The 55,477-nt window shown below is 69.3% G+C and carries 54 protein-coding genes, 1 pseudogene and 1 riboswitch; of the genes and pseudogenes, 21 read left to right on the top strand and 34 right to left on the bottom strand.

Annotation, left to right across the window (positions count from 1 at the left end; genetic code table 11):
• Window positions 1–27: 27 nt before the first annotated feature.
• Window positions 28–954, bottom strand: a complete 927-nt coding sequence (locus tag E3T48_RS10835; RefSeq protein WP_198417659.1) for a LysR family transcriptional regulator ArgP — start codon at window positions 952–954, stop codon at window positions 28–30.
• Window positions 955–1,023: 69 nt separating this feature from the next.
• On the opposite strand from E3T48_RS10835, the gene E3T48_RS10830 reads away from it, so the two are divergent.
• Window positions 1,024–1,653: a LysE/ArgO family amino acid transporter gene (locus tag E3T48_RS10830; protein WP_134524070.1), complete on the top strand. Its 630-nt coding sequence runs from the start codon at window positions 1,024–1,026 to the stop codon at window positions 1,651–1,653.
• 31 nt (window positions 1,654–1,684) lie between these two features.
• Here the strand turns inward: E3T48_RS10830 and E3T48_RS10825 are convergent, their stop codons facing one another.
• Window positions 1,685–1,876 (bottom strand): hypothetical protein, encoded by a 192-nt coding sequence (locus E3T48_RS10825; RefSeq protein WP_134524069.1) that lies wholly within the window; start codon window positions 1,874–1,876, stop codon window positions 1,685–1,687.
• Window positions 1,877–1,920: 44 nt separating this feature from the next.
• Between E3T48_RS10825 and E3T48_RS10820 the strand changes: the two genes are divergently transcribed.
• The 3 genes from E3T48_RS10820 (at window position 1,921) to E3T48_RS10810 (ending at window position 3,934) form a co-directional block, all read left to right on the top strand.
• Window positions 1,921–2,997: an ABC transporter permease gene (locus E3T48_RS10820; RefSeq protein WP_134524068.1), complete on the top strand. Its 1,077-nt coding sequence runs from the start codon at window positions 1,921–1,923 to the stop codon at window positions 2,995–2,997.
• Window positions 2,998–3,245: 248 nt separating this feature from the next.
• Entirely contained in the window at window positions 3,246–3,509 is a 264-nt protein-coding gene (locus E3T48_RS10815) for a type II toxin-antitoxin system Phd/YefM family antitoxin (protein ID WP_134524067.1), read from the top strand.
• Window positions 3,510–3,517: 8 nt separating this feature from the next.
• Window positions 3,518–3,934: a type II toxin-antitoxin system VapC family toxin gene (locus E3T48_RS10810; RefSeq protein WP_241986763.1), complete on the top strand. Its 417-nt coding sequence runs from the start codon at window positions 3,518–3,520 to the stop codon at window positions 3,932–3,934.
• 65 nt (window positions 3,935–3,999) lie between these two features.
• On the opposite strand, the gene nagA is transcribed toward E3T48_RS10810, so the two are convergent.
• The 4 genes from nagA to E3T48_RS10790 form a co-directional block, all read right to left on the bottom strand.
• Window positions 4,000–5,124: an N-acetylglucosamine-6-phosphate deacetylase gene (gene nagA, locus E3T48_RS10805; RefSeq protein WP_134524065.1), complete on the bottom strand. Its 1,125-nt coding sequence runs from the start codon at window positions 5,122–5,124 to the stop codon at window positions 4,000–4,002.
• A gap of 9 nt (window positions 5,125–5,133) precedes the next feature.
• Window positions 5,134–5,916, bottom strand: a complete 783-nt coding sequence (locus tag E3T48_RS10800) for a glucosamine-6-phosphate deaminase (protein ID WP_134524064.1) — start codon at window positions 5,914–5,916, stop codon at window positions 5,134–5,136.
• An 81-nt stretch (window positions 5,917–5,997) separates the two neighbouring features.
• On the bottom strand, window positions 5,998–7,239 hold the full coding sequence (locus E3T48_RS10795) for a PTS transporter subunit EIIC (protein WP_134524063.1): 1,242 nt from the start codon (window positions 7,237–7,239) through the stop codon (window positions 5,998–6,000).
• 38 nt (window positions 7,240–7,277) lie between these two features.
• Window positions 7,278–8,027: a GntR family transcriptional regulator gene (locus tag E3T48_RS10790; RefSeq protein WP_134524062.1), complete on the bottom strand. Its 750-nt coding sequence runs from the start codon at window positions 8,025–8,027 to the stop codon at window positions 7,278–7,280.
• Window positions 8,028–8,215: 188 nt separating this feature from the next.
• Here E3T48_RS10790 and E3T48_RS10785 point away from each other — a divergent pair, with 188 nt between their 5' ends.
• The 3 genes from E3T48_RS10785 to E3T48_RS10775 all read left to right on the top strand — a co-directional run bounded on the left by E3T48_RS10785 (window position 8,216) and on the right by E3T48_RS10775 (window position 9,309).
• Complete coding sequence (locus E3T48_RS10785; protein ID WP_134524061.1) at window positions 8,216–8,449, top strand: PTS sugar transporter subunit IIB; 234 nt, start codon at window positions 8,216–8,218, stop codon at window positions 8,447–8,449.
• Window positions 8,446–8,922, top strand: coding sequence for a PTS sugar transporter subunit IIA (locus tag E3T48_RS10780; protein WP_134524060.1), 477 nt, complete (start codon window positions 8,446–8,448; stop codon window positions 8,920–8,922). Before E3T48_RS10785 ends, E3T48_RS10780 begins: the two co-directional genes overlap by 4 nt.
• Window positions 8,923–9,030: 108 nt before the next feature.
• Complete coding sequence (locus E3T48_RS10775; protein WP_134524059.1) at window positions 9,031–9,309, top strand: HPr family phosphocarrier protein; 279 nt, start codon at window positions 9,031–9,033, stop codon at window positions 9,307–9,309.
• Between the two features lie 78 nt (window positions 9,310–9,387).
• Here E3T48_RS10775 and E3T48_RS10770 read toward each other — a convergent pair whose 3' ends face one another.
• The 3 genes from E3T48_RS10770 to E3T48_RS10760 form a co-directional block, all read right to left on the bottom strand.
• Window positions 9,388–10,173: a (S)-acetoin forming diacetyl reductase gene (locus E3T48_RS10770; RefSeq protein WP_134524058.1), complete on the bottom strand. Its 786-nt coding sequence runs from the start codon at window positions 10,171–10,173 to the stop codon at window positions 9,388–9,390.
• Window positions 10,174–10,224: 51 nt separating this feature from the next.
• Entirely contained in the window at window positions 10,225–10,446 is a 222-nt protein-coding gene (locus E3T48_RS10765; RefSeq protein WP_134524057.1) for a hypothetical protein, read from the bottom strand.
• 97 nt (window positions 10,447–10,543) lie between these two features.
• Window positions 10,544–12,208, bottom strand: a complete 1,665-nt coding sequence (locus E3T48_RS10760) for a diguanylate cyclase (protein ID WP_134524056.1) — start codon at window positions 12,206–12,208, stop codon at window positions 10,544–10,546.
• A gap of 360 nt (window positions 12,209–12,568) precedes the next feature.
• Between E3T48_RS10760 and E3T48_RS10755 the strand changes: the two genes are divergently transcribed.
• Window positions 12,569–12,895, top strand: coding sequence for a cupin domain-containing protein (locus E3T48_RS10755; protein ID WP_134524055.1), 327 nt, complete (start codon window positions 12,569–12,571; stop codon window positions 12,893–12,895).
• Window positions 12,896–13,205: 310 nt separating this feature from the next.
• On the top strand, window positions 13,206–13,490 hold the full coding sequence (locus E3T48_RS10750) for a glutaredoxin family protein (RefSeq protein ID WP_134524054.1): 285 nt from the start codon (window positions 13,206–13,208) through the stop codon (window positions 13,488–13,490).
• Window positions 13,491–13,552: 62 nt separating this feature from the next.
• On the opposite strand, the gene E3T48_RS10745 is transcribed toward E3T48_RS10750, so the two are convergent.
• On the bottom strand, window positions 13,553–14,350 hold the full coding sequence (locus tag E3T48_RS10745) for a TY-Chap2 family putative peptide chaperone (RefSeq protein ID WP_134524053.1): 798 nt from the start codon (window positions 14,348–14,350) through the stop codon (window positions 13,553–13,555).
• A 331-nt stretch (window positions 14,351–14,681) separates the two neighbouring features.
• Between E3T48_RS10745 and E3T48_RS17270 the strand changes: the two genes are divergently transcribed.
• Entirely contained in the window at window positions 14,682–15,056 is a 375-nt protein-coding gene (locus tag E3T48_RS17270) for a hypothetical protein (protein WP_166789694.1), read from the top strand.
• Between the two features lie 63 nt (window positions 15,057–15,119).
• On the opposite strand, the pseudogene E3T48_RS17265 reads toward E3T48_RS17270, so the two are convergent.
• Window positions 15,120–15,587 (bottom strand): annotated as a pseudogene (locus E3T48_RS17265) (recombinase family protein); the annotation flags it as partial.
• Window positions 15,588–16,334: 747 nt separating this feature from the next.
• On the opposite strand from E3T48_RS17265, the gene E3T48_RS10735 reads away from it, so the two are divergent.
• From E3T48_RS10735 to E3T48_RS10725, 3 genes are all read left to right on the top strand, one after another.
• The gene (locus E3T48_RS10735) at window positions 16,335–16,790 is read left to right on the top strand and encodes a hypothetical protein (protein WP_134524052.1); all 456 of its coding nucleotides are present in this window, start codon (window positions 16,335–16,337) and stop codon (window positions 16,788–16,790) included.
• 307 nt (window positions 16,791–17,097) lie between these two features.
• On the top strand, window positions 17,098–17,517 hold the full coding sequence (locus E3T48_RS10730; protein ID WP_134524051.1) for a prevent-host-death protein: 420 nt from the start codon (window positions 17,098–17,100) through the stop codon (window positions 17,515–17,517).
• A gap of 40 nt (window positions 17,518–17,557) precedes the next feature.
• Entirely contained in the window at window positions 17,558–17,956 is a 399-nt protein-coding gene (locus E3T48_RS10725) for a cytotoxic translational repressor of toxin-antitoxin stability system (protein ID WP_198417656.1), read from the top strand.
• 124 nt (window positions 17,957–18,080) lie between these two features.
• Here E3T48_RS10725 and ppsA read toward each other — a convergent pair whose 3' ends face one another.
• Together ppsA and E3T48_RS10715 are read right to left on the bottom strand one after the other, a co-directional pair.
• Window positions 18,081–20,471: a phosphoenolpyruvate synthase gene (ppsA, locus tag E3T48_RS10720; protein ID WP_134524050.1), complete on the bottom strand. Its 2,391-nt coding sequence runs from the start codon at window positions 20,469–20,471 to the stop codon at window positions 18,081–18,083.
• 159 nt (window positions 20,472–20,630) lie between these two features.
• Complete coding sequence (locus E3T48_RS10715; RefSeq protein WP_134524049.1) at window positions 20,631–21,509, bottom strand: hypothetical protein; 879 nt, start codon at window positions 21,507–21,509, stop codon at window positions 20,631–20,633.
• A gap of 367 nt (window positions 21,510–21,876) precedes the next feature.
• Here E3T48_RS10715 and E3T48_RS10710 point away from each other — a divergent pair, with 367 nt between their 5' ends.
• Window positions 21,877–22,650: an ice-binding family protein gene (locus E3T48_RS10710; RefSeq protein ID WP_134524048.1), complete on the top strand. Its 774-nt coding sequence runs from the start codon at window positions 21,877–21,879 to the stop codon at window positions 22,648–22,650.
• 94 nt (window positions 22,651–22,744) lie between these two features.
• Here E3T48_RS10710 and E3T48_RS10705 read toward each other — a convergent pair whose 3' ends face one another.
• From E3T48_RS10705 to E3T48_RS10675, 7 genes are read right to left on the bottom strand one after another with little or no spacing between them, the layout of a single operon-like run.
• Window positions 22,745–23,713 (bottom strand): diguanylate cyclase, encoded by a 969-nt coding sequence (locus tag E3T48_RS10705; protein WP_166789702.1) that lies wholly within the window; start codon window positions 23,711–23,713, stop codon window positions 22,745–22,747.
• A complete protein-coding gene (locus tag E3T48_RS16755) occupies window positions 23,710–24,090 on the bottom strand; it encodes a chemotaxis protein CheW (RefSeq protein WP_166789701.1) in 381 nt (126 codons plus the stop codon). The genes E3T48_RS10705 and E3T48_RS16755 overlap by 4 nt, the downstream gene beginning before the upstream one ends.
• Window positions 24,087–25,328, bottom strand: coding sequence for a CheR family methyltransferase (locus E3T48_RS10695; protein WP_134524046.1), 1,242 nt, complete (start codon window positions 25,326–25,328; stop codon window positions 24,087–24,089). The genes E3T48_RS16755 and E3T48_RS10695 overlap by 4 nt, the downstream gene beginning before the upstream one ends.
• Window positions 25,325–26,383 carry a chemotaxis protein CheB gene (locus tag E3T48_RS10690; RefSeq protein ID WP_134524045.1) on the bottom strand — a complete coding sequence of 353 codons (1,059 nt, stop codon included), beginning with the start codon at window positions 26,381–26,383 and terminating at the stop codon, window positions 25,325–25,327. Before E3T48_RS10690 ends, E3T48_RS10695 begins: the two co-directional genes overlap by 4 nt.
• Window positions 26,380–28,470 (bottom strand): hybrid sensor histidine kinase/response regulator, encoded by a 2,091-nt coding sequence (locus tag E3T48_RS10685; protein ID WP_134524044.1) that lies wholly within the window; start codon window positions 28,468–28,470, stop codon window positions 26,380–26,382. The genes E3T48_RS10690 and E3T48_RS10685 overlap by 4 nt, the downstream gene beginning before the upstream one ends.
• The gene (locus tag E3T48_RS10680) at window positions 28,467–28,958 is read right to left on the bottom strand and encodes a chemotaxis protein CheW (RefSeq protein WP_134524043.1); all 492 of its coding nucleotides are present in this window, start codon (window positions 28,956–28,958) and stop codon (window positions 28,467–28,469) included. Before E3T48_RS10680 ends, E3T48_RS10685 begins: the two co-directional genes overlap by 4 nt.
• Window positions 28,955–30,808, bottom strand: a complete 1,854-nt coding sequence (locus tag E3T48_RS10675) for a methyl-accepting chemotaxis protein (protein ID WP_134524042.1) — start codon at window positions 30,806–30,808, stop codon at window positions 28,955–28,957. The genes E3T48_RS10680 and E3T48_RS10675 overlap by 4 nt, the downstream gene beginning before the upstream one ends.
• 371 nt (window positions 30,809–31,179) lie before the next feature.
• Window positions 31,180–31,253: riboswitch (cyclic di-GMP riboswitch) on the bottom strand.
• 259 nt (window positions 31,254–31,512) lie between these two features.
• Here E3T48_RS10675 and E3T48_RS10670 point away from each other — a divergent pair.
• Complete coding sequence (locus E3T48_RS10670) at window positions 31,513–31,950, top strand: phosphohydrolase (protein ID WP_134524041.1); 438 nt, start codon at window positions 31,513–31,515, stop codon at window positions 31,948–31,950.
• A 251-nt stretch (window positions 31,951–32,201) separates the two neighbouring features.
• On the opposite strand, the gene E3T48_RS16750 is transcribed toward E3T48_RS10670, so the two are convergent.
• The 5 genes from E3T48_RS16750 to E3T48_RS10645 all read right to left on the bottom strand — a co-directional run bounded on the left by E3T48_RS16750 (window position 32,202) and on the right by E3T48_RS10645 (window position 37,446).
• Window positions 32,202–32,720 carry a GNAT family N-acetyltransferase gene (locus E3T48_RS16750; RefSeq protein WP_166789700.1) on the bottom strand — a complete coding sequence of 173 codons (519 nt, stop codon included), beginning with the start codon at window positions 32,718–32,720 and terminating at the stop codon, window positions 32,202–32,204.
• A 17-nt stretch (window positions 32,721–32,737) separates the two neighbouring features.
• On the bottom strand, window positions 32,738–34,543 hold the full coding sequence (locus tag E3T48_RS16745) for a hypothetical protein (RefSeq protein WP_166789699.1): 1,806 nt from the start codon (window positions 34,541–34,543) through the stop codon (window positions 32,738–32,740).
• Window positions 34,544–34,827: 284 nt separating this feature from the next.
• Entirely contained in the window at window positions 34,828–35,631 is an 804-nt protein-coding gene (locus E3T48_RS10660) for a nuclease-related domain-containing protein (protein WP_166789698.1), read from the bottom strand.
• A gap of 180 nt (window positions 35,632–35,811) precedes the next feature.
• Window positions 35,812–36,222: a TIGR03618 family F420-dependent PPOX class oxidoreductase gene (locus E3T48_RS10655; RefSeq protein ID WP_338145235.1), complete on the bottom strand. Its 411-nt coding sequence runs from the start codon at window positions 36,220–36,222 to the stop codon at window positions 35,812–35,814.
• A 408-nt stretch (window positions 36,223–36,630) separates the two neighbouring features.
• Window positions 36,631–37,446 carry a nuclease-related domain-containing protein gene (locus E3T48_RS10645; protein ID WP_166789697.1) on the bottom strand — a complete coding sequence of 272 codons (816 nt, stop codon included), beginning with the start codon at window positions 37,444–37,446 and terminating at the stop codon, window positions 36,631–36,633.
• Window positions 37,447–37,563: 117 nt separating this feature from the next.
• On the opposite strand from E3T48_RS10645, the gene E3T48_RS10640 reads away from it, so the two are divergent.
• Window positions 37,564–38,601, top strand: coding sequence for a hypothetical protein (locus E3T48_RS10640; RefSeq protein ID WP_134524036.1), 1,038 nt, complete (start codon window positions 37,564–37,566; stop codon window positions 38,599–38,601).
• A gap of 84 nt (window positions 38,602–38,685) precedes the next feature.
• Window positions 38,686–39,252 (top strand): PepSY domain-containing protein, encoded by a 567-nt coding sequence (locus E3T48_RS10635; RefSeq protein WP_134524035.1) that lies wholly within the window; start codon window positions 38,686–38,688, stop codon window positions 39,250–39,252.
• Between the two features lie 32 nt (window positions 39,253–39,284).
• Here the strand turns inward: E3T48_RS10635 and E3T48_RS10630 are convergent, their stop codons facing one another.
• Both E3T48_RS10630 and E3T48_RS10625 read right to left on the bottom strand, forming a co-directional pair.
• Window positions 39,285–40,151 (bottom strand): NmrA family NAD(P)-binding protein, encoded by an 867-nt coding sequence (locus E3T48_RS10630; RefSeq protein ID WP_166789696.1) that lies wholly within the window; start codon window positions 40,149–40,151, stop codon window positions 39,285–39,287.
• Between the two features lie 7 nt (window positions 40,152–40,158).
• Window positions 40,159–40,707 (bottom strand): MarR family winged helix-turn-helix transcriptional regulator, encoded by a 549-nt coding sequence (locus E3T48_RS10625; protein ID WP_134524033.1) that lies wholly within the window; start codon window positions 40,705–40,707, stop codon window positions 40,159–40,161.
• 276 nt (window positions 40,708–40,983) lie between these two features.
• On the opposite strand from E3T48_RS10625, the gene adhP reads away from it, so the two are divergent.
• Window positions 40,984–41,994, top strand: a complete 1,011-nt coding sequence (gene adhP, locus E3T48_RS10620; protein ID WP_134524079.1) for an alcohol dehydrogenase AdhP — start codon at window positions 40,984–40,986, stop codon at window positions 41,992–41,994.
• 234 nt (window positions 41,995–42,228) lie between these two features.
• Here the strand turns inward: adhP and E3T48_RS10615 are convergent, their stop codons facing one another.
• The 5 genes from E3T48_RS10615 to E3T48_RS10595 form a co-directional block, all read right to left on the bottom strand.
• The gene (locus E3T48_RS10615; protein WP_134524032.1) at window positions 42,229–44,373 is read right to left on the bottom strand and encodes an alpha-galactosidase; all 2,145 of its coding nucleotides are present in this window, start codon (window positions 44,371–44,373) and stop codon (window positions 42,229–42,231) included.
• A gap of 172 nt (window positions 44,374–44,545) precedes the next feature.
• The gene (locus E3T48_RS10610; RefSeq protein WP_198417655.1) at window positions 44,546–45,874 is read right to left on the bottom strand and encodes an ABC transporter substrate-binding protein; all 1,329 of its coding nucleotides are present in this window, start codon (window positions 45,872–45,874) and stop codon (window positions 44,546–44,548) included.
• Window positions 45,875–45,977: 103 nt separating this feature from the next.
• Window positions 45,978–46,892, bottom strand: a complete 915-nt coding sequence (locus E3T48_RS10605) for a carbohydrate ABC transporter permease (protein ID WP_134524078.1) — start codon at window positions 46,890–46,892, stop codon at window positions 45,978–45,980.
• 5 nt (window positions 46,893–46,897) lie between these two features.
• Window positions 46,898–47,854, bottom strand: a complete 957-nt coding sequence (locus E3T48_RS10600) for a carbohydrate ABC transporter permease (protein ID WP_134524030.1) — start codon at window positions 47,852–47,854, stop codon at window positions 46,898–46,900.
• Complete coding sequence (locus E3T48_RS10595; RefSeq protein WP_134524029.1) at window positions 47,851–49,887, bottom strand: beta-galactosidase; 2,037 nt, start codon at window positions 49,885–49,887, stop codon at window positions 47,851–47,853. Before E3T48_RS10595 ends, E3T48_RS10600 begins: the two co-directional genes overlap by 4 nt.
• A 163-nt stretch (window positions 49,888–50,050) precedes the next feature.
• Between E3T48_RS10595 and E3T48_RS10590 the strand changes: the two genes are divergently transcribed.
• From E3T48_RS10590 to E3T48_RS10580, 3 genes are all read left to right on the top strand, one after another.
• Window positions 50,051–51,073, top strand: coding sequence for a LacI family DNA-binding transcriptional regulator (locus E3T48_RS10590; protein ID WP_134524028.1), 1,023 nt, complete (start codon window positions 50,051–50,053; stop codon window positions 51,071–51,073).
• A gap of 49 nt (window positions 51,074–51,122) precedes the next feature.
• Window positions 51,123–51,398: an acylphosphatase gene (locus E3T48_RS10585; RefSeq protein WP_198417654.1), complete on the top strand. Its 276-nt coding sequence runs from the start codon at window positions 51,123–51,125 to the stop codon at window positions 51,396–51,398.
• A gap of 99 nt (window positions 51,399–51,497) precedes the next feature.
• Window positions 51,498–52,325: a Pr6Pr family membrane protein gene (locus E3T48_RS10580; RefSeq protein WP_134524027.1), complete on the top strand. Its 828-nt coding sequence runs from the start codon at window positions 51,498–51,500 to the stop codon at window positions 52,323–52,325.
• 71 nt (window positions 52,326–52,396) lie between these two features.
• Here E3T48_RS10580 and E3T48_RS10575 read toward each other — a convergent pair whose 3' ends face one another.
• Together E3T48_RS10575 and E3T48_RS10570 are read right to left on the bottom strand one after the other, a co-directional pair.
• Entirely contained in the window at window positions 52,397–53,818 is a 1,422-nt protein-coding gene (locus E3T48_RS10575) for a flavin monoamine oxidase family protein (RefSeq protein ID WP_166789695.1), read from the bottom strand.
• Window positions 53,819–54,123: 305 nt separating this feature from the next.
• Window positions 54,124–55,477, bottom strand: a 1,354-nt coding sequence (locus E3T48_RS10570; RefSeq protein ID WP_134524025.1) for a class I SAM-dependent methyltransferase, incomplete at its 5' end; no start/stop codon positions are given.

The raw sequence follows: 55,477 nt of genomic DNA, 5'->3' as shown, positions 1-55,477 counted from the left end.
AAGGGCGAGGCCGCGGCGGGCGAGCCCCTACGGGTGGAGGCTCGCCGCCGCGACCCGGCCCACGGCATCCGTCACCTGGTCCAGTAGCCGGGAGGCGATGTTCCAGCGCTGCCAGTAGAGCACCACGTCGATCGGATGCCCCGGCGCCAGCTCCACGAGCCGTCCGTCGCCGAGCTCGGTGAGACACTGCTGCTCGGGCAGCAGCCCCCAGCCGAGGCCGAGCACCACCGCTCGGGCGAAGTCGGCGGAGGTGGGGATGTGGTGGCGCGGGACATCCGTGGCCCGGCCGCCGATGCCGCGCAGGAACCGGTGCTGCAGGTCGTCGCGGCGGTCGAAGTTGACCATCGGGGCGGTGCCGAGCCCGGCGGTGTCGAGCCCGGCGGTGCCGAGCCCGGCGGTGCCGGCGACGCCGCCCAGCCACGCGTCGACGAACCGGGGGCTGGCCACGGCCCGGTAGCGCATCGTGCCGAGCCGCGCCGAGGAGCAACCCTGCACCGCCTCGGCCGTGGATGTGACCGCCGCCATCACGGTGCCAGAGCGCAGCAGCGAGGTGGTGTGTTCCTGGTCTTCGCGGTAGATGTCGAAGACCGCGCCGCTTTCGGCGGGCACGGCGGCGAGCGCGTCGAGGAACCAGGTGCCCAGGCAGTCGGCGTTCACCGCCAGCGGCAGCGAGGTGCGCCCGCCGGGCTGCAGGCCGGCGCCGAGCTCGGTGGCCACGTCGCCCTCGAGCAGTTGCACCTGGCGCGCATGGCGCAGCACGATGTCGCCCGCGGCGGTGGGGATCACCGGGTTGACCCGCTGGATGAGCACCTGGCCGGCCGCCTGCTCCATCGCCTTGATCCGTTGCGAGACAGCGGATGCCGTCAGCCGCAGCCGCTGCGCCGCCGCCTCGAACGTGCCCTCCTCGACGAGCGCAACCAGGGTGTGCAGGTGCTCCAACTGGAATGCCATCATTAGCCTCACTTAGGTATCCTTCGAAACTTTAGCTGTACTGCATGCGAATTGTCTCGTACCTTGACGAGCATGGACTTCGCCACCACGCTCCTCCCCTCGCTCCTCGGGTTCGGCACCGGGCTGGCCCTGATCGTGGCGATCGGCGCCCAGAACGCGTACATCCTGCGGCTCGGCATCGAGGGGCGCACCCGCACGATCCTGCCCGCGGTGCTGATCTGTTCCGTCTCGGATGCCGTGCTCATCTTCGCGGGGATCCTCGGCATCGGCCTGGTGGTCGAACAGACCCCGGCGGCACTCATCGTGATCCGCATTGTCGGGGCCGCGTTCCTGCTGGCCTACGGCGTCTTCGCCACGGTGCGAACCTTCAGGCCGCGGGCCCTGGTGGCGAATGCCTCGCCGATCCCGGTCAGCGCCCGGGTCGCGGTGGCGACGATCGTCGCTCTCACCTGGCTGAACCCGCACGTCTACCTCGACACGCTGATCTTCCTCGGCTCGGTCGCCAATCAGCAGGGCGAGTCCGCCCGGTGGTGGTGGGGCGGCGGCGCGATCACGGCCAGCTTCGCGTGGTTCTTCGGCCTGGGCTTCGGTGCGCGCCATCTGCGGCCGTTCTTCGCCCGCCCTGGCTCGTGGCGCATCCTCGACGGCTTCATCGCCGTCGTGATGCTGGGCCTCGGGGTGCGGATGGCGCTCGGGGTATAGCGGCGGGCTGGGTGTAGGAATCGCCCTGCGCTCAGCCGACGGCCTTCGCCAGGTCGACGATCCACTGCTCTGTCGTGACGCCGCGCAGCCGATCGGCGGCCACTCGGGCCTGGGCCGCGGCGACGCGCTCGCGATCGGAGATGGGGTCGCGCCGCGAACGGGGCGATTGTGCGGTGTTCCTGCAGGCTGGGATCGCCCGCCGCAGTGCCACGAAGCTGCTCATGGCCGCAGGATAGCGCGCCCCACCGACGTCCGCGATCCTGAGCCGTGAGCGCCGGTGTGCACTGGCGCAGCATGACCCGGCGGCTGCCCGCGCTGACCGGCGGGGTGATCACGATGGGCCTCGTGGTGAGCCTCGGCACCATGCTCGTCTACTTCGCGACGGTCTATGACAACGCCAAGGCGGCGGATGCCCGGTTCCGGGTGGGTTCGGACATCCGTCTGACCCCGAACCCCACCGGCGAGCTGCCGCACCCGACCACGCTCGCGCACGAGTTCGCGCTCGCGGGCCAGACCGCGACGACCCCGGTGGTCCACTCGGCACAGAACGCGGTGTTGACCAGTGATTTCAACGAGGACACGATGAACGTCGCCGCGATCGACCCCGACACATTCGGCGCCGTGGCGGCCCCGCCGGACTCGGTGTTCGTCTCCGGCACGGCCGGGGAGGCGCTCGCGGCCCTGCGTTCGCCCCCCGACGGGGTGCTCGTCAACGTGGCGCTGGCCGACGGGCTGAAGCTGAAGGTCGGCGACCGGGCCGAGGTGCTGCTGGCCCGCGGCACCGACCAGCAGATCCGGGTTCCGGTGCGGGTGGTCGGGCTGTTCACGACCTTCCCCGGTGCTGGCGCGGGTGCGGGCACCGCGAACTTCCGCGAGCGCTTCGACGTGCAGACCCGGGCCACGAGCCTGGACCGGGACCAGTCGAGCCTGACCGCTCTCAACGTGCAGGGTCTGCTGCACCTGGACTCGTTCTTCACGTTCCTGATGGCGGCCACCGCCACGGCGATGTTCGTGTTCGGCTTGCTGCTGCAACGCCGGCGTGAGTATGTCACCCTGCGCGCGCAGGGAATGTCGAGCCGGGACATCCGTGTGCTCGTGCTGGCCGAGTCCGGCACCGCCGCCGTGCTCGGCGCAGCGATCGGCGTACTCGTCGGCGTCGGCATGGCCTCCCAGTTCGTGCAGCTGCTCCGGCCGATCTTCACCCTTGCGCCGCCGCTGGCCGTCCCCCCGGTCGAGCTCGCCGTGCTCGCCGTGCTCGTGCTCGGCGCCACCGCGCTCTCGTCGATCGCCGCGGCCTTCCAGCTCGGGCGGCTCAAGCCCACGGAGCTGCTTCGCGACGAATGAGCCGCACGGGACCTGCGCGGGCGCCGAATGCCGGATCCGGGCCGTCCGGTGAATCCTCGCGGCGCACTTTCGGGAACCGGGCGCAGGTTCCTCGGCGCGCCCGGTTCCCGAAAGTGCGCCGCGAGCACATCCGAAGGCATGAATTCGACCTGGGATGGCCGCCCTCGCCCACCGCAACCTAAAGTGGTTCAGACCACTTTTCGCTTTTCTCTGTACTAATGAGACCTACCCAGTTGTACAATCGATGCATGGAAGTACCCATCAGCGCACTGCGCGCAGAACTGTCGAGCTGGATCGAGCGGGTTCGGGGCGGCGACGAAGTTGTCGTGACCGATCGGGGTGTCCCCGTGGCCCGCCTCTCGCAGATCAACACCGCGCCGCTCCTCGAGCAGTTGGTTGAACGGGGAGTGCTCAGCAGACCGAGTGGCTCGCGTCGACCGGCCGCACGAGACATCGTGAGGGCCCAGGCGAGCGGATCGGTATCCGACTTCGTCACCGAACAGCGCCGCTGACAACTGTGATGCTCGTCTACTTCGACAGCAGCGCCTTCGTCAAACTGGTGGTCGAGGAGGAGGGTAGCGACCTTGCCGCCGACCTGTGGGATGGATGCGATGCGGCCGTTTCCAGTCGGCTGGCCTATCCGGAAGTGCGCGCCGCGCTGGCCGCGGCGGGTCGCGCTCATCGACTTGCCCCCGCCGAGCAGGCGCGCGCCGAGACGGGATGGGAGGAGCTCTGGATGACCGTCCGGACGGTCGAACTCACCGCTTCCGTCACCGCGCAAGCCGGCGAACTGGCCAGTCGCTACTCCCTGCGAGGCGCCGACGCAGTGCACCTGGCCAGCGTTCTCGCCCTTGGTGACACGGACACAATTTTCGCAGCATGGGACCGGCAATTGCGAGCCGGGGCTCAACAGGCACGCGTGCGAATCGCGCCCTGAGCCGGCCGATCCGAACCGGGACCCGCGGCGGTGTGGCCCTGGTCCTCCAGCCCGAATGCGCTCGGCTAGGCGGACGGCACCCAGACCCCGGCCTGCATGGTCGCGGTGACCTGCAGCGCCGCGCCCAGCACGATCAGGTCCGCCCGGTTGCCGGGCGCCAGGCGGCCGCGGTCGGCGAGGCCGATCATGTCGGCGGGGTTCTGGGTGGCGGCGCGCACCGCGACCTCCACGGGCACGCCCGCGGTGTGCACGGCGTAGCGCACGGCCTCGCTGAGAGTGAGCACGCTGCCGGCGATCGTGCCGTCGGCCAGGCGCGCCTGGCCGTCCGAAACGCTCACGTCGAGGCCGCCGAGCTTGTACTCGCCCTCGTCCGCGCCGGCGGCGGCCATGGCATCCGTCACGAAGACGGGACGGGACGGGCTCTCGACGATGAGGCGCACGACGGCCGGGTGCAGGTGCACCCCGTCGGCGATGAGTTCGGCGAACACAGCCGGGTCCTCGAGCAGCGCGAGCGCGGGCCCCGGCTCGCGGTGGTGGATCTGCCGCATCGTGTTGAACACGTGCGTGCCGGCCGTGGCCCCCGCGGCGATCGCCTGCCGGGTCATCTCATAGTCCGCGTCGGTGTGCCCGATCGCAGCCACGGCCCCGAAGCCCACGATCTGCCGCACGGCGGCCAGTCCGCCCTCCAGTTCGGGGGCGATGGTGACCATCCGCACGGTGCCGCGACCGGCGCGCATGATCCGGTCGATGCTGTCGGCGTCGGGTGTGCGGAGCAGGGCCTCGTCGTGGGCGCCGCGGTGGGCCGGGCTCAGCCATGGCCCCTCCAGGTGGATGCCGGCCAGCAGCCCCTGCTCGACCAGCCCGGCCAGGGCCGCCACGGTGCGCTCGAACTCATCGAGCGGGGCCGTGACCAGGCTCGCCATCAGCGTGGTGGTGCCGTGGGCGCGGTGGGTCGCGGCGATCTGCGTGGCCGCGAAGGCGGAGTCCGCGTCGTTGAAGCTGCTGCCGCCGCCGCCGTGGGTGTGGATGTCGACGTAGCCGGCGGCCAGGGTGCTCTCCGGGAAGCTGAAGTCCGGCTCCCGGGGCGGATCCCCCGCGCCGCAGCCGACGATCCGGCCGGCACGGATGTCCACCCAACCCGGCGAGTACACGGCGTCGGGCGCGATCACGGTTCCGCCGGAGATGAGCATCGGCGCGGCCTAGATCCCCGGCCAGGGCTTGTGGGCCCAGGCGTACCGGTAGTAGTCGAGGTTATCGAGCTTCGAGGCGGCTGCCTCGTCCACGATCACGGTCACGTGCGGGTGCAGCTGAATGACCGAACCGGGCTTGCTCGAGCTGACCGGTCCCTCCACGGCGGCGGCGATGGCATCCGCTTTCTCGGGCCCGAAGGCCAGCAGGATGAGGTGCCGCGCCCGGAGGATGGTACCGAGCCCCTGCGTCATGCAGTGGATCGGCACGTCATCGACCGAGGGGAAGAAGCGGGCGTTGTCGGCGCGGGTCTTCTCGGTCAGGGTCTTGACGCGGGTCAGGGAGGCGAACGACGAGCCGGGCTCGTTGAAGCCGACGTGACCGGTGCGGCCGATGCCGAGGATCTGCACGTCGACGCCGCCGGCGGCGAGGATGGCGGCCTCGTAGTCGAGCCCCGCCGTGCGGATCGTGGCCGGGTCGCCGCTCGGCACCTGGATGTTCGCGGGGTTGAGGCCGAGCGGCACGACGGCGTCGCGGGTGATGACCGAGCGGTAGCTCTCCGGGTGACCGGCGGGCAGGCCCACGTATTCGTCGAGCGCGAAGCCGCGCACCCGGGAGACGTCGATCGGGTCGGCCGCCAGCGACGCGGCCAGGGCCGCGTAGACCGAGAGCGGCGTCGAGCCGGTCGCGAGGCCGAGCACGGCATCCGGTTTACGCAGGATCAGTGAACGAATGGATGCCGCCGCCAGCGTTCCCGCCGCGGCCTCACTGTCAACAAAAACTACTTCGGCCATCGTGTACTCCCAATTCGAATTGCATGGTGTTTCGGGTGGTGCCGGCCTGGACCGTCGTGCGGTCCAGGCCGTGTTGCCGAACTAGACGGTCGTTCCCGTGGAGTCCGCTGCTGCGGGGTCCTGGATCTCGTCGTCGCCGCGGCCGGGGGTCTTCAGGTTCCACTTGCGGATGACGAAGCGGAAGAGGAAGTAATAGATCGCGCCGTAGGCCAGCCCGATCGGGATGAGCAGGAGCGGCTTCTCGGCGAGCCCGAAGTTGAGCACGTAGTCGAACGCGCCGGCACTGAAACTGAACCCATCGCGGATGCCGAGGGCGTTGACCAGGGCGAGCGAGGATCCGGTGAGCAGCGCGTGGATGATGAACAGCGGGAACGCGACGAACATGAAGGAGAATTCGAGCGGCTCGGTCACACCGGTGAGCATCGCGGTGAGGGCGCCGGAGAGCATGATGCCGCCGACGATCTTCTTCTGCGACGGCTTGGCCTCGTGCCAGATGGCCAGCGCACCGGCGGGGAGTGCGAACATCATGATCGGGAAGAAGCCGGTCATGAAGGTGCCCGCGGTGGGGTCGCCGGCGAAGAAACGGCCGATGTCGCCGGTGGCGCCGTTGTAGTCGCCGATGACGAACCAGACCACCGAGTTGAGGATGTGGTGCAGACCCACCGGGATGAGTAGCCGGTTGGTCGTGCCGTAGAGGAAGCCGCCCCAGATGTCATTTGAGGTGACGAGCTCACCGAAGCCGGTCAGGCCGTTCGCGAAGGCCGGGTAGACGAAGCTGAGCAGCACGCCGAGCACCAGCGCCACGATGGCGGTGACGATCGGCACGAACCGGCGCCCGCCGAAGAAGGCGAGGTAGCTGGGCAGCGAGATCCGGTGGTATTTCTGCCAGAGCAGCGCGGAGACGATGCCCATCAGGATGCCGCCGAGCACGCTGTAGTTGACGAGGTCCTGGGTATCGCCCTTGGCCGGCAGCCCCAGCACCAACGGCGACATCGCCTCGCCCACCTTGGAGAAGACGAGGTAGCCGACCACGGCGGCCAGGGCGGTCGACCCGTCGGCCTTCTTGGCGAAGCCGATGGCGACACCGACCGCGAAGAGCAACGGGAGAGCCCCGAAGAGCGCGCCGCCGGCCGACGCGATGACGGCGCCACCGGTCTCGAAGCCGGGGATTCCGCCGAGCAGGTCAGGCTGGCCGAGCCTCAGGAGCAGGCCGGCGGCGGGGAGTGCGGCGATCGGGAGCATAAGACTGCGGCCGACTCGTTGAGCCTGGCCGAGGCCCGGAAACTTTCGTTTCGTGCCCGCGTCTGCGGTGATGCTGGACATTGATTTCCTCCTGGTGATGGGTTGTGGCTGGGGGTGGATCAGGGCTGGTGTTGCAGATTGAGGGTCATGTGCACCTGGTAGCGGTCGCCGCGGTACCACGAGGTGACGTATTCCACGGATGCCGAACCCGCCGACGAGGTGCGGCGGAACACAATCAGGGGCGCGCCCTCGGTGACGCCCAGAATCTCGGCGGCGCCCGCATCCGCGGTCTCGGCCCAGACGGTCTGTTCCGCGTTGTCGATTCGCAGCCCGTATTCGGTGGCGAAGGTCGCGTAGAGCGAGCGGGTCAGGTCCTTGCTCTCGAGGTCGGGAAGGAGCTCGGCCTTGTAGTAGCCGCGCTCGAACGCCATCGGGATGCCGCCGGCGAGCCGCAGGCGGTCGATCTCGTAGACGCGGGCGTTCGCGCCGAGGCCGAGGGCGGCCCGCACCTCGAGCGAGGCATCGACCAGGGCGAAGGAGCTGACGATCGTCGCGGGGATGAGTCCGCGCCGGCGCATGTCCTCGGTGAACGACGCCAGGTGCAGGTCGGTCTGGACACGCTCGCCGGCCACGAAGGTGCCCTTGCCCTGCACCCCGTAGAGGCGTCCCTCTTCGACGAGCTGGCGAATCGCCTCGCGCACCGTGGAGCGGCTGACGCCGTACTGCGTCATCAACTTCCGCTCGGCGGGGATCGCCGCGTGGGGCGCGAGGGTGTTCTCGATCCGCTCCAGCAGAATCGCCCGCAACTGCGCATGCTTGGGTACCGGGCCGGACTCGAGGGCCGGACTCTCGTCCTGGATCTTCGTCATCGTGTCACCTTCGCGTCGTGGGTCGATCTCCAGCATAGGACCACTTTCCCTTTGTGGTCCGTACTGGTACGATCCAATAGTTCGATGATGAAGCCGCGGCCCCCTGCTTGTCAAGTCCCACCGCCGCCCGGGTTCTCGGAGAGCACTAGAATCCGGACCAGCAGCATCCTAAACAGGAGGAATAGAAGATGAGCAGCAAAGCGGAACAGATCCTGGCCGGCCTCGGCGGATCAGGCAACATCGTCGAGATCGAGGCCTGCATCACCCGGCTGCGCACCGAGGTCACCGATGCGGCACTCGTGAACGAGGCGGCGCTCAAGGCGGCCGGCGCGCACGGCGTGTTCCGGTCGGGCACGATCATCCAGGTCATCGTCGGGCCCGAGGCGGAAAACCTCGCCAACGACATCGAAGACATTCTGTGACCTCGGCCACGCCCGTGGTCGTGCTAGCGCCCGTTCCGGGCCGAGCCGTCGCCATCGAAGAGGTGCCCGACCCCACCTTCGCGCAGTCGATCGTGGGACCTGGCGCGGCGATCGACCCGCCGCGCGGCGTGGTCGACGCGATCGCGCCGATCAGCGGCAAGCTGCTCAAGGTATTCCCGCACGCGTATGTGATCCTGTCCCCCGACGGGCTCGGCGTGCTGGTGCACCTCGGCATCGACACCGTTCAGCTCCACGGCGAGGGGTTCACCCTGCGCGCCGAGCAGGGTGACACCGTCTCGGCGGGTGACGTGATCGTCAGCTACGACGTGGTCGCGGTCGAGGCGACCGGCCGCAACCCGATCGTGCCGGTGATCATCCTCGAACGCACGGCCGAGAACATCACGCTGGCGGATGCCGTCACCGCCGGCGCGCCGCTCGCCGCCGGTGACGAGTTCATCACTGTCACCGGCTGACCGGCTGGGGGCGAGCTTGCGTTGCGACGCCGGAACCCGCCATCGTTGACTAGCGACCCAACAGATTCGCCGAGAACCGATCTCGCAGAGCACCACCCAGGAGGAACCATGTCCGAACGCACTGCCACCATCGCGAGCCGTGTCGGCCTGCACGCCCGCCCCGCCTCGATCTTCGCGGCGGCCGTCGGCGCGCTTTCGATCGAGGTCACGATCGGCCTCGCGAGCGCCCCGGCCGAGGACGCGATGGATGCCTCGAGCATCCTGAGCCTGATGAGCCTCGGCGCCGCCAACGGTGACGTCGTCGTTCTCCGCGCCGAGGGCGATGGGGCCGACGAGGCCCTCGAGGCACTCGTCCTGATCCTCGAGACGGACCACGACGCGGCCTGACCTACGGCGCCGCACGGCTGCCGTGGGTCAGGCCGCGTCAGCCCGCGGTCGCCGGTCCGAGACGGACTCAGATGATGCTCAGTTGAAGACCATTCCGCCGTCGACGAGAATCGACTGTCCGGTGATGTAGTTGGAGTCGGGGCCGGAGAGGAACGAAACGACACCCGCGACCTCGGACGCTTCGGACAGGCGGTCGAGGGCGATGCCCTTGGTGAACTGTTCCCAGCCCCACTCTTCCGATTTGCCGGCGTCGGCTGCTACTTTTTTCGCCAGCTCCTCCATGAGGGGCGTCTTCACGATGCCGGGGGCGAAGGTGTTGACGGTGATGCCGAACTGGGCAAGGTCCTTCGCGGCCGTCTGAGACAAACCACGAATGGCGAACTTTGTGGCCGAGTACAACGCAATGCCGGGGTTCCCGACGTGACCGGCCTGGGACGCGGCGCTAATGATCTTTCCACCGTGGCCGAGATCCTTGAACGCCTTCGTGGCTGCCTGGATGCCCCACACGACGCCGTTGAAGTTGATGGAGAAAATCTTGGCGATGCTTTCCTGGGTGATCTCCTCGATCGGAGATGTCGGGGCGATGCCGGCGTTGTTGACGATGACGTCGAAGCCTCTGAGTTCAGCCACGGTCTGCTCGACCGCGGCGAACACGCTGTCCCGCTCGGAAACATTGACATGGACTGCGATTGCTCCGGCATCCTTGCCCCCAAGGGATTCGGCAACTGCGCCTGCGGTCTCAAGGTTCAAGTCGGCGATAGCAACCCTGAAGCCGTCAGCGTGGAGCCGTTCAGCAATTGCCTGCCCAATTCCCTGTCCACCACCGGTAACGAGTGCTACTTTTCCGTTTTCTGTGCGTGCCATGGTTGTGATTCCAATCTCAATTATTCAAAACCTGTCGGCGAGTCGATGACGTCACGTCAACGCAGGACAGGCGTTTAGGCTCAAGGGGGAATCGGCGACAGTCGCGGCGGATGTACCGCTGGCATGCACCGTGGCGTCCTGCCTGTCGATGACGAGGACTGCGGTGGTCGGGGCGACTGTGAAACCCATGAGGTTGAACCTTTTTGGGTGAATCTGAAACGTCCCGGTTCTTATGCCGAAGTTTTCTTGGGACTCCACCAGTTGACGGGACATTTATCCTATTATATGCGCGATCCAGTGCCACACGGTCGGCATGCGCACCTTCGCGTCCAGGGCGGCGCGGCATCCGGTGTGCGGCTGCCGCCACGGCTCAGTCGTCGGCCGTCACGATCTGGTCGCGGCCGCGGTGCTTGGCGCCGTAGAGGGCCATGTCGGCGCGTTCCAGCCAGTGCGACACCCGCTCGGCAGGCTGGAGGGCGGCCAGGCCGGCACTGACCGTGCAGGTCAGGCCGACGGCCACTCCGTCCCAGGCGTAGTCCCGCACCGAGGCCAGCAGTCGTTCGCAAGCCGGAACTGCCTGATCGATTTCGGTGTTGCCGAAGATGAGCAGGAATTCCTCGCCGCCGAGCCGCACCGCAAGATCGGTCTCCCGGGTGACGGCGCGCAGCATCACCGCCATCGTGGTAAGCACCTGGTCGCCGATGGCGTGCCCGTGTTCATCGTTGACGCGCTTGAAGTGGTCGAAGTCGATCATGGCCGCGCACAGCGGCTGGGACAGGTCACGGGCGCGGTCCATCATCAGGGGCAGTTCCCGGTCGAGGGCGCGCCGGTTCGGCAGGTTGGTAAGCGGGTCGGTGTGCGCCTGGTCGTCCAACTCCTCCGCCCGGATGCGCTGCATCTCGGCCTCGAGCTGCGACCGCTCGGCCTCGTGCCTGGCCTGCTCCACCTCGAGGGTGTTGACCAGCAGCCGGGACTGGAGCCCGGCCGTCTGGGTCGTCATCTTCAGGGTCAGTGCGTGCATTTTTTCGCAGTGGCCGAGGGCCAGATCGAACCGCCGGCGCTGCTTGTGCATCTCGTACAGCGCCTGGTGCAGCCTGATCTGCAATTGCGGGTCTTCGTCGATCGAGGGGCAGGTGAGTTGGGCGTCCATCATCGCGGTCGCCTCGTCGAGGTTGCCCTCGGCCCGCACCACCTCGGCCAGCTGCGCGTCCACGTTCACCTCGAGTTTGCGGAAGCCGTTCGCGCGCGCCAGGTCCTTGCAGCGATGGGCGTTCTCCCTGGCCTCGTCGTACTCGTTCAGTTCGATCAGGATGCTGACCAGGTTGGTCAGCGCGATGGTCTCAAAGAAGTTGTGTCCCTGCGCGTGCGCCATGGTCACGGCCTCGCGCATCAGCGCCAGGCCCTCCTGTAGGGCCGGCGACGGGTCGCAATCATTCTCGCGCTGGGCGCGCGCGGCCTCCAGGCAGCTGTCGCCCAGGTTGTTCAGGGCCGCGAGGCTGGCGTCGGCATCGTCCAGCGTCCCGGACAGGGCCAGCGCCTGACGCCCCAGGTCGACACCGCGCACGCTGTCGCCCATGGCGCCGTACACCGTCGACGCCCGGGTGAGCGCCCAGAACTCCGCCAGCTGGCTGTCGCCCGCCCGCGCCGCCTCCAGCGCGGGAACCGCGTGGCTGAGCGCCTGCTCGGTCAGGCCGGTATCGGTGTACGCGAGCGCCAGCGTGCAGTGCACCCTCGATTGCCGCAGCAGGTCACCGGTGGACGTCAGGAACTCGAGCGCCAACAGGCCGTTCTGAACGGATGCCTGATAGTCACCCAGTCGCAACCGGTGCAGCGCAAGCATCTCGCGGGCATGCGCCTGCTGCACCGGGACGACTCCCGGGATGGCGAGGGCCTCCTCGGCCGAGGCGGCACCTTCGAGGTGGCGTCCGGCCGCTGAGAGTCGTTCGCTCGCCTCGAGGAGGACCTCGATCGTGGACGCCGTCACCGGGTCCTGCGGCAGGATGCGCCGTTCGGAGACCGCCTGGTTCGAGTTCATGGTTCAGTCCCCCCGACTGCTCTGCCTCAATCCGAACCTACCAGCGTTGCCACTGGTCCGGGCTGGTATTCGGGCAGGTCGAGGCCCCCACTTCTGGAGTCAAGTCGGGATTTTCACGGGCACCCGTTCGGGGCACGCGAAGCCGGTTGCTCGCACGCGTTCGGGGCGCTCACGGGCGCGGGTGCCAGAGCTGCGCGCGGAGCCGGGTTCTCGCGGCTCAGGTTCGGGAAGCCGGCGCACCCAGGAACGTGCGCCCGCTTCCTCACGGTGCGCCACGAGTGGGGCGAACTCTCGACGAGGCATCCCGTCGATCAGTGCCCCGGACGGCGCGAAGACAGGTCTCGGGGCTACCGTGAAGGGATGGACACCTCTGCGGCCCCGATCACCTTCATCCCCGATGTGCGCGCGGACGCCGTCCTCGCCCCCGGCGGCCTCGGGCATACCACCGTGCTCAACGCTCCGGGGGTGCGCGTGGTCGTGCTCACCTTCGCGGCGGGGCACGTGCTCACGGAACACCGTGCGCCGAAGACCCTGCTCATGCAGGCACTCGACGGATGCCTGCGCGTCACCGCCGGCGGACAGGTCACCGACCTCGTCGCGGGCGCGCTGCTGCGTCTCGACGCTTCGCTCACGCACGAGGTCGAAGCGCTCGAGGAGTCGCGGCTGATGCTCACCTTGATCGGGTAGCGCGGGCATCCGCCGTCGCGGCGCCGGTCGGGGCGCAGGTCGGGGCGAACTCGCGGCGCAGGTCGGGGCGAACTCGGGGCGCAGGTCGGGGCGAACTCGCGGCGCAGGTCGGGGCGAACTCGGGGCGCAGGTCGGGGCGAACTCGCGGCGCAGGTTAGGGAAGCAGGCGCACCCAGGAACATGCGCCCGCTTCCCTAACCTGCGCCACGAGTTCCCCAGCCTGCGCCGCGACGGCGGTCGCCGCGCACGCGGGCGGTCGCCGCGCACGCGCACCCAGAGAACGCCCACCGCGCGCACCTAGGATGGGCAAATGACCGACCTCGCCGCACCGACAGCAGCCCCCGCCCAGCGCATCACGATGTTCGGCGCCCAGTGGTGCGGCGATTGCCGCCGCTCGAAGAAGCTGCTCGACGTGTTGAACGTCGACTACGACTACGTCGACCTCGAGAGCGTGGACGATGGCGCCGACCGTGCCCACGCGATCAGCGGCCGCACCCAGATCCCCGTGATCGTCTTCCCCGACGGCACGCACGTGGTCGAGCCCAGCGACTCGACGCTGCACGCAAAGCTCACCGGGCTCGGCAGCATCAACTAGAACCCCGGCGAATCACCGGTTGCGGCATCCGTCACCGGGCGCACCAGCCGCTGGACTGCCGGCTACGGCAGGTAGGCCCCGAGCACTTGCACGGCCGTGATCGACAGGGTGCGGTGCGTGCGTTCGTAGACCGGCATCAGCTCGGTCGCCCCGCGCACCGTGTGGATCACGCCCGCCGCGTCGAAGATCGCGACCGGGTCCAGGTCGCGCACCAGCGCCCAGAACGGCTGGAAGAAGTAGACGCTGCGATTGCCGGCGTCGAACTCCTCGAGGGTCATCGCCACGTAGCGCGAGCGGGCCTCGACCGTCGACGGGAAGCCGCGGAAGTAGTCGCAGCCCGGTTCGGCCGGATCCTCGTCGTGCAGCATCGGCGCGGGCACCGCGTACCAGCCCTGCCGGTCGTTGGTGGCGGTGGCCAGCGCGCTGGCGATCAGACGGTAGGTCAGGGCGCGTTTTGTCGTGACCGGCGAGGTCCTGGGGATGCCGAGACCGGTCGCCACCTCGATCCGCTGCACGATGTCGTGCGGGCTGAGGGCGGCCATCATCTCGATCCAGCTGATCTTGTTCACGGCCCCGTTGACCAGGAACTTGCAGCCGCCGACGAGATCCCACTGGATGCTCATCGCGTTCTGCTCGTCGTGCACGATCAGCAGCCGGGCGCCCTCGTCGACCTCCACCCCCGAGATGCGGAGGTGCGGATGCCGGCGCACCAGTTCGCTGGCGATCCACCACATCTGCGCGGTCAGGAAGCGGTCGGCCGGAGGGTTGTAGACCTCGTAGCCGTCGGTGGTGCCGGCATCCGCGTCGTCGTCGTCATGGATGTAGTTGTCGCCGGAGTCGTTGGACGCTGCATCAGTCATCTCACGCTCTCCTGCCTGATCAGAGTTGGATTCCCATACTGCTCCCGTTCGGCGGGGCGCGACACGCCCAGTTCGGGTGAGCGCAGCGTGAGATCCGGCGGCAGAACCGAGTTGTCAGGCACGGCCCACGGATGCCGCGGCTTCTGCACATCCGGCGGCCACCTGCCGGCGGTGCTGGGCCTTCGGCGCGTGATGATGATCGGGACCGGGCGCGAACGGGAGCGGTCTGCGCGGGTGCTCGGCGGCATCCGCCCGGCGCTCGACTTGACGACGTGGCGCAGCACGTGCCGGGCGACCCGCGCGCTAGGCTGCCACCGAACGGGGAGGCACCATGACCAACACAGAAGGCGAAAACGGCACCGAGAAGGCCGGCACTGAGAAGACCGGCGCCGAAAAGGCTATCGAAGCGACCGACAGGGCGACCGGGCTCACGCCGCGGCAACTCGCCAGGGATGCGCGCGTGCGCTTGCTGAGAAGCAAGGCTGCGGTTCTGCGCTCCGAGGTGGACGCCATCGCGGCCGCGCACCTCGACCCCGACACTCTCGAGGAGTTGCTCTCCAACGCCGGCCCCGACGAAGTCCTGCGAATTGAGAAGGACGAGCACTCGATCAGCGCACGGGTTGCCGAGGCCAGGGCGGCGGCCGACGCCGCCGAAGCCGAATACGAGCAGGCCGTGCTCGACCGCTACGACGAGTCCGGCGCCTGACCCGGCCACCGCCCTCGCGTCCGATTCTCGAGTCCGGTTGTCATTTTCAGTACTCGTCTGCACGCGAAGACGACCAGCTGCCTTGGCAACTTGCATGCCCTCACGGGTGCGTGCTCGGATCAAGTCGGCCTCACACTCAGCGACCATCGCGAGCACATGAACAGCGGCCGGCCTACCGGGTCGGTGGGATCATGCACGGAACCACCAATACTGAGTTTCACTTCACGGCGGGTGAGGTCATCGGCGATGTCTTTCGCGTCGCGCAGCGACCGCGCGAGGCGGTCGAGCTTCGTGACCACAAGCGTGTCGTCGGTCCGGCACGCGGCCAACGCTTCGTGTAGTCCCGGCCGGGCGCGGTTGGTTCCGGTGAGACCCTGATCGGTGATAGATGACTTCGGCACTCACGCCGAGAGTCGCGAGAGCGTTCTTTTGGGCGGTCAGGTCTTGGTCATTGGTGGAGACACTGGCATAGCTTATGAGCAGTGCGGTCCTGGTTTTGACTGCAGCGTTTAGCCCCCCTTGACCGGGCATTTTCTCGGGCGGATCTTACGGGAATGGACGGCCCAGTGACTGTCTCGGCTTCGAAAATGTGCGAAGCCGTCTGCACGCGTCCTGGTGAACGTCCGGCTTACGGGGCAGCGGATGAGCCCACGCGTGACGGCAGAGTGTCACGCCCTTTAAGCAGCATCGGAACTGGTGGTACTTAGGAGACGTAAAGACGATCTTGTACTTGTGTCTACTGGATACACGTTGGTCACCCTCGTAGAGTGACAAATACGCGCCGTGAAGTAGCTGCGCGATCGTGCAGGCTCTCGACGCCGAGACGCACACGACCTGGAGATCGGGGCCCCGCATGACTCAGTCACGTGGCCATGCGGGGCTATGGCAGATACTGGGGGCTATCCTGTCCGTTCTTGCCAAGGGCATCGGTGCCGGGCTGTCCTCGATCGCCACCATGACTTTCGGAGACCGAGCTGCCCCCGGCGACCTGCCAACATCGCCACCGCCGAAAGAGTATCGACCGTAGACGACCGCCTCAGCGGATTCAGCTCAAGAAGATCCCTCGTCCGCGGACAGTCCTGCACCTGCCACCAGTGCCCCGGATCGCGGCGGCGTCGCGGGCGGATCACCTGTGATGGTTGGACTGTGATTGACCGCTTCCGGCGCGCCCTGGTTCGGGACCGGTAAGTTGACCCGTGGGAACGGTTTCCCGTTGGTGGCCGGCAGAATTGCCTGCTCTTCGAGAACTGCTCCCTCGTGGCTAGATGACAGCAATTGATGGAATCGAAGGACGACATGTTCAATGGCCAAGGTTTCATGAAGCCCTTGAGGACACCCCGACTCGATGTGCCCTCGAAACGAAAGAGCCAACGACCGTTGCCCCTCTGGCTCGGAGCCTCGGCGCTGCTCGGAGCAGGAGCATTCAACTTGGTCACATTCGTGACGGGAGTTGTAATCTTGCTGTCCGATTACGAAGAGTCGACCACCGTGGTGCTCCTGGTAGCACTATCGCTCTCGGCCATATTTCTCGTCGTCCTGCCCTTCTGGACGGGGATTGCCGCATTGCAGCGATCAGCAACTGCGTCGGGCTGGGCAATCCTCTACTTTGTGGCTCAGTTCCTTGTCGCTTTCCAAAGCATCGACCCTGCGCAGTTCTTCATCTCCGCAGTCGCACTCGCAGCGGCGATCCTGCTCTGGATTCCAGCCACGAGGGCGTACTCGCGGGGATCCTAGGCAATGCGCAGGCATCGTCGGGGCCTAACTTCGGGAACCCTGAGCTGGCAAACGCTGCAGCGACGCGGCCCGTAACCTATGACCTTGTGAGTGGCGGTATACCTTGTGAGTCTTGGGCAGCACCTGCCCGTAGGGGGTTCGGCTTACGGGCACGTGTGCAGCCATTGGGTCAATGTGTGCGGGTGTGCAGTTGCGGTGAATTCTTGGCCGAGGTGGCCATAGGAGGTGACACCGAGATAACATGTACATGACGTACTCAGCGTACGTTTGCACGTGCGCGCGGGTTCACCTGCGCAGGAAGGTTGAAATGCCACTCGTCGCCGATTACAGGTCCTTTACAGACGTGCGCTCACATCTCAAGGAAGTGTTCGATGCGACCGCGCGCGGGCGAACCGTCACGGTGCAGCGCGATGGTCAGCTCTCTGCGGTCATGCCGGTGGATCGGCTCCGTAAATACTTCTCTCGAACTGTATCGCCGCGCGTGCGCGTCACTCGGGAAGATGACCGCACGATTGCGTTGATGGACGGTCGCCCCTTCGTGTCTGAGGGTACGGATGTTGACGGCGCGCTCGCTGACCTCGCCCTGTCGCTTCGTGAGTACGCCGAAGACTGGGACGACCGGCTGGAGCGTGCTCCGAATCACGCCGGCAACTGGGCACTTGTGCAGCTCATCAAACTTTCAACCGACGAGGAGCTCCTCGAATGGCTTGAGCGCGGCGGTGAATAGGTACCCGGCCTCGACCCGCGAGGACCACGACGATTTCTGCGTGGTGGAGAAGTGGCAGCTCGTGCGCGGGGCATCAGGACAGCCTGTCCGGCATCACCGCACCTATGAGTTGGCGCTCTGGGACGGGCAAATCCTCCGCACAAGAATCTCCAGACCCGTCGACAGGTCGACGTACTCTGCCGGGATGTGGACCCACATCCTGCGAACCCAGCTCGCCGTTGATGCTGAGACGTTCTGGGCATGTGTTCGTGACAAGAAATTGCCGGACCGCGGGGCGCCCGAACCCGTGACCCAGAAGGAACCATTACCGCTGTATCTCGTTCGGGCGCTTAACGAACTAGGCGTTGACGAAAGCGAGAGCCTGGCACTCACCGCGGCGGAAGCGGCGCAGCTGCTCTCCGAGAAGATGGCCGAGCGCTACGGCCACCAACGCAGTTGATTTGTGCATACGACTCAGGAAAATGACACCGGTTCCCGCAGTCGCAGCGCCACGGCAAAACCACGTCCACGCCCCGCGCTGATCCCAGTCGAACGGACTCGGCCGGCGGACGGGCCGAGCCGGATCAGGCCGTGTCGAGCTGGCGCTCGGCGGCGGAGATGTGGCCGACCGTCTTGAGGAAGCTGTCGGGGTTGAGCGAGATGGAGTCGATGCCGGCCTGGACGAGGAAGGCGGCGAAGTCCGGGTAGTTGCTCGGACCCTGGCCGCAGATCCCGATCTTTATCCCGGCGGCGTGCGCCTTCTCGATCGCCTGGCTGATCATGCTCTTGACGGCCTCGTCGCGCTCGTCGAAGAGGGCCGCGAGGTCCTCGGCGTCGCGGTCGACGCCCAGCACCAGCTGGGTCAGGTCGTTCGAGCCGATCGAGAAGCCGTCGAACCGGGTGGCGAACTGCTCGGCCAGGATGACGTTGGCCGGGATCTCGCACATCATGTAGACCTGCAGGCCGTGGTCGCCGCGGGTCAGCCCGTTCTCGGCCATCACGGCGAGCACCTTGTCTGCCTCCGTCGTCGTGCGGCAGAACGGCACCATCACGATCACGTTGCCGAAGCCGATCTGCTCCCGCACCCGCTTGATCGCCCGGCATTCGAGGGCGAAACCCTCCCGGTAGCGGTCGTCGTAGTAGCGGGAGGCGCCGCGGAAGCCGAGCATCGGGTTCTCCTCGGAGTGCTCGAAGCCGGCGCCGCCGACCAGGTGCGCGTATTCGTTGGTCTTGAAGTCGCTCATCCTCACGATCACCGGGTTCGGGTGGTACGGCGCGGTCAGCTTCGCGATCCCCAGCGACAGGGCCTGCACGAAGTACTCCTTCGGGTCGCCGTAGCCGCGGGTGAGCTCGGCGATCCTCCGCAGCGCGACCGGGTCGGTCACCCGGTCTGGATGTACGAGCGCCATCGGGTGGATCTGGATCAGGTTGTTGATGATGAACTCCATCCGGGCCAGCCCCACCCCGTCCGCGGGCAGCCGCCACCATTCGAAGGCCGCTGCCGGGCTGGCGATGTTGACCATCACCTTGGTGCGGGTCTTCGGCACGGAGCCCAGGTCGATCTCCTCGGTCTCGAACGCGAGCGCGCCCTCGTAGACGAAGCCCTGGTCCCCCTCGGCGCAGGAGAGGGTGATCAGCCGGCCATCAGTGAGCACGTCGGTGCCGGTGCCGGTGCCGACCACGGCCGGCACGCCCAGTTCCCGGCTGACGATGGCCGCGTGGCTGGTCGGGCCGCCGTGATCGGTGACGATTCCCGCGGCCCGGGTCATGATCGGCACCCAGTCGGGATCGGTCATCTCGGTGACCAGGATGGCGCCGTCGACGAATTTCTCGATGTCGGCCGGGTCCTTGATCACGCAGGCCACCCCGGAGGCGATGCTGTCACCGATCGCAACCCCCGAGATCAGCAACGGACCCTGCTCGGTGAGCCGGCTCACGGTGAACCGGGTGCCGCTCGCCTGCGACTGCACGGTCTCGGGGCGGGCCTGCACCATGAAGAGCTCGCGGGTGACGCCGTCCTTGGCCCACTCCATGTCCATCGGCCGACCGTAGTGGTTCTCCACGATCACCGCCCAGCGGCCCAGCTTGACGATGTCCGCGTCGCTGAGCACGAACGACTGGCGCTCCCGCTCGGACGTGTCGATCATGCGGGTGCGGGCGCTGCCGCCCTTGGCATAGACCATCTTGCGGGCCTTGGCCCCCAGGGTCTTCTCGATGATCGGCGTGCAGCCTGGCTGCTCGAGCAGCGCCTTGAAGACTAGGTACTTGTCGGGGTCGACGGTGCCCTGCACCACGGTCTCGCCGAGGCCGAACGCCGCGCTGATCACGGCGGCTCCCGGGAAACCGCTGTCGGTGTCGATCGAGAACATCACCCCTGAACCGCCCACGTCGGAGCGGATCATCCGCTGGATGCCGATCGACAGCGCCACCTCCAGGTGGTCGAACTTCTTCACCTCCCGGTAGCTGATCGCCCGGTCGGTGAAGAGGGAGGCGTAGCAGCGCCGGCAGGCGTCGAGAAGGTCGCGCTCGCCGGTCACGTTCAGGAACGTCTCCTGCTGGCCGGCGAAGCTGGCATCCGGCAGGTCCTCCGCGGTGGCGCTGCTGCGCACGGCGACGGCCAGGTTCGCCTGGCCCGACTTCTCCGACAACTCCCGGTACGACGAGCGGATGCCGTCGGCGATCTCCTCGGGGAACTGCCCTGCCAGGAACAACTCGCGCAGGGCGTCCCCGGTGGCGCGGAGCGACGCCTCCCCGGAGTGGAACAGCTCGAGCTGGTGCCGGAGGGCAGGCTCGATCCCGTTCGCGGTGACGAACGCGCGGTAGGCATCCGCGGTCGTCGCGAACCCGTCCGGCACACGCACACCCCGGCTTGCCAGGGCGCGCACCATCTCCCCCAGTGACGCGTTCTTGCCGCCGACCTGAGGGATGTCGGCCAGGCCGATCTCGTTGAACCACACCACACTGCGCTCGGTCATGCCGACTCCGCTCTGGTGGGATCGCTGGATCGACGCCCGGTGCGCCGGAAGGACCCCGTAAAGGCACCGTACTGCGCGGGCCGGGCCCCGGCTAGGCCGGAGGTCCCGCCGGGCGAGGTCGCGAACGGTCAACCGCCGGGCATCACGGTCGCTACGCGATCACCGGGTCGTGATCGAGGCCACCGAACCGATGAAGCCCGGGATCGAGACGACCACGAGAACGACCAGGGCGATCCGTCCGGTCAGGATCAGGGCACGGGAGGTCCACCAACCGGGCGCGGCCGGCACGAGCGCCGAGACGATCAGCGTCAGGACGGCAGCGGCGAGGAGCACCATCCCGAGCGGCAAGTAGACGACGGCCGCCAGCAGCGGCGTGTAGGCGGGCCAGGTGCGTCGCGTCGGCAGGGGCAGTCGTTCGCTGTACCAGCCCGCGAACGCAGCCACCAGCATCCCGTGCAGGATCACGACGACAGAGAACAGCAGGACCGCCAACCAGCCCGGCCCGACGATGTCGAAATCAATGTTGCCGGCGCGGAGCGGCTCGAGGGTCGTCGCGAACAGGGCCAGCAAGACCAGACCGAAGGTCACACCCCCGAGCCGGCCGCGGGGAAGCCAGCGGTGGACCACGACGTAGAGGATTGCCGAGAGGAATGCCCCAGGCAGGGCGCCGAAAACGAGGAACGCCAGGGTCCCGTTGATCGTGATGTCGCCCACGTGCGCCTGCGCCTCGGTGATCCTGCCCTCGGCCAGCGGCGACGTCAGCGCGAGCACTCGCATGACGAGCCTTCCTCCGGCTCCGGCGATCAGCAGACCGGAGACCGTGCCCGTCGCTGTGACCACCGTCGCCCACCAGGCGTAGCGACGGAGCGCGGCCGGCACTCGTGCGCTGCGCACCGGGATTGGCGACACCAACGCCGCATGCTGCGCCGTGGGGTCGGATGCGCCGGCGACCGGCGTGCGCAGATCGATCCCGCCCCAGGCCACCACCGCCACGACCCCGGCCAGGGCCAGCACACCGCAGACAATCAGCACGATCATGACTCACATTGTTGTCCCGATTCCGTCGGCCGGCCAGCCCCGGGCGCCTGCGGCTGTGACTTCGCCTTCGGCCGCTCTGTGGCGGCGGGGACACGCCCGGCCCGAGGAATTCACCAGATTAATCCCTCCAGTCCCTGGGGAAGACAGAAACCACCCCTAGTCTGGGGGTTAGACAGATTCGATTCGTTGGAACTGGTCCCGTGGGGGCGTACGAAGTCGTGCGTGGTGGACGCCTGGTGTGCGTGGGACTTGGGGCCCTCCGGGGACGGTACCGACGATAGAAGCCGATGTGCAGCATCGGGGACCGCACCACGGTGGCCCTGCCCGAATCCGCAGAGTGCGGGTTCGCCGAAAGGAAACCACCGCAATGAAGTTCCAGAATCTCACCACTACCCGCAAGGCCCAGCTCGGACTGCTCCTGGCCGTCGCCGTCGCCGGGGTCGGCAGCGCAGCGATCGGCGGGTCGGCCTCCGCGAGCGGCCTCCCCCAGGCTCCGATCGAGCTCGGCACGGCCGGCACGTTCGCCATCCTCTCCCAGACGGGTGTGACGGATGTCTACGCCTCGGCCGTCAACGGAAACGTCGGCGCCAGCCCGATCACCGGCGCGGCCATCCTCCTCACCTGCCCGGAGGTGCAGACCGGCACCATCTTCTCCGTCGACGCCGCCGGACCGCCGTGCGAGGTCACCGCCCCGTCCTTCCTCACCACGGTCGTCGGCGACATGGGGATCGCCTACGGTGATGCGGCCGGGCGCATCAACCCCGACTTCATCGACCTGGGCGCCGGCGAGATCGGCGGGCTCACCCTCCTGCCGGGCCTCTACAAGTGGAACACCGACGTGACCATCTCCACCGACGTCACCCTCTCCGGCGGACCGGACGACGTGTTCATCTTCCAGATCTCCGGCAACCTCGACCAGGCGTCCGCGAAGAACGTCACCCTTTCCGGCGGCGTGCAGGCGAAGAACGTGTTCTGGCAGACCGCCGGCTCCACCTCGATCGGCACCACGGCGCACTTCGAGGGAACCATCCTCGGCAAGACGCTCATCGCGATGAAGACCGGAGCCTCGATCAACGGGCGCCTGCTCTCGCAGACCGCGGTTACCCTGCAGAGCAACACCGTCACCGAACCGGCCAAGTAGTCCGGACCGGCACCGGGGCCCGCGCGGGGCGGCATCCGTCGTCGCGTGCGGCCCCCGGGTATCCGGTGCCGCAGCCGGCAACTGCGGGCCCGGCTCAGATGGTCCGGGATGGCACGGTCGCCTCGGCCGCGATCCGGTTGCGGCCGGCTCCCTTCGCCGAATAGAGCAGAGTGTCGGCCCGGCCGACCAACTCGGCCACGGTGCCCAGCGGGCCCAGGGCACAGCCGCCGCTCACGGTGACCGCGATCTCCACGCCCTCGGCGCGCATCGGGGTCGCCGCGACGTCCAGCCGGAAGCGCTCGGCGAGCGCGAACGCGCCCTCGAGGCCGGTGCGCGGGAGCACGACCAGGAACTCCTCCCCACCCCAGCGTCCGGCAACATCCCCCTCGCGCAGCGTGGCCCGGAGCCGGCTCGCGAACTCGGTGAGCACCACGTCCCCGGCCGGGTGCCCGTACCCGTCGTTGACGCGTTTGAAGTGATCGATGTCGAGCAGGAGCACACTGAGCGGGTCCTGGTGGCGCACGGAATCGGCGTGGTAGTGCGCGAGTACGAATTCGAGGTGGCGCCGGTTGCTCAGCCCGGTGAGGGCATCCGTGCGGCTGAGCAGGTCGAGCTCGGCGTTGCGCTGGCGGAGCTGGTCCTGCAGCTTCTTGACGTGGGCGGCCGCGGCGACGCGCGCCACCAGTTCGGCCGGTTCGAACGGCTTCTTGAGATAGTCGTGGGCGCCGCCGCGCAGCCCGCGAAGCACGTTGTCCATGTCGGTCAGCGTGGTCAGGAAGACGACGGGCAGGTCCATCAGCAGCGGGTCGGCCTTGAGCACCTCGAGCACCTCGTAGCCGTCGAGTCCGGGCATCTCGATGTCGAGGAGGATCACATCGGGCGGGGTCTGGCGGCAGTGGGCGATTGCGGCCCGGCCGTCGACGGCCTCGACCACGTGGTAGCCGGCCGCCTCGAGGTGGGAGCGCACGACGGCGCGGATGACGAGCGAGTCGTCCGTGATCAGCACGGTGGTGGCGCCCGGCGCGGCGGTCACGGTCGCGGCGGTCACAGCCGGGCCGATCACAGCCGGGCCGCCAGGGCCTCGGGGTCGGCGACGAGGATGAGGTCGCCACCCGAGTCGACCAGCCCGCAGATGAATGCCACGTCCTGCCCGGTCGGGGCGGGCCGGACCTCGTCGTCGGCGAACCGGCGCAGCCCGGAGACGGAGTCGACGAGCAGGCCGAAGGATGCCCCGCGCGACTCGACCACGATCACGTGGCTGCCGCCGGCGCCGAGGGCGGAGAGCACGGTCAGGGGCGGACCGCCGGGAAGCACCCCGGCGATGTCGGGTCCGGATCCGGGCACGGGGACCAGCCCGTCCGCCGTGCGCACCGCCCGCGTCGCCTCGACCGGGAGGCAGTAGGACGCCCCGTCTGATCGAAAACACACCATGGTCGTCATCGGGTTGGCTCCTGCTGTTTGGCGTCGAGAAGTTTGTGGAGTTCGGCGATCGAATAGCCGTCGATCGCGTGCTCGACCTCGGCCGGGTCGGCCAGGTCCAGGGCCCGCCGGGCCGCGCTGAACGCGCGGAGCGCGGCGGCAGGATCGGCGGCGGCCTCGAGAGCGAGCCCGAGGTGGAGGTGGGCCAGGCAGTCCTGCGGCGCCAGGTACGCCCATTTGCGGAAGAGGACGACCGCGGCGGCGTGGTGACCGGCATCCAGCGCGGTCTGACCGCTGCGAGCCAAGCCGGCGATCATGGCAGCCTCGTCGTGGTCGGCTGGCGTCGCGGCAACCGGGGTGGGCCGGGCGCGCGCGCGGAACGGCGCCTCGGGTGACGGTGCCGGCAGGGAGCGCGGCACCGCCGCAGGCGAACCGGGCAGCGAGCGATACGCGTAGGTGTCGCCGAAGCGCACGGTCTCGTAGCGGTCGCCGATCGCCCAGATCGTCTCGGACGAGCCGAGGAACAACCACGCGGCCGGCATCGTCTGAGCGACCCGGTCGAGGAAAATCCGGGCATGTTCGGGTGAGAAGTAGATCAGCACGTTGCGACAGAAGATGATCTGGCAGGACCGCACCCGGGAGGGCACCGGGTCGATCAGGTTGTGGTGCATCGTGCTCACCCGGTTGCGCAACGCCTGCGTGACCTCCCAGCCGTCACCCACAGCGCTCAGGTGGCGGTCCACGCGTGCCGTGGTCAGGCCGCTCACCTCCTTGGTCGAGTACCGGGCGGCATCCGTGCGGGCGAGAGCCGACGTGGAGATGTCGGTGGCGATGATCGAGCCGGTGATGCACCGCTCCTCGAGCAGCATGGCCAGGCTGTACGCCTCCTGGCCGTTGGCGCAGCCGGCGCTCCAGATCGACAGGGGTCGGCGCGTGGCGGGCAGGATCTCCCGCTCCAACAGGGCGAAGTGCTCCGGGTGGCGGAAGAAGGCGGTCTCCTGCACCGTGATGCGGTTGAGCAGGCTCTGCCGCAGCGCGGAACCGGCCGTCAGCGCGCGCAGGTACGACTCGGCGTCCGTGCCGTTGTCGGCGATTTCGTCACGGATGCACCGGCGCATCCGGGCGCGCAGGGTCGGCTCGGCGCGCAAACCGACCGCCGAACGCAGCAGCTCGGCCACCCGGTCGACGACGGCGTCGGTCACGAGCGTCGAGGCATCCGTGCCGGCGGACCCGGTGCCCGCGAGTCCGCGGCCGTTCATGCCGTCCCCCGTGCCGCGCAGCGCAGGATCGCGGCCGCCAGCAGGTCGACCGACAGCAGGTCACTGACCGCGCCGACGCGATAGGCCGCGCGCGGCATCCCGAAGACCGCGCAGGACTCCTCGTCCTGGCCGAGGGTCTGACCGTTGGCGCGGTGCATCTCCAGCAGCCCCTCTGCGCCATCGTCGCCCATCCCGGTGAGGATCACGCCGACCCCGGCCGACCCGGCGTTCCGGGCGACGGACTGGAAGAGTTCGTTCGCGGACGGCTGGTGGATGGTGACCGGCGTCGACGCGAGTTCGAGGCGAAGGCCGGCGCCCAGTCGCAGGTGCAGGCCGCCCGGGGCCAGGTAGACCCGCCCGGGGCGGGCGACCTGGTCGTGCACTGCTATCTCGACCGGCAACGCGGAGACCCGGGTCATCCAGTCCACGAGCCCGCCGGTGAAGTCCTGATGCAGGTGCTGCACCACGAGCACCGGAGCGGCCAGCCCGCCGAGCCCGGCCAGGACCGTGGCGAGCGCCTTCGGACCGCCCGTCGATGCGGCCAGGGCCACCACGGTCTGGCGGGTGCGGCCGGACGGGGCCGGCACGACCCCGGGCGGTCTGGCCAGCACGCCCCGGGGGTGGCGAATGGTCTGCACACGGCTGAGCTGGCGCACCGTGCGCCGCAGCCCGGCCTCCAGGTCGGGGGTCCACCGCACGGGACCCGGCAGCACGTCGAGGGCCCCGGCCACGAGCGCGTCGACCGCGCCCGGCGATTGCCGGTTCTCGATCTGGGTGGAGAGCACGAGGATCGGCGTCGGCGTGTGCGCCATGACCTGCTCGATCAGGGACTGGCCGCTTCCGTCGGTCGTGGAGAGACCGAGGAGGATGACGTCGGGATGTTCGCGGGCGACGAGACCGATGGCGGCCTGCCCGGTTGCGACCTGGCCGAGGCTGACGATGTCGCCGTCGCTCTGCAGCGTCCGGGCGAGGCGGGCGCGGTCGGTGGGCAGGTCGTCGATGATCAGCACCCGGATCGATTTCCCGGAGCGTGGCGCGGCTGCCGACCCGGTCATCGGCGTGCCCCGATCAGCCGGTTCACGGCGAGGAGCAGGCTTCCCTCGTCGAAGCCGCTCTTGAGAATGAAGCCGTCGGCGCCGGCCTCCAGCCCTCGTTGCCGGTCGGCCTCGCTCGAGCGCGAGCTCAGGATCAACACCGGAATGTTGGCCAGGTCCGGGGCCGCGCGCACCGCCTCGGTCAGCGCGAAGCCGTCCATCAACGGCATCTCGATGTCGGTGAGGATCAGCTCACTGGGCCCCTCGGCGAGCTTCGCCAGCGCGTCCAGGCCGTCGACGGCGACGCGCACGTCGAAACCGGCACGCTCCAGGATGCTGCGCTGCAGCTCCCGGATGGTCAGCGCGTCGTCGACGACGAGGATGCGCTGCAATGCGCCGGCCGAAGTCCGTTCGGCGGACGCGACGGCGTGCCGGGCCTTCGACGGTTCCGCGGGGGGACGCCCGGGGGCAGCCTGGCCGCGTGCCGCCTGCCGCGCCCGCTGGATCAGCCCGGGCGGGTCGAGCACGAGCAGGATCGAGCCGTCGGGCTCGACGCTGGCCCCGGCGACCGCGGGCAGGTGCGGCAGCAGGGTGCTGAGCCCCTTGATCACCACGTCCCGCTGGCCGACCAGCCGGTCGACCTGGAAGCCGTGCCGCCGGGCGGTGTCGGCGAGCACCACGATCGGGCCGTCCGGGGAGCCGCCGCAGATGCCGAGGGTGCCCGCGAGCGCCGACACCGGAACGGGCTGGTCCTCCACCCAGATCACCGGTCGTCCTTCGGCGCTGGTCTGCCCTGTTTCGTCGAAACGCTGGGAGAGCACGACCCGGTGGAATGGCAGGGCGAAGCACTGGCCGCCGGATTCCACCAGCAGGCACCGGAGCACGGCCAGGGTGATCGGCACGATGACGCGGAACTCGGTGCCCCGGCCAGTCGCCGAGCGCACCTCGACCCGGCCGTGGGCGGCCTCCACAGTGGTGCGAACGACGTCGAGGCCGACGCCGCGCCCCGACACGTCCGTGACGAACGCCGTCGTCGACAGCCCGGCCCGGAAGATCAGTTGCTGGATGTCTTCGTCGCTCAGCCGTGACGTGTCGACGCCCTGGCCTTCGGCCTGCGCCCGGACCCGCGAGGTGTCGATCCCGCTACCGTCGTCGGTGATCGCCACGATCACTTCGGAGCCGAGTTGCATGGCGTGCAGCCGGATGGTGCCGCCCACCGGTTTGCCTGCCGCGGCGCGCACCACGTCTGGTTCGATCCCGTGGTCGACGGCGTTCCGCACCAGGTGCAGCAGGGAGTCGGAGAGCGCAACGAGCACGCCACGGTCCAGCTCGGTGTCCGCCCCGCGCACCTCCCAGCGGATGGTCTTGCCCTGTGCCCGGGCCAGGTCGCGCACGGCACGCTGGAGTTTGTCGGTGATGGTGGACAGCGGCACCATCCGGGTGCGCATGGCCCGTTCCTGCAGTTCGTTGAGCGTGCGCGACAGTTCGTTGAATTCCGGGTTCAAGGTCGGATCGACGCCGAATTTCTCCATCAGCATGCTGCCCATCCGAAGGTGGGCGGATGCCGATTCCCCAATCAGGCGCACGAGTTCGTCGAGCCGGTCCATCGGCACCATCACCACGCCGCCGGGCTCGGGGGCGGGGGCGGTGGCAGTTTCCACGCCCATCGGAACCCGTGGGGACGGAGCGACAGCGGTCACTGGCGTCGCACTCTCGTCGATGACCAGGACCGCGACGACCGGCTCGTCGCCGGGCTCGTCGCCGGCGTCGGTGCCGGGCACGCCAGCCGGTTCACCGGCGATGGCGCTGCCCAGCTGGTCGGCGCCGACCAGGAGCGTGTCGATGATCGCGGGCGTGACCGCCAAGTCGCCGGAGCGGATCCCGCCGACGAGTTCCTCGAGCTCGTGCGCCAGCTGGCTCACGTCGTCCAGGCCGGCGACGGCCGCGGATCCCTTGAGCGTGTGCAATTCGCGGAAGATGGCCCGGACCAGGGTTTCGTCACCGCCCTGCTGCTCGAGCTGGAGCAGCAACCGGTCCAGCTCGGTGAGGCGCACCTCGGCCTCCTGGGCGAACAGCGCACGGATCTGGTCGATGCCCAGGATGCTCATCCGGCCGACCCGGACCGGGTGATGGCGCCCACAGGCTCGATCGCTCCGACAGGCGGCAGAACCGACACGGAATTCTCGCCGGCACGCAGCGGACGGTCCCTGGCCAGGAGAAGGTCGGGGTCGAGCCGCACGACGATGCTCTCCTTCACCCGGTAGGTGCCCGCAGTGCCGGGCAGGTCGGACGGACCGACCGGGTCACCGAGGCTGGCCCGACAGGGAAACGCGGTCGCGGCGAGGGCGACCAGGCCCTGCCTGGACTGCAGCACGACCGCGAACATCGGAGGTTGCCCAGCGGGCAGGCCGAGAAGCGCGGCCGTGTCGAGCAGCGGGACGATCTGCCCGCGCAGGTTGAACAGGCCGAGCACGTGCGAAGGCGCGGTGACCAGTCGGGTGAGCGATGGTGCGGCGACCACCTGGCTCACCCGGTCGATCGACACGGCGAACAGGTCCTCCCCCACGGGAACCAGAACCGCGTGCGCTTGCGTCATCGCTCTCCGTTGCCTGCACCGGCGGTGGCTTCGAGGTTGTGGGCCAGGTCCGCAAGGTCACCGGCCGAGGCCGCGATCTGGCGGGCCGTGATCGAGATCTGCCGGCTGGCGTCGGCAAGTTGTTCCATGGTCTCCACGACCTGCGCGGTGGCACTTCGCTGCTGCTGGGTGGTCAGGCTGACCTGACCGTTGGCATCCGTCACCGCTTCGAGCTGGAGCAGACCCTGCTGCATCTGCTTGGCGCCCTTTTCCATCGCCATCACGGTCGCGTTGGTTTCGCGCTGCACCGCGCTGACGATCTCGGCAATGTCACCGGCGCTAGACTTGGACCGTTCGGCCAGGCGCCGCACCTCGTCGGCGACGACCGCGAAACCGCGGCCGTGCTCGCCGGCCCTGGCCGCTTCGATCGCGGCGTTGAGGGCGAGCAGGTTGGTCTGGTCGGCGATGTCGTTGATCAGCACCAGGAGGGACTCGATGTCGTTCACCCGGCTGGCCAGGGCCAGGGTGCGCTCGCTCGAGACGAGGATGTCGGCCTCGGCCTGTTCGAGATTGCGCCGGGTTTCAGCGGTCTGGCGGGCGACATCGTCGACGGTGTCGGCGATCGCCACCGATGACCGCGCCAATTCCTCGGTGGTTGCGGTGGCCTGGGTGACGGCCGCGCTCTGCTGGGTGGTGATCGCGGCGAGCTCGTCGGAGGATGCCGACAGTTCGGTGGCCGCGGAATTCACCTCGACCCCGGCGCCTTCCAGCCGGGCGATGAGTTCCTGGCTGGTGTTGAGCATGGCGTTGAGCGAGTCGGCGAGCACCACCATCTCGGTCGGTCCGGTGGGCACGGCGCGCGCCAGCAGGTCGCCACGGGTGACCCGACGGGCGACCGCAGTGAGCTTGCGTACGGGCCGGGCCGCACTCCAGGCCATCAGGCTGGATGCGAGCACGGCGAAGAGCACGCCGATGGCCGCCAGGAGAATCGACCTCTGCACCTGGGTCTCCACGGGGGCAAGCACCGCGCTCGCGTCTTCCTTCACTATGAGCACCCAGTTCAGGCCTTCGACGAAGTCGTAGCCGCCGATGACGTCGTCACCGTCATCGTCAATGAAACGGGCGCTGCCGGGCTTGCCGGTGCGGGCCGCCTGTGCGACCGGTTCGCTGTCGACGATGGTCGTGAGCATTCCGCCGGCCAGCAGCGCGGACTGCTCCGTCGCGTCGCCCATGGTTTCCGCGCTGTAGATCAATCGGTGGAGTGAGTCGACCGCGACGACCTCGACGCCCTTGCCCAGGGCGCGGTTGAGCAGCTTGCTCAGGGCGGTCGGGTCGAGGTTGGCGATCAGTACGGCGCGTACCGAGCCGTCGTCGGCCAGCAGCGGCTGGGCGAGCACCCAGTGCAACTGGTCGCCCTGAAGGGTCAAGGGGGTGAAGACGGTCTCGCCGGCGACGGCCGAACGGAACCAGTCCTGCCCGGTCGGGTCGAGGGCGACGCCTGGGCGGCTGGAGGAGAGCACCTTACCGTCGACGTCAGTGATCTGGATCAGGGTGTAGCTGCCGGATGCCTCGTCGATCTTGGCCAGGCGGGTCGCGAGCACTGAGCTGTCCAGGTCACCGGCCGACGCTGCGACGACCGACATGTCGCCCTGACGTTCCCTGATCCAGTCTTCCAGCCGCAGGCCGACCGCCTTGGCGACGGTGACGCTCTTGTCCTCCGCCGCCGCGGTCAGGCTCGCCGCAGACTCCGTGGTGAGAACGACCGTCGAGATGATGACAAGCGGCACCGACACTACGAGCATGGCCGCGGCCAGCTGCACGCCGAGGCTACGCGGTAGTTTTCGCAGTCGGCCGATTGGTCTCCTGGCCATGTGGTGCCACCGGTCTTTCTAGTGCTGAGATCGTGTCAAGCGGCATCTGCGAGCGTGCATGGCGAAGAAATTTTCCTGGCACCTCCACTGCCATGCGGTGAATGCGATCGGGGACCGAACCCGAATCGGTCCCCGATCGCAATTCCGCGTCAGTGCGGCCACCCGAAGGCCGACCTGACTTCCCTCAGTCCGTCGTCTGCTTACCCTAGTCGACGACGGACTGATGGAGTGTGTGGGGTGAGGGCCGCCGGGGCATCGAGGCTGCCGGCTGCGGGCACAGCAAGAGCGGCGTCTGGCTGCGTCACACCAACGGACTCGACGCTGACGTCGGTCTCCAGGAGTGGAAAGCTCATCTGCTTCGGCCCTATTCATTCGGTAGGCCGGCTGACCCGAAGGTCCCGTGCCTTTGCGACCCCGTTTCTCAACGGGTGTGCCCTTGCGAAAGACGTACGAACCGTCTCGCCGGTGATCGGATGATCACCTGGTTCGAACCTAGCAGACCGGGGTACGTTCGACCCCGACGGGCGTCAGCAAAATACCCCCAGTCTGGGGTGCATGGAAGGGGTTGCTTTCCCGTTTTCCTCGAGGCGACTTCCCTCGTTCACGGGTGCGCGCTACCGTGTGCGGTGCAGGTGTCAGTCCGGGGCCGTTTCCCTGGGCTGCCGCTCACCCACGCTCGTTCGCAACGCCCCAGGGGGATCATCATGCCGGTCACAGCGTCCGCACCGTTCGTCGCCACGGTCCAGGCCATCGCCACAGCCGCACACCGCGGCCAGGTCGACAAGCTCGGTGCCGCCTACATCGACCACCCCCGTGGGGTCGCCGAGCGTCTCGTCGACCCGTTGGGGCAGGCGACCGCCTGGCTGCACGACGTGTTGGAAGACACGGACGTCTCCCCCACCGATCTGCTGGCCGCCGGCATCCCCGGCGGCGTGGTCGCCGCGGTCGAACTGCTGACCAGAACGGATGCCGTCAGCGACGCCGACTACTACGCCGGCATCCGCGCCAACCCGATCGCCCTCGCCGTGAAGCGCGCCGACATCGCCGACAATCTCGAGCCGTGGCGGGTGGCGCAACTGGACGTCAGCGTACGGGAGCGCCTTGCCGCGAAATATGAGAAGGCGCTGGCCTCGCTCGAATGAATCCGGTGATTAAGCCTGTCGAAATCGCCGGGTCTCGACAAGCTCGACCACCGGGGGCGCTCGACCACCCGGGCGGTGATTGAGCCCGTCGAAATCGCCGGGTCTCGACAAGCTCGACCACCGAGGCGGTGATTGAGCCTGTCGAAATCGCCGGGTCTCGACGAGCTCGACCACCGGGGCGCTCGACCACCGGGGCGCTCGACCACCGGGGGCGCTCGACCACCGGGGCGCTCGACCACCGGGGCGCGCGGTCAGCGGTCGGCGAACTCCCCGACCGAGGCGGCCAGGAGCGCCACCACGACGGTGTCGTTCTTGGTGGACTGCCGGCCGATCTGGGCGAACCCGAGGCGGGAATGGAACGCGAGCGAACCCGGGTTCGGCGGTTCGAGGTTGACCTCGCAGAAGACGACGACGGCCGTTGCCGCCTCCGCCGAGGCGAAGATCGATCCGTAGAGCACCTCGCCGAGCCCCCGGCCGCGGGCCTCCTCCGCCACCACGATGCGGTCCACGTAGAGGAACTCGCGCGACCGCTCCGCGAACCAGCGGTAGTTCTCACTGGCGTAGTCGGCATCCGCGGCGAAGACGATGGCGAAACCGAGCACGTGCTCCGGCTCGGCGACGGTGGTGACCGCCACGGCGAGGGCGCACTCGGCGAGCAGGGCGGCCAGGCTTGCCTCGTCGAGGGCGTTCACCGCCGGGACGGCCGCGTTGTTGAGCAGCAGAACCTGGGCGGAATCGTGCGGGAGCAGGGGGCGAAGCGAATGGGGCATGCTGACGACGATAGGGCCTAAGCCTCCATGTCGTCGTGCGTGACGATGCGGATCAGTTCGATCCCGCCATCCGGCTTCTGCCAGAAGTGCATCCGGCGGGCGGCCGGGGTGTTCTGTTCGATCGAGACGCGCATGCACCGGGCGCCGTCCCAGCGCAGCAGGTGCGGGTCGGCCGCGCCGGCGCCCTGGCGCAGCGCGTGCAGGTGCCGCCCGGTGAGGGTCTTCACCCGTCCGGTCAGCACGTCGACGGATGCCTTGAACGCCTTGGCCAGCTGGCCGTCGTCGAGCCCGGACAGGGAATCCGCGAAGCGGTCGCTGAGAACGTAGCTGTGCGGCAGCGGCCATTCGTCCCGGTCGGATTCCGGCACCCGGTCGACCCAGGCGAGCAGGATCTCGTGGCGCACCCAACCGGAGGCGTCCTCCCAGAGGGCGCGGCGGGTCTCGTATTCGCTGGAGGCCGCGGGTGCGGCGACGGTGCGACGGGACTCGCGCAGCATCCGTTTCTGGGTGCGCTGCTCGTCGCGCAGTTCGGCGACGGTGTGGCGGAGCGTGCCGAGCTCGACGAGGGCGTCGCGCAGCTGGAGCTGCGCCGAACGCGCCTGCTCCCGCAGCTTGGCCAGGTCGGAGTCGGTGGCGCCGGCCTCGACCAGCTGGGCTTCGAGCCGGGTGATGCGGGCCTTCGCCTCGGCGAGGGAGAGCTGGGTGGACTGCAACGCGGAGTGCGGCTGGGCGGCCGGGGCCGGCGTCGGCGCCACCCGGAACGGGATCGCCGGCGCGGTCGGGTGACGCACCGCGTGGCTGCGGCCCGGTCCGGGAGACGGGCGCGGCGCACGGAACGACTCGTCGAGGTGGGCCATCGCGGCGAGGGCCACCAGTTCGGCCTGGCTGGTCTCGGTCAGCTCCGAGGCAGCGTGCGCCCGGGCGTTCTCGACCGGACTCTGCGCCGAGGGGGGCGCGTACACGGTCTCGCCGGCTTGCTCGTCTTCCTCCACGACCGGCAGCAGCGGACGGTTTTCGCGCAGCCACGGAGGTCCGTTGCGCACGGCGGAGAGCGGCGGAAGCACGGGCTCGTCGTCGTCGACGTCGCTCAGGCACAGGTGCAGGGCCCCGCTGGGCAGGTGGATGACCCGCGCGGCCACCACGTCGCCCTCGGAGAGGAGGGCGTCGACCTTGTCCAGCGGGTTCGGGGAGATGTCGGCGCGGGTGATCGTGATGGAGAGGTGCGGGTGCAGGGCGAGCACGGCGCGTTGCGTGCTGACCTTCTGCACGAGGGCGAGGGTGATGCTGCCGTTCGGGAAGCGCGTGGCGATCGCCGCGTTGGTCGGAGGCTTGACCTCCACGTTGAGCCGGTGGGTGGGCGCGTCGAGCGCACCCTGCACGCGCTGGCCGGGCACGAGGGTCCAGTCCAACGGCACCGGCGGGTAGGTGAGTTCCTGCCACACGGTGGCCATCCCGCCGTCGTCGAGTTCGACGAGGGCGCGGGAGCCGCCGAGCAGGAAGCCTTTGACGGTGCCGGTGACGGTGATGACGGATGCCGGGGCGAGCGCGAAGAGGCCGGCCTGGTGGGCGTGGGCGAGGGCATCCGTCACCAGTTGGTCGGTGGCGTGCTGCGGGTCGCCGTGCGTGAAGCGGAGGCGGGAACGGGAGAGGTCGGCGAAGGCGTCGGCACCGATCGGGTAGGAGCGCCCGGCGCTGCCGTAGACCTGGAACTGGGGCGGCAACAGGTCGCCGAGCTGACGGGTGAGTTCGCCGGTCTCGATCAGGAAGACCCTGGCCACGTCACCGATCTGGGTGGACAGCTGGTCGATTCCGATTTCGGGCACACTGGTGCCGAACGGTGACGAAACAACGACCCACGGCCGATCCCGGACGGAATCGTGCAGTCCGATCGCTAACTTTTGTACCGCGGTGCTTGACTCAACACGGGTGTACACCACTGGCTCCCCTCCCGGCCTTCGTGACGGACCGTATGTCGAGGGTACGCCTGACGGCTGGGAGAATTGCCCCAGCCGTTAATATTCGCGGTGTATGCGGCGCATTCTGCTCTCCTGCGAGCCGTCCGGATGCGGGATCCGGTACCGCGGGATGCGGGCGCGCCTGCGAGCTGTCAACCGCCGAGCAGACCGCCGAGCAGCCCGGTGGACAGGCCGATCGCGCCGGAGAACACGATGCCGCCCAGGGCGAGCTCGAGCGGGCAGAGCACCCGGCGTTGCAGGCGGGCCGCGCGCACCTCCGCCTCGAGCACGGTGAAGCGCTCCATCAGCCCGGCGCCGCTGGCCACGGGCAGGTCGCCCCACATCTCCGGGTTGTCGAGCACCTCGATGATTCCGAGGCGCGCGGCCGGCCCCAGGATCACGGGAAGGCCGGTCAGCCACTCGACCAGGTGGCGGGCGTCGACGACCTTCACATCGTCCGGCAGGCTCCGGTAGCGCAGCGTGCGCGGGTTGACGAACACGACCGCCGGGTGCACAGGGTCGGTCAGCGGGCGGCGGCCCTGAAGCAGAAGCGTGATGCGCTCGGCCTCGAACCTGGCATGGCGGATGTAGGGCACCGAGCGTTCGCCGACGAGCACCGTGCGCCGCTCCACCGTCACGTGCTGGCGTCGGTGCTGCTTGGTGTTGATGGTGACGACCCCGCCGGGACCGACGACCACGTGGTCGATGTCCCAGCCGTGGCCGCCGATCGGAAGCGCGTGGAACACGGCCCACTCCGGCGGCAGCGTCGCCAGCTGCGCGCCGACCGCGATCTCACCCTCGGCGCCGTCGAACCAGCCCAGGCTGGCGGCGGCGAGCGGGGTGCGGCCGAAGAAGCGGTCCAGCCTGCTGCGCGGCGGCTTGGTTTCCTGCTCACGGAGGAGCTTCTCGATAATGAACTGCGCGGCGAAACGCTGCCGCATACTGGTGCTGCCCACTGCCATCACGGTATCCCCCAGCGGCCAATGCTACAGAGCAATCCGGCCGATCGGGCACAATCCCGGGCGTGGCGACCCGGCCAGTGTGCGGCGGAGAAGAGGCTCGTGTGAGCATCTGCCGGGCCCTGGCCGCCCTGACCGATGAGGTTCAGCGGAGACTTCCGGCGGAGTCCTGATCCGCTAGACGCTCGACTCCGCCGTGCCGGCCGGACGCATCCGCGGCGACCCCATCACCGTGTCCACGACGATTTCGATCACGACCCGGGTCGGATTGACACGCGGTTGCTTGTAGCGCGCGGCATAGAGTTGCACCGCGCGGGAGACGGCATCCGGGTCGCGGTTGATGCGCGCGGGGCCGGCGAACGAGATCCAGCGGCGCCCGTCGACCTGGGCGACCGTGGCCTGGCCGCCGCGCTCCACGTTGCGCACCTTCTGGGTGCCGTCGGAGGTGATGATGCGCACGACACCGCCTTCGAGGGTGAAGCCGACCGGCACCGAGTGGATGCCGCCCCGCAGCCCGAGGGTCGACATGACGCCGAGGTGGCGTTCGGTCAGGAAGTCGGCCGCATCATCCGTCAGGTCGCTGGTCACCCTGCCCAACCTAGTGTCCTGCGCCGATAGTTCGTCGCATGTCCCCAGACCCCACTCGCCGAGCCCGGAGGTCGAGCCCGTCAAGACCGGTGGTCGAGCCCGTCGCCGGTGGTCGAGCCCGTCGAGACCGGTGGTCGAGCCCGTCGAGACCCGTGGTCGAGCCCGTCGAGACCCGTGGTCGAGCCCGTCGAGACCCGTGGTCGAGCCCGTCGCCGGTGGTCGAGCCCGTCGCCGGTGGTCGAGCCCGTCGCCGGTGGTCGAGCCCGTCGCCGGTGGTCGAGCCCGTCGAGACCCGGAGGGGTCTCGACAAGCTCGACCACCGACGTGGGCCGGGTCTCGACAAGCTCGACCACCGGGGCGGAGCTTGTCGGGCCGCTGGTGTTACGTTCAGGCAGGGCCGGTGCCGACTCAGCCGGCGAGCCGGATGACTTCGAGCGCGTGCAGCAGGCTGATGGTGCCGCCGATCGCGGTCGCCGCGCCGACCAGCGCCCAGAGCACGCGACGGACGCCGGCCGACCGCACCTGCCCATCGAGCACGGTGAACCGGTCCATCAGGTCGTCGGCAGCGGCGGCCTGCTCGATCGGGCACCAGGTGGCCGGGCTGTCGACCAGATCGGAGACTTCCTGCACCTCCCCGGCGCTCAGCACCGGGTGGAGCTTCACCAGCCAGCGGAGCAGATCCTGGGCGTCGATCACCTTGACCTGCTCCGGCCTGTCGACGATGGTCAGGCGCCGCGGGTCGACCAGAGCGATCACCGGTTGCACCGGCGTGAGCAGCGGCATCCGCTCCCGGACCAGGTTTGTGACGCGTTCGGCCTCGAACTCTGAGTTGCGCAGGTGTGGAACCTTCTGGCCGGCGACGAGCATGACCCGCTTGCCGACCCAGACGTCGGCGCCGCCGTGACGCGTCGAGCCGCCGTGGCAGGTCGAGTCGATGGTGAAGATGCCACCCGGGCCGACGACGAGATGGTCGATGTCGGAGTTGCGGCCGGCGACGGGAATGGCGTGGAAGACGGTCCATTCCGGCGGGAGCGCCTCCAGGAGAGCGCCGACGGTGATTTCGCCCTTGGCGACCAGATACCGGGGACGGCCGTCGACGCCGAGCGGGGAACCGCCGAAGAGCCGGGCCAACCAGGATAGCGGCGGCGTACGCCCCTGTTCATGCAGCAGCTGCTCGATGACCGATTGGGCCGGGAGGCGCTGCCGCATGGTTGGACTGTCCATCGTCATCTCTCCCCGGCTGCTCACTCGAATCTAGCGACTCGCGACCAGCCGACAGCAGTCCCCCGAACGGGGTGTTCCCAGTGATTTCCCGGCGGTGCGCCGGAGGTATATTCAGTAGTGAGTTATGCGCACCATGTGCGCATCCCACGGGGGGAGACGACAATCGAGCACAACCCTGAACCGAGTGTCGGCTGCGCCGCTGGTGCCGGCGCCGACGGTGCACCCGCCGTGAACCCGGACGACGCGCTGCTCGCAACGGCCGACGCTCTCGTGGCGGCCTTTCTGGCCGTCGATTCCAGCGGCCACCTCGCCGGACCGCAGACCAGGGTTGCCGAGGCGCAGAAGGCGATGGCCGCCGCAACCGCCACCTCGCTCGCGCGACGTGAGGAGCTCAGCGAGGAGCGCCAGAACAACTTCGCCAGCTGGCAGTCCTGGCCCGACGGACGCACCCTCAGCCGCTGGCTCCCGCGGGCTGACCTTCTCGTGCAGGCGATCGATGCCCGCGACAATGCCCTTGCGAGCGCCTGGCAGGCCGAGGCGAATGCCGTGATCACTGCGGACGACCGCGAGAAGTTCGACTCCGGGTTGCACGTGGCACCGACCTGGCGGCATCTGCGGAGCGCCGCGGTGCGCAAGACGGGCATCGCAATGATGGTGATGTCGCCGGTGGTCTGGGTGCTGACTGCACTGATCCTGGCGATGACGGATGGCGCGGTCAGCATCCACTCGGCGATCCCGGCCAGCGTCGTCGGCCTGGGGCTTGTGCTGCTGGCGACCGGGGCCGTGATGTCGAACCCCACCTGGCGGCGCCACAACTCGGCCGCCCGGGCCGCGGCATCCGCCCGCCGCATCGAGCTGTTGGGCTTTGACCCGCTGGCCGAACCCGACCGGCTTCCCCTCACCTGGACGGACTCGCCCAGCCCGAGGAACCGGCTCGACCGGTTCCTGCGCGAGGTCTACACGAACTTCCCGTCGGCGGACGAGCTGCCCGAGTTGGTGCTGCCGACCGTGCGGGACCCGGTCGGCGAGCCGTCGCCCCGGGTGCGAGCGGTCCTGGAGCACTTCGCCGCGGTGGACGCAGCGCGGGACGCCGAGGGAGCCGGTGACGGCGCCCTAGCCGGGGAGGCTGCACCCGGAACCACGCTCCGCGCCTGACCGCCCGGGGCCTGAAACTGGGAAGCGAGCAATTCTCGGCGCGGCTGCCAGCCGAATGCGGGGCATGTCCCCCACACTGGGGGCATGAGTCTCATCACGGCAACCAGGGTGCAGAAACGGACGTGGATCGTCGCTGCCGTTGTGGGCGCGTCCGCGATGCTCGCGACCGCCGGGATCGCCACCGTGGGCGGCACCGACGACACGCGGCTCACCGGCACGGTGCTGGCGCACGCGAGCGATGCCGCCCTGGCCGAGCTCGGCCCCGGCACCGTGACGGATGCCCACCGTCGCACCGCCCCCGGCCCGCCCTATGCCGTGGAGACCCGGCTCGCGAACGGGGTCGAGGTGACCGTCGAGCTCGACGCGTCCTTCGCTGTGGTCTGGGTGAGCGCTCCCGGCTGGATCGGCGACGCCGCGGCCGACCTCCCTCCGCGCGCGCTCGACAAGGCCGAACACGCCAGCGTCGAACGCACGAGCGCCGAACAGGTCGCCCTGGCCGACGTCGGCGGCGGCACCGTGACCCGCTTCAACCGCAGCAACGCCCTCGACCATGCCTTCGAGGTGGAGGTCACCCTCGCGAACGGCACGAAGAAGATCGTGCAACTCACCCAGCGCAACGAGGTTGTGCGGCCGACCGGCGCGACCGGCTGACCCTGGGCATCCGCCCCCCTGCCGCGGCACGACTATTCCCAGAGCGCCCGGTGGTCGATCGCGAATTGCCGGAACGAGGTCGCCGGCGAGCCGGTCAGCCTCCGGATGGCACGGTTCGGGATCGCGGACACCTGGAGTCGCACGATCCGGTAGATCATCTCCTGCACCGCGATGAAGTCCGCGGTCGCGCCGCGGGCCGCGAGCCGCGCACTGTACTCCGAGGCGGTCGGTCGCGCGTAGGTGATGCGGCGACCGAGCACCTCTGAGAGCACGCTCGCGATCTGGTCGTAGGTCAGCGACCGCTCCCCCGAGAGCGTGTAGGCCTTGCCCGGATGCCCCGGCTCGGTGAACACGCGAGCGGCGACCCGGCCGATGTCCCTGGCATCGATGAACGCCGTGTGCGCGCCCGCCGCCGGCAGGTAGATCTCGCTGCGCTCGCGAATGTCGTCCCGGTACACGGTCGACAGATTCTGCATGAAGAAGTTCGGGCGCAGGAACGTATAGGGCGCCTTCCGCTTCCTCAGATGCTCCTCCACGGCGTGGTGCGGCGTGGCGGTGTTGAACTGCACGCCCTGCAGGGAGAGGAACACGATTTGACGGATGCCGTGCTCCAGCGCCACGTCGATCACCGGGAGCAGAGTGTCCTCGACATTCGCGATCGCCGGAGGACGCAGCAGGAACAGCCGGTCGACCCCGGTGAAGGCGCTCGCCCACCCGGACGGAACGCCGAAGTCGAACTCGCGCGGCTCGCTGCCCGGCACGATGGCGGCCCCCGGGGCGCGACCACCGGGCCCAGGGTCACGCACCGCGGAAACGACGCTTTCGCCGGCCGCCACAAGGGCGCCCGCCACCGCCCGCCCCACCGTTCCGGAGGCCCCGGTCACGAGGATGCTGCCCATCAGGTGCTCAATGTTCGTCGCCCGCCGGCCTTCGCCCCGGGTCCGCCGATCTCGGCGCCGGGTTCGGCGCCGCATTCGGCGCCGCATTCGGCGGTTTTGCGACCTTGTTCAGGAGTCGTTCCAGCTCGGCCACTTCGGCCGTGGTCAGGGCGTCGAATCGCGGCGCCAGGGCGGCGACGTACTCCCGCTGAAACGCATCGACCTCCGCGGCGGCGCCCCCCGTCAGACGGATGATCCGGCCCCGGCGGTCGGCGGGATTGACCTCACTGGTGACCAGGCCGTCCACCCGCAGCGCGTCGACGAGCTGGGTCACCGCCCCGCTGGTCACGCCGAGCGCCGCAGCCAGGCCACCGACGCCGACGCCGTCGGCCTGCGACAGCACGAAGAGGAGATCCAGCTGGGACCGGCCCAGCGCCCGGCCCTGGAACGGGTAGCTGCCGCGCGCCGTGAACTCTCGGTTGACCGCGCCGATCGCCGCCAGCACCCGGGCGAGTCCCCGCTGCCGGCTCGTGCCGCTCACCCGGCCGCCGTCCGTGATCCGTGCCTGACCGCCCATGATCCACCGCTTCCGTCCAGTGGATTTAGTTTAGGTGCTAAAGCAATTAGGGCACGGCCAAGCCGGCGCCGCGCGTCGTCAGCCTCGGCAGCAGCGGCACCATCGGTGCCCGCGGCGGCGCCCGCAACGTTGCGCGCAACCTCCCGCAACGCACCGAGACCTAGCCTCGGACCACGGACGAAGACGTTCGTACTAGGGAGTGAAGCAATGACATTGACTGAAACGACCACAGGGGAAGCCGGCAGCCAGACGCCCGGCAGGCTCACCGCCACGACCATGCAGGCCGCCGTGGTCAGGAGCTTCGGCCACGACCTGGCGGTCGAGGATGTCCCGATCCCCACGCCCGGCCATGGCCAAGCCCTCGTGAAACTCATCAGCACCGGCGTCTGCCACACCGACCTGCACGCGGTCGAAGGCGACTGGCCGGTCAAGCCCAGCCCGCCGTTCATCCCCGGCCACGAGGGTGTCGGCACGGTCGTCGCCCTCGGCGAGGGCGTCACGGACCTCTCGGTCGGAGACGTCGTCGGCAACGCCTGGCTCTGGTCGGCGTGCGGCACCTGCGAGTACTGCCAGACCGGCTGGGAAACCCTGTGCGAGCAGCAGCAGAACGGCGGCTACAGCGTGGACGGGTCGTTCGGCCAGTACATGCTGGTCGACTCCCGCTTCGCCGTGCGCATCCCGGACGGCATGGACCTCATCGCCGTCGCCCCGTTGCTCTGCGCGGGCGTCACCGTCTACAAGGGCCTCAAGATGACCGAGGCCAAACCGGGCCAGTGGGTTGTCATCTCCGGCATCGGCGGCCTCGGCCACCTCGCCGTGCAGTACGCGAAGGCCATGGGCCTCCGGGTCGTCGCCGTGGACGTGGCCGACGACAAACTCGCCCTGGCCCGCCTGCACGGCGCGGAACTCACCGTGAACGCGATGAACGAGGATCCGATCGAGGTCATCCAGAGGGAGACCGGCGGAGCCCACGCCGTGCTCGTGACCGCCGTGCACCCGCGGGCGTTCGCGCACGCGATCGGCGAGGTGCGCCGCGGCGGGACGATCGTCTTCAACGGGCTGCCGCCGGGCGACTTCCCGGCGCCCATCTTCGATATCGTGCTCAAGGGGCTGACCATCCGAGGGTCGATCGTCGGCACCCGCAAGGACATGGCGGAGGCGCTGGACTTCTTCACCCGCGGCCTGATCCACCCGACCGTGACCACCCGCGGGCTGGACGAGATCAACGCCGTCCTCGATGAGATGAAGCACGGCAAGATCGACGGCCGCGTGGTGATCACCTACTGACCGGCGCTCGGCAGGAGCGGCGCCGTCCGGGTGGGTTTCCCCGGGCGGCGCCGCTGCGCGCGTGGGGCGCGCGACTCCCCCCGGCGCCTCCCCCGGGCAACTCCCCCCGGGCGAGATCGACCTTTCCGGTCGAAACCGACCCGCGCACCGGTCGGGTTCGACCGGAAAGGTCGATCTCGGCGTGGCGCGGGGAGACGGATGCCGGGCGGCGCCGCTGCGCGCGTGGCGCGCGGGCTACTGCGGCGCCGGCACCACGTCGACCGTGTAGAGCGCGGCCTGCTCCGGGGACAGCAGCGGAGCGGGCAGCCCGATGAGAGCAAGCACCGCGCCGGGGAGGGTGATGCCCCCGGGCGCGAGCCAGCCGGGCGCGAGCCAGCCGGGCGGGGCATCCTGCACCGTGCGCGGAGGGGAACCCAGGGCGAGCGGCGCCACCCGGTAGCTCCGGTCGGGGTCGAGGCCGGGGAAACGGAGCGGCGCGGGCACCGCGGCGCGCGGGGCGGCGAGGGCCACATAGGCGAACACCCCTGAGGAGCGGTCGTCCGAGACGACCCCGTGCAGCTCGAGCGCCGGATCGCTGGCGTCGGCCCGCACGACGGTTCCGGAGTGCAGGAGCGGGCGGAGCGCCTTGTACCTGGCCACCCAGTCCGCGATCGTGTCGAGCTCGTCCTCGTTCGCCTCGGTGAGGTCCCATTCGATGCCGGCGCTGCCGAACAGCGCGGTGGCGAGCCGGAAGCCGAGGTCGGCGGTGCGCCCGGTGGTGTGCGCGGTCGCCGCACCGAGGTGCCCGCCGAGGTATTCCGGAGGCACGAGAACGCCCGTGTAGCGCTGGATCAGCTGCCGTTCGAGCGGGTCGTTGGTGTCGCTGGTCCAGACCCGGTCGACGCGTTCGAGGATGCCGAGGTCGATCCGGGCGCCGCCCGACGCGCAGGACTCGATCTCCACACCGGGGTGCGCGGCTCGCACGGCGTCGATCAGCCGGTAGAGGGCGGCCGTCTGTCGGTGCGCCGAGCCGGCCAGCAGGTCACGATTATGGTCCCACTTGAGGTAGCCGATCGGGTATTCGGTGAGAAGGGCGTCGAGCCGCGCGAGCAGCCAGGCGAAGGCATCCGGGTTGTCGAGGTCGAGCACCCGCTGGAACCGCCAGGTCGGTGAGCCGTCGGTGCCGAGCACCCAGTCCGGATGCTGCCGTGCCAGGTCGGAGTCGAGGCTCACCATCTCGGGTTCCACCCAGAGGCCGAAGTCGAGGCCGGCGCCGCGCACGTGGTCGATCAGAGGATGCAACCCGTCCGGCCAGGCGGCCGCGTCGACGAACCAGTCGCCGAGCGCGCGCCGCTCGTCGGAGCGCCCGGTGAACCAGCCGTCGTCGAGCACGAACCGTTCGACTCCGACCCGTGCCGCCACGTCGGCCAGTCGGGTCAGCGTGGGCAGGTCATGGTCGAAGTAGACCGCCTCCCAGGTGTTGAGCACGACCGGCCGCGGCCGGCCGGCCGGGACCGGTCCGGGCGCACGGAGCGTGGACCAGGAGCGGATCCACGGGTGCAGCCTGGCCGACAGCCCGTCGAGCCCGGCAGCCGAGTACACGGCCACGGTCCACGGGGAGGTGTACATCTCCCCGGCGGCCAGGCTCAGTTCGCCGGGCGCGAGGAGTTCGCTGCCTCCGAGCGTTGCCTGGCCCAGCGGACTTCTCTCGGCCCAGGTGTGCTTGTCGCCGCTCCAGGCCAGGTGGGTGGCCCAGACCTCGCCGGCGCGGAACCCGAACCCGGGCGTGCCGGCAACGGTCAGGAAGGCGTCGTCGTGGCCGGGGCGACCGTGCCGTGACTCGCGGCTCCAGACGCCCTGGCCGAGGATGCTGCGCTGCGGCCGGCGCTCGTGGCTCCAGAGGCCCGTGAAGTCGAGAAGCTCCGCCGCGCGGTCGGGCACCGGCAGGGTGACCCCGAGCGAGCCGAGTTCGAAGGCCGACCCGCCGGAGTTGGTGAGGGTGTGCCGCAGGCGCAGCACACCCTGCACGGAGAGTTCGAGTTCGGTCCGAAGGTCAAGGCCGGCGGCGGCATCCGTCAGCAGGATGGCCAGGGCAAGCGGACCGGACGGACGCACCTCGGCGAGGCGAAACTCGAGCGCGGCCGCGCCTGTGCCGACGCGGAACCCGGTGAGCCCGGGGCGGCCGCTCCAGCCCTCCCTCGGCGTGGGAAGAAGGGACAGCCGGAGCGGGATGTCGACCGAGCTCGGCGGGATGGCCGGTACGGCCGAGTCGGCGACCACGACCAGCTCGGCAGCGGAGAGCGCCCCGAGGTCGCCGCCCCAGTGCACGACGACGGGAACGCCCGTGCCGCGGGCATCCAGCACGATGCTGGTGCCTGCGGCACGCAGTTGGTGGACCATCGTCGGGGCACCCGACACGGCGGTTGTCCGGACAGGGGAACTCACGTGATCTGCTGCTAACTGGTTGTCATTGCGCGAACGGATGGAATGGATGGAACGGGTGGAGCTCGTGAAACGAGTCGGGGTGACCGGCCGCGAGGACCGGCCACCCCGACTCAGTGTCGTTCGGCTGCTACTTGTTGACCGGGATCGACTGCGCCGTCATGGCCGCGATCGTGTTGGCCTGGCCGACCTTCAACGCCTCGGCGAGGGTTCCCTTGCCGCTGACCGCGGCCTTGAAACCGTCTGAGACATCATTGTAGGTCTGGGTCATGGTCGGGCCCCAGACGAAGTCCGGGGAGACCTGGGCGGATGCGATCGCGAACTCGTCGTAGATCGCCTGGTCGCCGTAGAACGGCACGCCTGCCTTGAGCGCGGGCAGTTCGAGGCCGGACTTCGCCGCCGGGTAGAGGTTGGCGGACTTGTTCAGCATCGTGAGCGACTCGTCGGAGGTGTTCAGCCACAGGGCGAACTTCGCGGCCTCGTAGGGGTGCTTGGAACCCTTGAAGACAGCGGTGGACGAACCACCCCAGTTGCCGCTGGCCTTGTCGCCGGCGTTCCACTGCGGAGACTGCGCGACGGCCCACTTGCCCGTGGTGTCCGGGGCGCCGCTGGCGATGGAGTTGGCACCCCAGGCTGCGGAGTTCCAGGTCCAGTTACTGCCGGAGTTGTAGGCGTTGTTCCACTCATCGGTCCACGGCGGGTTCGTCGAGACGAGGTCCCGGTCGATCAGGTCCTGCCAGTAGGCGGCGACCTTGGTCGTGGTCGGGTCGGTCAGGTCGACGGTCCACTTGTCGCCGTCGTTCTTGAACCACTTCCCGCCGGCCTGCCAGACGAACCCGGCGAACTGGTTGATGTCGCTCTGCGAGAAGTTGGTGATGTAGCCGCCGGTGGCGCGCACCTTCTCCGCCGCGGTGGCGAATTCGTCCCAGGTGGTCGGAATCGCGATGTTGTTCGCCGTGAACAGGTCGGCACGGTAGAACATCGCCATGGGGCCGGCGTCCTGCGGGATGGCGTAGACCGACTTGTCCTCGCCGAAGTTCACCTGACCCCAGGTCCAGTCGACGAAGTCGCTCTTGGCGTCGAGCACCCCGTCGCAGGCGGCCAGGTCGGTCAGGCCGTCCTGCACCCGGAAGTTCGGCAGCGCGTCGTATTCGATCTGGCCCAGGTCCGGCGCGTTTCCGGCCTTGAGCTGGTTGAAGAAGTTCTGGTAGGTGCCGCCGTTTCCGTTCGGGCCGGTCTGCACCTTGACCTGGATGTCAGGGTTGGCCTTGTTCCACACCGCGACGGTGTCTTCCATGCCGGGAATCCAGGTGGTGAAGGTCAGGTCGACCTTGCCCTTGGACGGGGCGCAGGCGGCGGCCGCGGTATCCCCAGTGGGGACGGAGGTGGCGCAGGCGGTCAGGGCGACGGACGCCACGGCGAGCAAGGCGACGGCGACTGCTCTTTTCTTCATTCGCATTGTGTTTGTCTTTTCTCTTGGGGGAAGGAATCCGCCTGGGCTGTCCAAGCGGATACTGCTGCGGTGCGGGTGGTGCGGGTGATGCGGGAGGTGACGTTTGGGGCTACTTGACCGAACCGGCGCTGAGGCCGTTCCGCCAGAAGCGCTGGAGGAGAAGGAAGATGATGATCAGCGGGATGATCGACAACAGGGCGCCGATCAGCACGTAGTCGCGCAGAACGGGGATCTGGTTCACCTGGGAGTTCCAGGCGTAGAGACCGAGCGTGACCGGGAACAGGGTCTCGTCACGGAGCATGATCAGCGGTAGGAAGAAGTTGTTCCAGATGGCGACGAACTGGAATAGGAAGACCGTGACCAGGGCGGGCACCATCATCCGCACCGAGACGGTGAAGAACGTGCGCACCTCGCCGGCACCGTCGAGGCGGGCGGCCTCGATCAGCTCGTCCGGCACGCTGGCCGAGGCGTAGATCCGGGCCAGGTACACCCCGAACGGGCTGACCAGGCTCGGCAGGAACACCGACCAGAACGTGTTGGTGAGGCTGATCTGGGAGAAGATCAGGAACAGGGGCAGGGCGAGGGCCGTGGCGGGAACGAGCACCCCGCCGAGCACGACGTTGAAGATGAGTTCGCGGCCGGGGAACCGGTACTTGGCGAGGGCGTAGCCGCACATTCCGGCGATGAGGGTGCCGATGAAGGCGCCGCCGCCGGCGTAGAGCGCGCTGTTGAGCATCCACTTGAGGTAGACGCCGTCGCGGTAGGCCACGAGATTGCCGATGTTCTCGAACAACGAGAAGTCGGCGAACCAGAGCGGGTTGGTGGTGTTGAACTGGGCGCGGTTCTTCGACGCCGCCACCAGGAGCCACCAGATCGGCACCAGGAAGTAGAGCGTGAACACGCCCATCACGATCAGGGCGCCGCCGCGGGCGAACGGGCTCTCACGCTGTGCGCGGGGTACCTGCGGCGACTTCGACTGCGCCGGGCGGATGCCGCGCCTGGGCTGCGCGGGGGCGGGAATCATGGTGCTCACTTGGCTTCCTTCCGCTGGGTGAACTTCAGGAATGTGAAGGACAGGATGAACGTGGCCAGGGCCAGCACGACCGAGAAGGCCGCCGCGAGGTTCACGTTCGGAATCGACGAGGTCGTGTACACGGTGAGGTTCGGCGTGAAGGTGCTCGTCACCGCGGAACTGAAGCTGCGGAACACCTGCGGTTCGGCGAGCAACTGCAGGGTGCCGATGATCGAGAAGATCGCGGTGAGCACGATCGCCGGCATGATCAGCGGGATCTTGACCGACCAGGCGATCCGCAACTGACCGGCCCCGTCGAGGCGGGCGGCCTCGTAGAGTTCGGTCGGGATGGCGAGCAGGGCCGAGTAGATGATGAGCATGTTGTAGCCCACGTAGACCCAGGTGACCACGTTGGCGATCGACCAGAGCACGAGGTCGGCCGAGAGGAAATCGATGTTCTCGGTGAGGGCGCGAAACGGCGACAGGTTCGGCGAGTAGAGGTAGCCCCACATGATCGCCGCGATGACGCCCGGCACCGCGTACGGCACGAAGAACGCCAGCCGGAAAAAGCGCTTGCCGCGCAGCAGCGGCGAGTCGAGCAGCAGTGCGAACAACAGCGCCAGGCCGAGCATGATCGGAACCTGCACGACGCCGAACGCGAGCACCCGGCCGATCGACTGCCAGAACGGCCCGTTCTGGAAGACCAGGACGTACTGGCTGAGGCCGCCGAACACCTCGGTGGCGGCGCCGAAGGTGCCCTCCCGCTTGATCACCAGGAGCGATTCGTAGATCGCGTATCCGATCGGCACCAGGTAGAAGAGTCCGAAGAGGATGCCGAACGGGAGCACGAAGGCGAGGATCGCCCCGGGGTGCGCCACCCGCACCTTCGGCGCGCGCGGCCTCCTGGCCCTGAACCTGGATGGCCGGGCGGCGCTGCCCTGGGCATCCGTTAGCGAAGCGGCGGGTGCGCTCATGATGCGGTGTCCTCTCTGATGACGCGGACGGCGCCGGCCGGAACGCGCACGACGCGGCCGACCGGTTCACCGGTGATGAGTTCGTGGCCGTCGGCCGGCAGGGTGAGTTCCTCGGAGCCGTGGTTGATGATGAACAGGTAGCTCGCGGTGGCGCTCGCCCGGCGCACGACCTCGACCGTGCCGTCGCTCTCCGGGCCGACCGCGGTGACCCTGGCCTGCTGCGCGACCGTGCGCATCAGGTCACGCAGCGCCCCTGCCTCGAGGGCGGTCGCCAGGTACCAGGCCGTGCCGGCGCCGTGCGCGTTGCGGGTGACGGCCGGGATGCCCGGCAGCGGGCCGTTCAGGTAACGGGCGATCACCTCGGCGCCGGTCGGGCGGAGCCGTTCGGTCCACAGGCTCGCGGCGGCGCCCGTGTCGAGGGCGACCCGGTGGCCCGGCGCGAGGGGGGAGAATTCTTCGACGGTGATGCCGAGCAGCTCGCGGAAGGCTCCGGGGTAGCCGCCCGGGCGCACCCGGTCGTCCTCGTCGACGATGCCGCTGAAGAAGGTGACCACGGCGTGGCCGCCGGCCGCGACGTAGTCGGTGAGAGTGGCGGCCTGCAGGTCGGTGACGAGGTAGAGGGCCGGGGCGACGACGAGGCGGTAGCCGGAGAGGTCCGCATCCGGGGAGACGACGTCGACCGTGATGCCCAGCTCGCGCAGTGCGGTGTAGGCGGCAAGCACCTGATCGAGGTAGCGCACCTCGTGCGAGGGCCGGGACTCGCCGTCGCCGGCCCACTGCGCCTGCCAGCTGAAGATGATCGCGGCATCCGCCACGACCGTGGTGCCGGCCAGCTCGCCCAGCCGGCCGATGGCGGCGCCCAGGTCGACCACGTCGCGCCAGAGTTCGGTGTCGGTGCCGGCGTGGGGCACCAGCGCGGAGTGGAACTTCTCCGAGCCCTGCAGGGAGGCGCGCCACTGGAAGTAGCAGACCGCGTCGGCGCCGCGGGCAACGTGGGTGAGGGAGTTGCGGGCCATCTCCCCCGGCGTCTTCGCCAGGTTCACCGGCTGCCAGTTGACCGCCCCGGTGGAGTGCTCCATCAGCAGCCAGGGTGCACCCCCGGCGAGACCGCGGCTGAGGTCGGCGGCGAACGCCAGCTCGGTGGTGGGGTCGGCCAGCCGGTGGTCGAGGTAGTGATCATTGGCGACGATGTCGACCGCGGGTGCCCAGGACCAGTAGTCGAGGTTCTTGATGTGGGCGGCCACCATGAAATTCGTGGTCACCGGCACGCTGCTGTGCCGGCGGAGCACCGCGGTCTCGCTGCGGTAGTAGGCGAGCAGTTCGTCGGAGCAGAACCGGTGGAAGTCGAGGGCGTGACCGGGGTTGCGGCTGGAGAGGGTGAGCCGTGGGGTCTGGATCTCGTTCCACTGGCCGTAGCGCTGGCTCCAGAACGAGGTGCCCCAGGCTGCGTTCAGCGCGTCGATCGTGCCGTACCGGGCCTGCAGCCAGGTGCGGAACGCGGCCGCGGTGTCGTCGCAGTAGCAGAGCGAGTTGTGGCAGCCGAGCTCATTGGACACGTGCCAGAGCGCGATCGCCGGGTGCCGGCCGTAGCGTTCGGCGACCTTCTCGACCAGGGCGATGGCCCGTTCGCGGAACACCGCTGAGCTCGGGCACCACGCCTGGCGGCCGCCGGGGTAGCGGGTGGTGCCGTCTTCGGTCATCGGGAGGATCTCGGGGTGGAGGGTGGTCAGCCACGGCGGCGGCGACGAGGTGCCGGTGCCGAGGTTCACCCGGATGCCGCCGGCGTGCAGCAGCTCGATGATCGAGTCGAGGGCGGTGAAGTCGTACTCCCCCGGCCGGGGTTCGAGCTGGGACCAGCCGAAGATGTTGATGGCGACCAGGTCGACGCCGGCCTCCTGCATGAGCGCGACGTCTTCCACCCAGACCTCGGGGCTCCACTGCTCCGGGTTGTAGTCACAGCCGAAGGCGATGCCGTCGTGCGCGAACGGCGTGGTCGGGACCGAGCGCTCGGTGATTGCTGCTCGCGAGTTCATGTGCTCCCTGACCGTGCTTCAGTGACTTCGTTACGACTCTGTGAACGTGCACAGTTCGGGGAGTGAAAGCCCTCCGTTGAGGTTCTGTGAACGTACACAGACTATGGAGCGGCGCGCGCCCCTGTCAAGCGGATTCCGGAAAAACGGGGGCTACAGTTATCGAATGGTGACCGTTCCGGCTCGACGCAAGCGTGCGACCATCCACGACGTCGCCGTGGAGGCCGGGGTGTCCCGCGGCACAGTGAGCCGGGTCGTCAACCACGAACCGTACGTCTCGGCGGAGGCCCGCGCAGCGATCGAGGCCGCGATCGAGAAGGTCGGCTATGTGCCGAACAACGCCGCCCGCAACCTGGTCATGCAGCGCTCTCAGGCGGTCGGATTCATCGTGCACGAGCCGCACTCCCTGTTCCTGGATGACCCGAACATCGGCGGCATCCTGCTCGGCGCCAACACCGTGCTCTCCCGGGCCGACTACCAGATGGTCAGCCTTGTCATCGATTCCCAGCGCGACACCGACCGGGTTGCCCGCTACCTGAGCGGCGGCTTCGTCGACGGGGTCATCATCGTCTCGGCCCGCCATGAGGATCCGATGATCCGGGTCGTGGAGAAACTGGCGCTGCCTGCCGCCTTCGTCGGGCACCCGCCCGACCTGCGCCGGCTCCCGTTCGTGGGCATCGACAACCGCCGTTCCGCGCGCGCGATCACCGAGCGGTTGATCGGAACGGGGCGGAGCCGAATCGGCATGATCGCGGCGGCGCTCGACCGCGACTCCGGCGCCGACCGCCTGGCCGGCTTCACGGATGCCCTGGGCTCCCGCTTCGAACCGAACCTCGTGGCGCGCGTTCCGCTGTACACCTACTCCGACGGGGCGGAAGGCATGCGGGCACTGCTGGCCCGCGACCCCGGCATCGACGGCGTGTTCGCGGCCTCCGACGCGGTGGCGGCCGGAGCGCTCGAGGCCCTGCGCGACGCGGGGCGAAGCGTGCCGGGCGACGTCGGCATCGTCGGCTTCGACGACAGCACCTGGGCGCTCCGCACCCAGCCGCACCTGTCCACGGTGCACCAGCCGGCCTTCGGCCTCGGCGCCGCGGCGGCCGAGTGCGTGCTCGGCCAGCTGCGCGGCGAGGAGCAGCCGGCCGACGGCATCCTGCTGGACACCCCCATCGTCTGGCGCGACTCCGCCTGATCGCCCGGGTGCGCTGCCGCTCCGGGCCGAACCGGGCCACACTGGGACCATGAAACGGATGCGCACACTCGCCGTGGTCCGCGGTGTCGTGCAGGCCGTGGGGTTCCGGTACTACGCGCAGGCCGAGGCAGGCCGGCTCGGCCTGACCGGTTTCGTGCGCAATCGCCGCGACGGCGCCGTCGAGGTGGAGGCGGAGGGCGACCCGGCGGCCGTGTCGGCCATGCTGGCCTGGCTCGCGCACGGTCCGCCGTCGGCCGTGGTCGACTCCGTCGAGACCTCGGAGCTGGAGCCGCTGGGCGAGGCCGGGTTCCGTATCGATTTCTGAGCCGGCCGCCTCCCGTGTGTCCCGGAGCGCGCCCGCTTGTGCGTTTCCACCCCCGGCCGGGGTCAGAAGGCATCCGGGATGCTGGCGTAGCGTGGAGGCATGTGCGCGCGAGCATCCGAACCCGCTCGGACGAAGACCACGGCGCGCGAAATCCACGCAGTGCCGCGGGTGTTCGTCACGCCCGCACGCCGGGCGCCGGGGGAACCGCTCGCGGTCGGGCACCTGGCCGCCGCCCGGATGCGCACCAGAGCCCGGTTCAGCGTGCGCCGGACCTACTACGGCGTCGGCCGGGTGCTGCTCGCGGTGGCCGGCGTCATCGCCCTTCTCGGCTATTTCGACTACGTTCTCGGTTTCGCCACCTTCGCGGTCTACAACTACTTCAGCTACTTCACGGTCCTCAGCGGCATGGCGGCGGTCGTCGCGTTCGTCGCCGGCGCCATCGTCGCGTTCACCCGGGCGGTGGACCCGGTCTGGCTGGACTGGTTCCGGCTGCTGGTCACGACCTACATCATCGTGTCCGGGATCGTCTTCCTGACCATCGTGATCCAGTCCTCGTCGCGGGACTACACGATCGAGGTGCCCTGGTCCAGCCAACTGCTGCACTTCTGGATCCCCGGTATCGCCCTGCTCGACTGGTTGACGGATGCCGGAAAGGCCCGCCTGCCCTGGACGGCCACCGCCTGGGTGATGCTCGTGCCCGGCCTCTGGGGCGCGTTCACCCTCGTGCGCGGCGGGCTCGTCGGCTGGTACCCCTACTTCTTCCTCGACCCGGCCCAGGTCAGCGGACCGCTCGAAACCCTGCTCTACAGCCTGGTCGCGGTGGTGCTGTTCACCGGGATCGCGGCCGTGCTCACGGCCACGTCGCGGCTCCCGCCGCAGCCGTGGCGGCGCGCCGCGCCGGCCCGGAGCGGCTCCGAACTGCCCTGACCCGACCTGCCCGGAACAGAACCGGGCGGCGGCGCGACCTGCCGTGCACCGCCCGGTCAGATCGGGTTCGGCTACTTCGGAGTCGGCACGGGAGCGAGGAAGGGCTCCAGGCTGTCCAGGGCCGCGGCGAGGAACTCGTCGTCGTCGACCTCGGCGAGACGGAGGGCGCTCTCGGCCGCCACCAGTCCCATCAGCACGGGCTCGCCGGTGAGCGGCACCATATTTATCCAGACCTTGAAGTCGCCGTTGCCGCCGACCGTCGTCCAGAGCGGCGCCGCGGTGTCCCAGAACGGTTGGTCGAACTGCAGCCAGACCTTGTCAAGCGTGCCCACCCCGATCGCCGCGATCGCGCCGCGGTGGGCGAACGGCAGCGGAGGGTCGAACTCCATCACCTTGGTCTTCAGCACGCCGAGCGGAATAGTGACCACGACCCGGTCCGCGCCGAGCGATTCGCCGTTGCCGAGGCGCAGGCTGACGCCGTCGTCCGAGTAGGCCAGCCGGGTGACCACGCTGGAGTCGAGCAGGTCGATGCCGTCGGCGGCATCCTTGACCAGGGTCGAGAAGCCGCCGAGCACGATCCGGTCGTCGTCGGCGCCCGGATCGGTCGAGGTGTACCAGGCGGACTGCGAGTCGACGGATGCGCCCGCGTTCAGGTCGAGGACGGCAGCCATCTCGTGGTCGAGCCAGTCGGTGTCGGAGATGCCGGTGTCGGCATCCGTCGTCGACAGCTTCGATGCGCCCGAATCGGCGAGGGCCCTGGCGATGGACACGTCGGCGGGCTGCTCCACCGCCCAGGCCAGGGCGGCCGCGACGGCCTTGGGCCCGGTGTCGGGCACGGGGACGACCAGGCCGGCCGGGGTGCGGGTCTCGGTCGTGCGCGCGAACGGCGCCGTTGCGACGCCGAGCCGGATCAGTTCCTCGTCGAGCGAGGTCTGCCCGCTGTGCCGCACGAAGGAAGGGCCGAGTTCGATCGGGAACGGCCACTTCTTGTCGGTGACCGTGTTGATACGGCCGCCGATGCGGTCGCGGGCCTCGACCACGACCACGTCGAAGCCGGCGTCCTGCAGGGCGCGCGCCGCGGACAGCCCGGCGATGCCGGCGCCGATCACGGCGATCCGCTCGCCGGCCGTGGCCGCCGCGCCCACCTCACGGGCGGCGCGCAGACCGGATTCGCGGGCGCCCTGGACGGTGCCGGGGAAGTCGGGCGAGGTGGCCTCGCCGGCGAAGAACAGGCGGTCCTGCACCGGCTGGCTGAGCGCGTCCCGCTGCTCGGGGGTGGCGCCGACCGTGGGGAAGCTGAAGGAGCCGCGCGCGAACGGGTCGGCCGACCAGGAGGTGCGACGCATCATCGCCGGCTTCGGCACGAGCGAGGCGGTCGGCGACGGCTTGGGGGTGAGCGTGGTCGACGGCGTCGGGCTCGGAGGCACGCAGGCGGTGAGCGCCAGCACGGAGAGCCCGGAGACCGAGCCGATCAGGAAGGTTCGACGTTTCATTGCGGTGACCATGCCAATGCTGACACGGACGCTCTCCTCTCCGAGCCGGCCGGTGTGGTTGCTCCCAAACTACCGCAGCCGCCCGCCGATCCGCCGACCGCTGGTGTTCGCGGCTCCGCGCGGCACGGGCGCGGCGGCGCGGCACGGGCGCGGACGCGTTGGCGCGGACGCACGGCATCCGCCGGGATGGAGATTCTCGCGACACGCCGCATTTCCTGCCCGAACACCGCGGTGAGTCACAGATTCTCCTCCCGCACCGCCGCGCCCTCACCGGATGCCCGCACCGAGTTCAGGCGGGCAGGAGGTCAAACCGGCAGGAGCAGGAAGCCGTCGTCGATGAGACCGCGCACGCTGGGCAGGATTTCGGCGGCGAGGTCGCTCTCGTCGGCATCGAGCAGTTGCGCGAGCGCGGACACGATCGATCCAACATCGAGGTCGCCGTCACAGGCGCCGACGAGGGCTGCGAGCGCCGTGTCCAGCGGCACCGACCGGCCGAATCCGCCGCCCTGGTGCAGGGTCATCAGCGTCGGATCCTCCTGGCCCGGCCAGTAGTGGCGCTCCTCGGTGACGTCGGATGCCACGGTGAGTCGCATCCGGGAGAGGAGGCCGTCATCCGTCGCGGCCTGCCGGTCGTGCGCGGCCAGGCACGCCGCCAGGTGGCTGCCGATGCCTGCCGGGTTGTGGCCGAGCGCGCCGGGCAGCCGCTCGAGCCGGCGGAGGACGGCTTCGGCGGCGGCGGGGCGGCGGAGCAGTAGGTAGCCGAAGCCGACCCGGCTGACGCCGCGCGCCTCGAAGTCGTCCAGCCAGGCGGAGTAGAGCCGGTCGAAGTCGGCCGTGGCCGGCCGGGTTCCGCCGTCCCGGATCCAGGTCTCGGCATAGAGCGCGGGCGACTGCACCTCGCGTTCGATGATCCACGCGTGGAGGGCGGGGCCGGGCTGCGGTTCGTGGGCGGGGCCGGGCTGCGGTTCGTCGAGCCAGTGGCCGAGGCGGTCGAAGGCGTCCTGGTCGGTCCGGTATTCCCAGTTGCCGAGCAGCTGCGCGACGCCGCCGGGCGTGAGATGGTCGGCCGCACCGCGCACGACCGCTTCGACGAGGGCATCGCCGACCATGCCGCCGTCGCGGTACTCGTAGCTGGGAACGCCGGGGGTGCGCGGGGTGATCACGAACGGCGGATTGGAGATGATGTGGTCGAAGCGCTCCCCCGCGACCGGTTCGAACAGGCTGCCGAGCCGGAATTCGATGTTCCGGATGCCGTTCAGCCGCGCGTTCAGAGCGGCCAGTTCGAGGGCGCGCGCCGAGATGTCGGTTGCGACGACTCGGTCGGCGTGGCGGGCGGCGTGCATGGCCTGGATTCCGCAGCCCGTGCCGAGGTCGAGCGCGGCCTGGACGCGGGTGGGGATCAGTAGCCCGCTCAGGGTGAGGGATGCCCCGCCGACGCCGAGCACGTGCGTCTCGCCGAGCGGGCGGCCGAGCGCGAGCTCGCCAAGGTCGGAGGCGATCCACCAGCTGCCGGCACCGTGCTCGTCGACGAAGCTGTAGGGCCGCAGTTCGAGCAGCGGCCGGAGTGGCGAGCCGGCGTCGGGCGTGTCGTGCGCCCAGGGCGTGTCGGGCGTCGCGCCCGTGCCGGGCGTCGCGCCCGTGTCGCCGCCGGCCGTGTCG

The organism is Cryobacterium fucosi, from assembly GCF_004403515.1.
In the GTDB taxonomy this organism is placed as follows: domain Bacteria; phylum Actinomycetota; class Actinomycetes; order Actinomycetales; family Microbacteriaceae; genus Cryobacterium; species Cryobacterium fucosi.
This window is presented reverse-complemented; position numbering and strand designations above follow the sequence as displayed.

Coding starts and splice junctions, on each gene's coding strand:
- E3T48_RS10835 (WP_198417659.1), bottom strand. CDS start 954: ATGATGGCATTCCAGTTGGAGCACCTGCACACCCTGGTTGCGCTCGTC.
- E3T48_RS10830 (WP_134524070.1), top strand. CDS start 1,024: ATGGACTTCGCCACCACGCTCCTCCCCTCGCTCCTCGGGTTCGGCACC.
- E3T48_RS10825 (WP_134524069.1), bottom strand. CDS start 1,876: ATGAGCAGCTTCGTGGCACTGCGGCGGGCGATCCCAGCCTGCAGGAAC.
- E3T48_RS10815 (WP_134524067.1), top strand. CDS start 3,246: ATGGAAGTACCCATCAGCGCACTGCGCGCAGAACTGTCGAGCTGGATC.
- E3T48_RS10810 (WP_241986763.1), top strand. CDS start 3,518: ATGCTCGTCTACTTCGACAGCAGCGCCTTCGTCAAACTGGTGGTCGAG.
- nagA (WP_134524065.1), bottom strand. CDS start 5,124: ATGCTCATCTCCGGCGGAACCGTGATCGCGCCCGACGCCGTGTACTCG.
- E3T48_RS10800 (WP_134524064.1), bottom strand. CDS start 5,916: ATGGCCGAAGTAGTTTTTGTTGACAGTGAGGCCGCGGCGGGAACGCTG.
- E3T48_RS10795 (WP_134524063.1), bottom strand. CDS start 7,239: ATGTCCAGCATCACCGCAGACGCGGGCACGAAACGAAAGTTTCCGGGC.
- E3T48_RS10790 (WP_134524062.1), bottom strand. CDS start 8,027: ATGACGAAGATCCAGGACGAGAGTCCGGCCCTCGAGTCCGGCCCGGTA.
- E3T48_RS10785 (WP_134524061.1), top strand. CDS start 8,216: ATGAGCAGCAAAGCGGAACAGATCCTGGCCGGCCTCGGCGGATCAGGC.
- E3T48_RS10775 (WP_134524059.1), top strand. CDS start 9,031: ATGTCCGAACGCACTGCCACCATCGCGAGCCGTGTCGGCCTGCACGCC.
- E3T48_RS10770 (WP_134524058.1), bottom strand. CDS start 10,173: ATGGCACGCACAGAAAACGGAAAAGTAGCACTCGTTACCGGTGGTGGA.
- E3T48_RS10765 (WP_134524057.1), bottom strand. CDS start 10,446: ATGTCCCGTCAACTGGTGGAGTCCCAAGAAAACTTCGGCATAAGAACC.
- E3T48_RS10760 (WP_134524056.1), bottom strand. CDS start 12,208: ATGAACTCGAACCAGGCGGTCTCCGAACGGCGCATCCTGCCGCAGGAC.
- E3T48_RS10755 (WP_134524055.1), top strand. CDS start 12,569: ATGGACACCTCTGCGGCCCCGATCACCTTCATCCCCGATGTGCGCGCG.
- E3T48_RS10750 (WP_134524054.1), top strand. CDS start 13,206: ATGACCGACCTCGCCGCACCGACAGCAGCCCCCGCCCAGCGCATCACG.
- E3T48_RS10745 (WP_134524053.1), bottom strand. CDS start 14,350: ATGACTGATGCAGCGTCCAACGACTCCGGCGACAACTACATCCATGAC.
- E3T48_RS17270 (WP_166789694.1), top strand. CDS start 14,682: ATGACCAACACAGAAGGCGAAAACGGCACCGAGAAGGCCGGCACTGAG.
- E3T48_RS10735 (WP_134524052.1), top strand. CDS start 16,335: ATGGAATCGAAGGACGACATGTTCAATGGCCAAGGTTTCATGAAGCCC.
- E3T48_RS10730 (WP_134524051.1), top strand. CDS start 17,098: ATGCCACTCGTCGCCGATTACAGGTCCTTTACAGACGTGCGCTCACAT.
- ppsA (WP_134524050.1), bottom strand. CDS start 20,471: ATGACCGAGCGCAGTGTGGTGTGGTTCAACGAGATCGGCCTGGCCGAC.
- E3T48_RS10715 (WP_134524049.1), bottom strand. CDS start 21,509: ATGATCGTGCTGATTGTCTGCGGTGTGCTGGCCCTGGCCGGGGTCGTG.
- E3T48_RS10710 (WP_134524048.1), top strand. CDS start 21,877: ATGAAGTTCCAGAATCTCACCACTACCCGCAAGGCCCAGCTCGGACTG.
- E3T48_RS16755 (WP_166789701.1), bottom strand. CDS start 24,090: ATGACGACCATGGTGTGTTTTCGATCAGACGGGGCGTCCTACTGCCTC.
- E3T48_RS10695 (WP_134524046.1), bottom strand. CDS start 25,328: ATGAACGGCCGCGGACTCGCGGGCACCGGGTCCGCCGGCACGGATGCC.
- E3T48_RS10690 (WP_134524045.1), bottom strand. CDS start 26,383: ATGACCGGGTCGGCAGCCGCGCCACGCTCCGGGAAATCGATCCGGGTG.
- E3T48_RS10685 (WP_134524044.1), bottom strand. CDS start 28,470: ATGAGCATCCTGGGCATCGACCAGATCCGTGCGCTGTTCGCCCAGGAG.
- E3T48_RS10680 (WP_134524043.1), bottom strand. CDS start 28,958: ATGACGCAAGCGCACGCGGTTCTGGTTCCCGTGGGGGAGGACCTGTTC.
- E3T48_RS10675 (WP_134524042.1), bottom strand. CDS start 30,808: ATGGCCAGGAGACCAATCGGCCGACTGCGAAAACTACCGCGTAGCCTC.
- E3T48_RS10670 (WP_134524041.1), top strand. CDS start 31,513: ATGCCGGTCACAGCGTCCGCACCGTTCGTCGCCACGGTCCAGGCCATC.
- E3T48_RS16750 (WP_166789700.1), bottom strand. CDS start 32,720: ATGCCCCATTCGCTTCGCCCCCTGCTCCCGCACGATTCCGCCCAGGTT.
- E3T48_RS10645 (WP_166789697.1), bottom strand. CDS start 37,446: ATGGACAGTCCAACCATGCGGCAGCGCCTCCCGGCCCAATCGGTCATC.
- E3T48_RS10635 (WP_134524035.1), top strand. CDS start 38,686: ATGAGTCTCATCACGGCAACCAGGGTGCAGAAACGGACGTGGATCGTC.
- E3T48_RS10630 (WP_166789696.1), bottom strand. CDS start 40,151: ATGGGCAGCATCCTCGTGACCGGGGCCTCCGGAACGGTGGGGCGGGCG.
- E3T48_RS10625 (WP_134524033.1), bottom strand. CDS start 40,707: ATGGGCGGTCAGGCACGGATCACGGACGGCGGCCGGGTGAGCGGCACG.
- adhP (WP_134524079.1), top strand. CDS start 40,984: ATGCAGGCCGCCGTGGTCAGGAGCTTCGGCCACGACCTGGCGGTCGAG.
- E3T48_RS10615 (WP_134524032.1), bottom strand. CDS start 44,373: ATGGTCCACCAACTGCGTGCCGCAGGCACCAGCATCGTGCTGGATGCC.
- E3T48_RS10610 (WP_198417655.1), bottom strand. CDS start 45,874: ATGCGAATGAAGAAAAGAGCAGTCGCCGTCGCCTTGCTCGCCGTGGCG.
- E3T48_RS10605 (WP_134524078.1), bottom strand. CDS start 46,892: ATGATTCCCGCCCCCGCGCAGCCCAGGCGCGGCATCCGCCCGGCGCAG.
- E3T48_RS10600 (WP_134524030.1), bottom strand. CDS start 47,854: ATGAGCGCACCCGCCGCTTCGCTAACGGATGCCCAGGGCAGCGCCGCC.
- E3T48_RS10595 (WP_134524029.1), bottom strand. CDS start 49,887: ATGAACTCGCGAGCAGCAATCACCGAGCGCTCGGTCCCGACCACGCCG.
- E3T48_RS10590 (WP_134524028.1), top strand. CDS start 50,051: ATGGTGACCGTTCCGGCTCGACGCAAGCGTGCGACCATCCACGACGTC.
- E3T48_RS10585 (WP_198417654.1), top strand. CDS start 51,123: ATGAAACGGATGCGCACACTCGCCGTGGTCCGCGGTGTCGTGCAGGCC.
- E3T48_RS10580 (WP_134524027.1), top strand. CDS start 51,498: ATGTGCGCGCGAGCATCCGAACCCGCTCGGACGAAGACCACGGCGCGC.
- E3T48_RS10575 (WP_166789695.1), bottom strand. CDS start 53,818: ATGAAACGTCGAACCTTCCTGATCGGCTCGGTCTCCGGGCTCTCCGTG.